The 57,671-nt window shown below is 43.8% G+C and carries 43 protein-coding genes (2 of these 43 only partly in view); 25 read left to right on the top strand and 18 right to left on the bottom strand.

The window, feature by feature from the left end; translation table 11 throughout:
* From ACP26M_RS16865 to ACP26M_RS16910, 10 genes are all read left to right on the top strand, one after another.
* Positions 1-240, top strand: the 3' portion of a protein-coding gene (locus tag ACP26M_RS16865; protein WP_426581647.1) for a RagB/SusD family nutrient uptake outer membrane protein. Its footprint begins 1,701 nt before the window's first position; 240 of the gene's 1,941 nt are visible here — the last part of the coding sequence; its start codon lies beyond the left edge, outside the window; the stop codon is at positions 238-240.
* A gap of 20 nt (positions 241-260) precedes the next feature.
* On the top strand, positions 261-959 hold the full coding sequence (locus ACP26M_RS16870) for a DUF3823 domain-containing protein (protein WP_426581649.1): 699 nt from the start codon (positions 261-263) through the stop codon (positions 957-959).
* Positions 960-1,051: 92 nt separating this feature from the next.
* Positions 1,052-2,893: a glycoside hydrolase family 2 protein gene (locus ACP26M_RS16875; protein ID WP_426581651.1), complete on the top strand. Its 1,842-nt coding sequence runs from the start codon at positions 1,052-1,054 to the stop codon at positions 2,891-2,893.
* Positions 2,894-2,905: 12 nt separating this feature from the next.
* Positions 2,906-4,978 (top strand): beta-L-arabinofuranosidase domain-containing protein, encoded by a 2,073-nt coding sequence (locus ACP26M_RS16880; protein ID WP_426581653.1) that lies wholly within the window; start codon positions 2,906-2,908, stop codon positions 4,976-4,978.
* 14 nt (positions 4,979-4,992) lie between these two features.
* Positions 4,993-6,018 carry a family 43 glycosylhydrolase gene (locus ACP26M_RS16885; RefSeq protein WP_426581655.1) on the top strand — a complete coding sequence of 342 codons (1,026 nt, stop codon included), beginning with the start codon at positions 4,993-4,995 and terminating at the stop codon, positions 6,016-6,018.
* A gap of 34 nt (positions 6,019-6,052) precedes the next feature.
* Positions 6,053-7,192: a sialidase family protein gene (locus ACP26M_RS16890; protein ID WP_426581657.1), complete on the top strand. Its 1,140-nt coding sequence runs from the start codon at positions 6,053-6,055 to the stop codon at positions 7,190-7,192.
* 203 nt (positions 7,193-7,395) lie between these two features.
* Complete coding sequence (locus ACP26M_RS16895) at positions 7,396-8,466, top strand: cellulase family glycosylhydrolase (protein WP_426581659.1); 1,071 nt, start codon at positions 7,396-7,398, stop codon at positions 8,464-8,466.
* Positions 8,467-8,690: 224 nt separating this feature from the next.
* Positions 8,691-9,701 (top strand): glycoside hydrolase family 43 protein, encoded by a 1,011-nt coding sequence (locus ACP26M_RS16900; protein WP_426581661.1) that lies wholly within the window; start codon positions 8,691-8,693, stop codon positions 9,699-9,701.
* Positions 9,702-9,710: 9 nt separating this feature from the next.
* A complete protein-coding gene (locus ACP26M_RS16905) occupies positions 9,711-11,801 on the top strand; it encodes a hypothetical protein (RefSeq protein WP_426581663.1) in 2,091 nt (696 codons plus the stop codon).
* Between the two features lie 372 nt (positions 11,802-12,173).
* The gene (locus ACP26M_RS16910) at positions 12,174-13,478 is read left to right on the top strand and encodes an IS4 family transposase (RefSeq protein WP_426589693.1); all 1,305 of its coding nucleotides are present in this window, start codon (positions 12,174-12,176) and stop codon (positions 13,476-13,478) included.
* 261 nt (positions 13,479-13,739) lie between these two features.
* Here ACP26M_RS16910 and ACP26M_RS16915 read toward each other — a convergent pair whose 3' ends face one another.
* Positions 13,740-14,546 (bottom strand): phytanoyl-CoA dioxygenase family protein, encoded by an 807-nt coding sequence (locus ACP26M_RS16915; protein WP_426581665.1) that lies wholly within the window; start codon positions 14,544-14,546, stop codon positions 13,740-13,742.
* Between the two features lie 263 nt (positions 14,547-14,809).
* Entirely contained in the window at positions 14,810-15,589 is a 780-nt protein-coding gene (locus ACP26M_RS16920) for an SDR family NAD(P)-dependent oxidoreductase (RefSeq protein WP_426581667.1), read from the bottom strand.
* A gap of 226 nt (positions 15,590-15,815) precedes the next feature.
* On the opposite strand from ACP26M_RS16920, the gene ACP26M_RS16925 reads away from it, so the two are divergent.
* Positions 15,816-16,979 (top strand): hypothetical protein, encoded by a 1,164-nt coding sequence (locus ACP26M_RS16925; protein WP_426581669.1) that lies wholly within the window; start codon positions 15,816-15,818, stop codon positions 16,977-16,979.
* Positions 16,980-16,982: 3 nt separating this feature from the next.
* Here the strand turns inward: ACP26M_RS16925 and ACP26M_RS16930 are convergent, their stop codons facing one another.
* On the bottom strand, positions 16,983-18,011 hold the full coding sequence (locus tag ACP26M_RS16930) for a S66 peptidase family protein (protein ID WP_426581671.1): 1,029 nt from the start codon (positions 18,009-18,011) through the stop codon (positions 16,983-16,985).
* Between the two features lie 154 nt (positions 18,012-18,165).
* On the opposite strand from ACP26M_RS16930, the gene ACP26M_RS16935 reads away from it, so the two are divergent.
* On the top strand, positions 18,166-19,434 hold the full coding sequence (locus ACP26M_RS16935) for a formylglycine-generating enzyme family protein (RefSeq protein ID WP_426581673.1): 1,269 nt from the start codon (positions 18,166-18,168) through the stop codon (positions 19,432-19,434).
* A gap of 559 nt (positions 19,435-19,993) precedes the next feature.
* Here the strand turns inward: ACP26M_RS16935 and ACP26M_RS16940 are convergent.
* Positions 19,994-20,725, bottom strand: coding sequence for a GntR family transcriptional regulator (locus tag ACP26M_RS16940; protein ID WP_090534090.1), 732 nt, complete (start codon positions 20,723-20,725; stop codon positions 19,994-19,996).
* Between the two features lie 462 nt (positions 20,726-21,187).
* Positions 21,188-22,507 (bottom strand): vanadium-dependent haloperoxidase, encoded by a 1,320-nt coding sequence (locus ACP26M_RS16945; protein WP_426581675.1) that lies wholly within the window; start codon positions 22,505-22,507, stop codon positions 21,188-21,190.
* Positions 22,508-22,749: 242 nt separating this feature from the next.
* On the opposite strand from ACP26M_RS16945, the gene ACP26M_RS16950 reads away from it, so the two are divergent.
* On the top strand, positions 22,750-26,307 hold the full coding sequence (locus tag ACP26M_RS16950; RefSeq protein ID WP_426581677.1) for a VCBS repeat-containing protein: 3,558 nt from the start codon (positions 22,750-22,752) through the stop codon (positions 26,305-26,307).
* Between the two features lie 107 nt (positions 26,308-26,414).
* On the opposite strand, the gene crtD is transcribed toward ACP26M_RS16950, so the two are convergent.
* From crtD to ACP26M_RS16980, 6 genes are all read right to left on the bottom strand, one after another.
* The gene (gene crtD, locus ACP26M_RS16955) at positions 26,415-27,890 is read right to left on the bottom strand and encodes a 1-hydroxycarotenoid 3,4-desaturase CrtD (RefSeq protein ID WP_426581679.1); all 1,476 of its coding nucleotides are present in this window, start codon (positions 27,888-27,890) and stop codon (positions 26,415-26,417) included.
* Between the two features lie 97 nt (positions 27,891-27,987).
* Positions 27,988-28,539, bottom strand: a complete 552-nt coding sequence (locus tag ACP26M_RS16960; RefSeq protein ID WP_426581681.1) for a type 1 glutamine amidotransferase domain-containing protein — start codon at positions 28,537-28,539, stop codon at positions 27,988-27,990.
* 195 nt (positions 28,540-28,734) lie between these two features.
* Positions 28,735-29,643, bottom strand: a complete 909-nt coding sequence (locus ACP26M_RS16965; protein WP_426581683.1) for a LysR substrate-binding domain-containing protein — start codon at positions 29,641-29,643, stop codon at positions 28,735-28,737.
* Between the two features lie 9 nt (positions 29,644-29,652).
* Entirely contained in the window at positions 29,653-30,435 is a 783-nt protein-coding gene (locus tag ACP26M_RS16970; protein ID WP_426581685.1) for a hypothetical protein, read from the bottom strand.
* Between the two features lie 72 nt (positions 30,436-30,507).
* Positions 30,508-31,290 carry a hypothetical protein gene (locus ACP26M_RS16975; protein WP_426581687.1) on the bottom strand — a complete coding sequence of 261 codons (783 nt, stop codon included), beginning with the start codon at positions 31,288-31,290 and terminating at the stop codon, positions 30,508-30,510.
* Between the two features lie 78 nt (positions 31,291-31,368).
* Entirely contained in the window at positions 31,369-32,376 is a 1,008-nt protein-coding gene (locus tag ACP26M_RS16980) for an aspartate-semialdehyde dehydrogenase (protein ID WP_090534105.1), read from the bottom strand.
* Positions 32,377-33,046: 670 nt separating this feature from the next.
* On the opposite strand from ACP26M_RS16980, the gene ACP26M_RS16985 reads away from it, so the two are divergent.
* From ACP26M_RS16985 to ACP26M_RS17000, 4 genes are all read left to right on the top strand, one after another.
* Positions 33,047-34,000 carry an NAD-dependent epimerase/dehydratase family protein gene (locus ACP26M_RS16985; RefSeq protein WP_426581689.1) on the top strand — a complete coding sequence of 318 codons (954 nt, stop codon included), beginning with the start codon at positions 33,047-33,049 and terminating at the stop codon, positions 33,998-34,000.
* Between the two features lie 144 nt (positions 34,001-34,144).
* Positions 34,145-34,870, top strand: a complete 726-nt coding sequence (locus tag ACP26M_RS16990; RefSeq protein ID WP_090534133.1) for a YebC/PmpR family DNA-binding transcriptional regulator — start codon at positions 34,145-34,147, stop codon at positions 34,868-34,870.
* A gap of 168 nt (positions 34,871-35,038) precedes the next feature.
* Positions 35,039-35,254, top strand: coding sequence for a DUF2442 domain-containing protein (locus tag ACP26M_RS16995; protein ID WP_426581692.1), 216 nt, complete (start codon positions 35,039-35,041; stop codon positions 35,252-35,254).
* A gap of 93 nt (positions 35,255-35,347) precedes the next feature.
* Positions 35,348-36,490, top strand: a complete 1,143-nt coding sequence (locus ACP26M_RS17000; RefSeq protein WP_426581694.1) for a hypothetical protein — start codon at positions 35,348-35,350, stop codon at positions 36,488-36,490.
* 263 nt (positions 36,491-36,753) lie between these two features.
* Here the strand turns inward: ACP26M_RS17000 and ACP26M_RS17005 are convergent, their stop codons facing one another.
* From ACP26M_RS17005 to ACP26M_RS17035, 7 genes are all read right to left on the bottom strand, one after another.
* Complete coding sequence (locus tag ACP26M_RS17005) at positions 36,754-37,551, bottom strand: prolyl oligopeptidase family serine peptidase (protein WP_426581696.1); 798 nt, start codon at positions 37,549-37,551, stop codon at positions 36,754-36,756.
* Positions 37,552-37,651: 100 nt separating this feature from the next.
* Positions 37,652-39,004, bottom strand: coding sequence for a glucoamylase family protein (locus ACP26M_RS17010; protein WP_426581698.1), 1,353 nt, complete (start codon positions 39,002-39,004; stop codon positions 37,652-37,654).
* A gap of 117 nt (positions 39,005-39,121) precedes the next feature.
* Complete coding sequence (locus ACP26M_RS17015; protein WP_426581700.1) at positions 39,122-40,603, bottom strand: RagB/SusD family nutrient uptake outer membrane protein; 1,482 nt, start codon at positions 40,601-40,603, stop codon at positions 39,122-39,124.
* A gap of 11 nt (positions 40,604-40,614) precedes the next feature.
* Positions 40,615-43,638 carry a SusC/RagA family TonB-linked outer membrane protein gene (locus tag ACP26M_RS17020; RefSeq protein WP_426581702.1) on the bottom strand — a complete coding sequence of 1,008 codons (3,024 nt, stop codon included), beginning with the start codon at positions 43,636-43,638 and terminating at the stop codon, positions 40,615-40,617.
* Positions 43,639-43,887: 249 nt separating this feature from the next.
* Positions 43,888-46,782: a triple tyrosine motif-containing protein gene (locus ACP26M_RS17025; protein ID WP_426581704.1), complete on the bottom strand. Its 2,895-nt coding sequence runs from the start codon at positions 46,780-46,782 to the stop codon at positions 43,888-43,890.
* 102 nt (positions 46,783-46,884) lie between these two features.
* Complete coding sequence (locus tag ACP26M_RS17030; RefSeq protein WP_426581706.1) at positions 46,885-47,841, bottom strand: rhodanese-related sulfurtransferase; 957 nt, start codon at positions 47,839-47,841, stop codon at positions 46,885-46,887.
* A gap of 169 nt (positions 47,842-48,010) precedes the next feature.
* The gene (locus ACP26M_RS17035) at positions 48,011-50,491 is read right to left on the bottom strand and encodes a DUF5686 and carboxypeptidase regulatory-like domain-containing protein (protein WP_426581708.1); all 2,481 of its coding nucleotides are present in this window, start codon (positions 50,489-50,491) and stop codon (positions 48,011-48,013) included.
* Positions 50,492-50,621: 130 nt separating this feature from the next.
* Between ACP26M_RS17035 and kbl the strand changes: the two genes are divergently transcribed.
* The 8 genes from kbl to rlmD form a co-directional block, all read left to right on the top strand.
* Positions 50,622-51,812, top strand: coding sequence for a glycine C-acetyltransferase (gene kbl / locus ACP26M_RS17040; RefSeq protein WP_091172173.1), 1,191 nt, complete (start codon positions 50,622-50,624; stop codon positions 51,810-51,812).
* A 40-nt stretch (positions 51,813-51,852) separates the two neighbouring features.
* Positions 51,853-52,125 carry a DUF6364 family protein gene (locus ACP26M_RS17045; RefSeq protein WP_426581711.1) on the top strand — a complete coding sequence of 91 codons (273 nt, stop codon included), beginning with the start codon at positions 51,853-51,855 and terminating at the stop codon, positions 52,123-52,125.
* Positions 52,122-52,532, top strand: coding sequence for a type II toxin-antitoxin system VapC family toxin (locus ACP26M_RS17050; RefSeq protein WP_426581713.1), 411 nt, complete (start codon positions 52,122-52,124; stop codon positions 52,530-52,532). Before ACP26M_RS17045 ends, ACP26M_RS17050 begins: the two co-directional genes overlap by 4 nt.
* On the top strand, positions 52,532-53,566 hold the full coding sequence (gene pheS, locus ACP26M_RS17055) for a phenylalanine--tRNA ligase subunit alpha (protein WP_426581715.1): 1,035 nt from the start codon (positions 52,532-52,534) through the stop codon (positions 53,564-53,566). Before ACP26M_RS17050 ends, pheS begins: the two co-directional genes overlap by 1 nt.
* Complete coding sequence (locus tag ACP26M_RS17060) at positions 53,563-53,976, top strand: Rieske (2Fe-2S) protein (protein ID WP_091172165.1); 414 nt, start codon at positions 53,563-53,565, stop codon at positions 53,974-53,976. Before pheS ends, ACP26M_RS17060 begins: the two co-directional genes overlap by 4 nt.
* The gene (locus ACP26M_RS17065) at positions 53,976-54,557 is read left to right on the top strand and encodes a TetR/AcrR family transcriptional regulator (RefSeq protein WP_090534155.1); all 582 of its coding nucleotides are present in this window, start codon (positions 53,976-53,978) and stop codon (positions 54,555-54,557) included. Before ACP26M_RS17060 ends, ACP26M_RS17065 begins: the two co-directional genes overlap by 1 nt.
* A gap of 351 nt (positions 54,558-54,908) precedes the next feature.
* Positions 54,909-56,243, top strand: a complete 1,335-nt coding sequence (gene creD / locus ACP26M_RS17070; protein WP_426581718.1) for a cell envelope integrity protein CreD — start codon at positions 54,909-54,911, stop codon at positions 56,241-56,243.
* Between the two features lie 332 nt (positions 56,244-56,575).
* On the top strand, positions 56,576-57,671 hold the 5' portion of the coding sequence (rlmD, locus tag ACP26M_RS17075) for a 23S rRNA (uracil(1939)-C(5))-methyltransferase RlmD (RefSeq protein ID WP_426581720.1). Its footprint extends 314 nt past the window's final position; 1,096 of the gene's 1,410 nt are visible here — the first part of the coding sequence; its start codon is at positions 56,576-56,578; its stop codon lies beyond the right edge, outside the window.

Raw genomic sequence — 57,671 nt, forward strand, 5'->3', positions numbered from 1 at the left:
GTTGCCGACCTGGTTAGCAACATCGGCAGCGCTACCAAGCATAATACACAGCCTTTTGGTTTATGGCCATACAAATACTACAATCCGGGTAACGCCAATAATGGTAAGTGGATCTTTAAGGAGGTGAAACCAAGTGCGGTTACGGGCGCCAATAAATTCCAGGCAGGTAACTATTATTCGCAAATTGGTGATGATATTTTATCTGCAAACCCTAAAATTGTAAAGCAACCAAATCAATAGGTATTAATAAATTAACCATCATGAAAATAAAATTTCATCATATCATATTAGGGCTCTTACTTGCTACCATGGGTTGCAAGAAGGACAACTATGAAGCGCCCGCATCAAAGCTCACCGGCCGCCTCACATATAAAGGCCAGGCTATAAATGTTGAATATAACCAGGTGCCTTTTGAGCTTTATCAGCCGGGCTTCGGTAAAAATGCACCTATCAGGGGTACTTTTCAGCAGGATGGCAGCTATTCGTCACTGTTGTTCAATGGTAATTACAAATTCACTATTCCCGCAAACCAGGGGCCTTTTATGTGGAAGGAAGTAAGTGCCGGGAAAAGGGATACAATAGCCGTTACCATTAGCGGCAGCCAAACTATGGATGTTGAGGTAACGCCTTATTATCTTATTAATAATGCCAAAATAACAGCTGCCAATAAAATAGTTAACGCTGTGTTTGATTTGCAGAAAGTTATAACTGATGCCAATGCTAAAGATATAGGCTCGGTGGTGTTATATATTAATAAAACCCAGTTTGTATCGGGCAGTGATAATATTGCTGCTACTGAAGTTGCCGGTTCTGCCATAACAAGCATGAATGGTGTCAGCATCAATGTAAATATCCCTACTATCACGCCTACGCAAAATTATGTGTTTGCCCGTGTAGGGCTTAGGGTTGCCGGTGTGGAAGATATGATCTTCTCGCCTGTGGTAAAAGTTACTTACTAAGTTTTATAATCAGGCCCCGCTGCATAGCGGGGCCTTTTTTTCCTATGCAATAATTTAAATTAATATAATAACTCATCTCTACTTTTTAACTGATGAAGAAACTATCGCTTTGCCTGTCTCTTTTTATTACTACTTATCTATCTGCCAATGCACAGCAAGGCGAATGGCATTTGATAAAAGACAGGATCACTACCCCATGGGCCGAAAAGGTTGACCCTAAGGCACCGCTACCCGAATATCCGCGCCCGCAATTGGTACGCGGCAACTGGCAAAACCTCAATGGTTTATGGAACTATGCCATAGTGCCTAAAGCAACCACAGGGCCTGCCAAATATGAAGGAAAGATATTGGTGCCTTTCGCGGTTGAATCTGCCCTGTCGGGAGTGGGTAAAACGGTTGGTAAGGATAGCATGTTGTGGTATAAAACAACCATCAGCTTAAATAAAACATTAAAAGGTAACGATGTACTGCTGCATTTTGGTGCGGTTGACTGGCGTACCGAAGTTTTTGTAAACGGTAAAAGTGCCGGTATCCATGAAGGCGGCTTTGATCCTTTTACATTTAACATTACCCCTTATTTAAGAGGTGGTTCAAAGCAGGAAATTACCGTAAGCGTGTGGGACCCGACAGATGATGGTCCGCAGCCGCGTGGTAAACAGGTAAAAAAGCCCGAAGGAATCTGGTATACTCCTGTTACCGGCATCTGGCAAACTGTTTGGTTGGAAGGTGTAGCTAAAACACACATTGAAGCCACCAAACAAACCCCTAACATTGACGCTCACACACTATCGGTTTCGGCCGAAGTTACCAATAGTCAACCGGGCGATAAGCTGAAGATCAGCGCCTGGAACGGCAAAACCCTCGTATCCGAAAAAACAATTGACGCCGGCGAAACTGCCGTGCTGGATATCAAAGATCAGCACTTATGGTCAACTACCGATCCGTTTTTGTATGACCTGAAAGTTGCCGTTATCCGCAATAACAAAGCTGTTGATGAGGTAGGCAGCTACTTTGCCATGCGCAAAATTTCGCTTGGAGCTGATGCCAACGGCATTCAGCGCATGTTGCTGAACAACAAATTTGTGTTTCAATACGGTCCTCTTGATCAGGGTTGGTGGCCCGATGGCTTATATACTCCGCCAACTTACGAAGCCATGAGCTTCGATATCGATAAGCTTAAGGAAATGGGCTTTAACATGATCCGTAAGCACATTAAGGTTGAACCTGCCCGTTACTATGCTTATTGCGATAAAACAGGTATGTTGCTATGGCAGGATATGCCGAGCGGCGATTTAGGCAACCATTGGGAAAACCGCCCGGGTGTGCTTGACCGTGCTACCGACCAGCAGCGCACCCCTGAGTCTGAAGGTTACTACCGGAAAGAGTGGAACGCCATTATGAACTCGTTATACAACTACCCATGTATTGTGGTATGGACTCCGTTTAACGAAGCATGGGGCCAGTTTAAAACTGTTGAAATTACCGAGTGGACAATGAAAAAAGATCCGTCACGTTTGGTGAACAGTGCCAGCGGTGGCAACTTCTACGATACCGGTAACATTGTCGATTTGCACAACTACCCGCACCCGGCTATGCCACGCCCGGAGATCTTCGGTAAAACTAAAGCGGTTGTTTTAGGCGAGTTTGGTGGTTTGGGCTGGCCGGTTGACGGACATACCTGGCAGGCTAATAAAAACTGGGGCTACCAAAACTTCAAAAACGGCGACGACCTGTTTAAAAGATATTCAACCTTTACCGATAGGCTGGAAGAATTGATTAAAGTTGGCCTTTCGGCAGCTGTATATACCCAAACAACAGATGTGGAGGGCGAAGTGAACGGCTTCATGACTTATGACCGTAAGGTTATTAAAATGCCTGTTGAATTGTTACAAAAAGCCAATAGCAAATTGTATGATCCTGCCCTGGTGAAATAATATCTTTACGTAATGACTATAAAAAACAGTATAAAATTAATACGCAGGGAAGTTTGTCTTTCCGTGGCGATGATCTGTGCCGGCTTTGCAACTGTGAATGCGCAAGGTGTGAAAGCAACGACGGTTACAACGGTTGATAACAAAGGCGCAAATGCTTTTTATGTAAACAACCGTGCCCCTTTGCAAAGACAATACTTTACCAAATTGCCTACAGGTAGCATTGAAGCCGGCGGCTGGCTCAAAAAAATGATGGAGCTGCAGCGCGACGGCTTAACAGGTAACCTGGGCGAGATCAGCGTATGGCTTTCAAAAACCAACAATGCCTGGCTTAATAAAGAGGGCAAAGGCGAATATGGTTGGGAAGAACTTCCCTACTGGCTAAAAGGTTATGCCGATATAGCCTACACGTTGAAGGATAAAAAGATGATTGCCGAAACTAAATTTTGGATTGATGCCGTGTTGAACAACCAGCGCGATAACGGCGATTTTGGTCCGGCGGTTGAACATAACGGCAACCGTGACCTTTGGACTAACATGCCTATGCTTTGGTGCCTGCAATCCTATTACGAATACACCAAAGATCCCCGTGTTATCCCTTTCATGACCAAATACTTTAAGTATGAATTAGCTACGCCTGATAACAAGTTTTTAGAGGATTACTGGGAAAACAGCCGCGGCGGGGATAATATGCTGAGTGTTTATTGGCTGTATAACCGCACCGGCGATAAATTTTTGCTTGACTTAGCTACCAAACTTGACAAAAACACTGCCGACTGGCGCCAGGCTAATAACCTTCCCAACTGGCACAATGTTAACGTAGCGCAGTGTTTCCGTGAGCCGGCAACTTATTACCTGCAAAGTCATGATAAAAAAGATCTGGATGCTACATACAATGATTTTAAACTGATTCGTGACATCTATGGCCAGGTTCCAGGCGGTATGTTCGGTGCTGATGAAAACGCCCGTAAGGGTTATGATGATCCGCGCCAGGCAGTAGAAACCTGTGGTTTGGTAGAGCAAATGACATCCGACCAGATGTTATTGGGCAATACCGGCGACCGTTTCTGGGCAGAGAATTGCGAGGACGTAGCTTTCAATACTTTCCCGGCTGCCTTTATGCCCGATTATCGTGCTTTGCGCTATTTAACTGCACCTAACATGGTGGTGAGTGATGGTAAAAACCACCATCCGGGTATTGCCAATGAAGGGCCGTTTTTAATGATGAACCCTTTCGGCAGCCGTTGCTGCCAGCATAACCACGCTGCTGGTTGGGTATATTATGCCGAAAACAGCTGGATGGCTACCCCTGATAACGGCATAGCTGCCCTGCTTTACACCGAAGGTAAGGTGAACGCGAAGGTCGGTAACGGAACTACGGTAAGCATCGCAGAAACAAGCCACTATCCTTTCCAGGATCAGATCAACTTTACAGTTACTACCCCAAAAGCAGTTGATTTCCCGCTTTACCTGCGCATCCCGGAATGGTGCAAAGGCGCATCGGTAAAAGTTAATGGCGTAGCTGTAGATGTAAATACCTCAACCGGCGATTATATCCGCTTAGCTAAAAGCTGGAAAAATGGCGATAAGATAACGCTTCAGTTGCCAATGCAGCTCAAGGTGAAGGAATGGGCTAAAAACAAAAACAGTGTAAGTATTAGCTATGGCCCGCTTACCTATTCGTTGAAAATTGAAGAGCAATATACCAAGGGTGATAACTTGAAAGATGCACAGGGCGATTCGCACTGGCAACCCGGTGCCGATCCTCAAAAATGGCCATCTTACAATATCTACGCTGCATCGCCATGGAATTATGGTTTACTGATAGATGAGCAACATCCCGAAAAATCAATAGAGGTTGTTCACCGTTCATGGCCAAAAGATAATAATCCGTTCACCAATACCAACGCGCCGATAGAGCTGAAAGCAAAGGGAAAACAACTCCCCGGTTGGAAGATAGATGAAACAGGTTTATGCGGGGTATTGCCGCAAAGTCCGGTTAAAACAGCGGAACCCGCTAAAGAACTAACATTGGTACCTATGGGCGGAGCAAGATTAAGGATCTCGGCTTTCCCGGTTGCTGAATAATGAAAAATGCATCCATGATAAAAGGAATACTATGCTGTTTAATGATGATGGCTGGTTTTGCCGCCCTGGCACAGGATGCTGCGGTTAAAAATCAGCCGCCATCACCGCTGTACCGCGACCCGATTTACGATGGCGCTGCCGATCCTGTTTTGGTTTATAACAAAGTCGAAAAAGAGTGGACAATGTTATATACCCAGCGCCGGGCCAACGTACAATCGCCGGGAGTGGCATTTTGTTACGGTACTGCCATAGGCGTTGCTACCTCGAAAGATCATGGGCACAGCTGGGTTTACCGGGGAGCGTTAAACCTGGAGCATGAGCGCGGGCAAAACACCTTTTGGGCACCCGATGTAGTTTTTGACAAAGGCGTTTACCACATGTTTGTAGTATACATTCAGGGTGTACACAGCCAGTGGGGAGGCGATTCGCACCTGGTGCATTATACCAGTAAAAACCTATGGGATTGGAAATATGAGGGGCCGCTGAACTTGCCCGATCATAACATCATAGACCCAACACTCATGAAGCTGCCCGATGGCAAATGGCACATGTGGTACAAGGATCAAAAGCTTGGCAGCATCACCATGACTGCCGAAAGTAATGATCTGGTAAACTGGAAAGCTGATGATAAACCTGCTATTGAAGGCCGCGCACACGAAGGCCCAAAGATCTTCCGGTTTAAAGATTATTACTGGATGATCACCGATGAGTGGCAAGGTCAACGTGTCTACAGATCAAAAGATGCCAAAACCTGGGAGCATCAGGGTTTGGTGCTGGATAAGCCCGGTCGTCGGCCGGAAGACACACCGACAGGTGCCCATGCCGATGTGGTAGTAAGTGAAGGCCATGCCTATATCATTTACTTTACCCATCCGGGTCGTAAAAAGCATTTTGAAGATGGCGGACTTGATGCCGATGGGGCTTACAGTTACACAACCAAGCGCACGTCCATCCACGCTGCCGAACTGGAGTTTAACGGTGAAACATTGGTTTGTGACAGGGATAAGCCATTTAGTTTTTGGCTGGCAGACGTCGAATAAAATATCGACAGAAATAAAAAGAATATAATTGGTTATGCGGCAGATATTCATTTGGTTAATGGGTGTGTTTGCCCCGGTGATGGTTCTGGGGCAACACAATGCCGTTAACAACAAAACCATTGCCTGGGATCAAACCACCTTAAAACAGGTGGGGAGCAAAAACGGCAATTACGCCCGCATGATACAGCTGAGTAATGGCAACCTTTTTTGCGTTTATGAAAGCGCCGGGGGCATTGAGTGTATTACAAGCAGCGATCTTGGCAAAAGCTGGTACCAACCTGTAATAATTGCCAAACCGCTACCGGGTGTAAATATGGCGGTGCCTGAAATATTAGAATTAAAAGATCACTCGTTACTGGCATCATACAACCCGCGCCCGCATAAGGTAAACGGCGGTTGGGATACCACCAAACACTTTGCTATCTGCACCAAAAAAAGCTACGATAAAGGCAAAACATGGATGGACGAACGCCTGATTTACGAAGCCCGTTACAATTTTGACGATGGCTGCTGGGAGCCATCGCAGATTCAATTGCCATCGGGCGAGATCCAGTTGTTCTTTTCAAACGAAGGCGTTTACATCAAATCAAATGAGCAGAATATTTCCATATTCCGATCGAAGGATAACGGCTTAAGCTGGACGACACAGCCTCAAATTGTATCTTTCAGGCCCGGCCACCGGGATGGCATGCCGGTACCCATCCTCCTGAAAGGAAAAAAAGAGATCGCGTTTTCGATAGAGGATAACGCCGGCGCAACTTTTAAGCCATCAATTATTCGCAGCGGTATTGGTCAAAACTGGCAAAGAACGGTTGGCCCCGATGATGCCGAACGTACATACGCGCTCACACCCAAATTGCAGGATACGGTTTATGCAGGCGCGCCCTATTTAAGGCAGCTGCACAGTGGCGAAACGGTATTATCCTACCAAAGCACACTTAATCGCAATCACAATTGGGAACAATCCTGTATGCAGGTAGCTTTGGGTAACAGCGATGCTAAGGAGTTTGTGAGCGTACCAACACCGTTCAACATCCCGCTTAATAAACAAGGGCTTTGGAATGCGTTGTGTGTGCTTAATGATGATACCATCATTGCGCTAACATCAACCAATGCGTTTGGGAACGGGACGGAAATTTGGATGATAAAAGGGAGAGTGGTAAAGAAGAAGTAAATAAATAAATCTTCGCCGCCGCTCGGCTCCAGCCGGGTGGCTGTTATTAAGCGGCCTCCGGCCGCCGAAGTTGGAGTAGCAGGCCAGAGGCCTTGGGATAATTGCCACTCGGCTGGAGCCGAGCGGCGGCGTGTGGTTGGCAGGTAAGCGTGGACGCTTGAATTAAAATAGATAAACTGAATTAAACTATTAAATACAGATAAATGCAAACAAAATTAAAAGTATTGGCCTTTGCTTTGGCAATGCCATTGGGGATGAGGGTAATGGCGCAGCAAAAGGCGCCGGCACAAATATGGTCGCAGGCGAAGGCGAAAACATGGTATGCACAGCAGCAATGGCTGGTGGGTGCCGATTTTATTCCAAGTACAGCCATTAACCAGTTAGAAATGTGGCAGGCTGATACCTTCGATCCAAAAACGATAGATAGGGAATTAGGCTATGCACAGGGCATCGGCATGAATGTGATGCGCGTATTCCTGCACCATTTAGCCTGGGAGCAGGATCATGAAGGTTTCAAAAAACGCATGGACGAATACCTTGCCATTTCAAGTAAACACGGCGTAAAAACCATGTTTGTGTTTTTTGATGACTGCTGGAACAAAGTGCCTAAAATAGGTAAACAACCAGAGCCAAAACCAGGTATTCACAATTCAGGCTGGATGCAGGATCCGGGCCAACCGGCATCTGATAACGCGGCAAATTCGCCGGTTCTTGAAAAATACGTGAAGGATGTCTTGAAACGTTTTGCCAATGACAAACGCATTTTGCTTTGGGATTTGTATAATGAGCCGGGCAACTCTGATAAAGGCAACCGTTCATTACCATTGCTTAAAAGTGTATTCAAATGGGCAAGGCAGGTAAGTCCAAGCCAGCCAATTAGTGCAGGCGTATGGCGCTGGGATCTGGAAGATCTGAACAAATTCCAGATAGCTAACTCGGATATTATTACTTATCATGATTACACGCCTGAAGCTGAACACCTGAAAACTGTACAGTTTTTGAAAATGAACGGTCGCCCATTGATTTGTACCGAGTACATGGCCCGTCCACGTAACAGTCTGTTCGGTACGGTATTGCCAATGCTTAAAAAAGAAAACGTAGGCGCTATAAACTGGGGCTTTGTAAGCGGTAAAACCAATACCATTTACGCCTGGGATACCCCAATGCCTGATGGCAAAGAACCTAAGCTGTGGTTCCATGATATTTTCCGTAAGGATGGTACTGCCTACATCCCGGAAGAAACAAACCTGATCAAGAAACTAACCGGACGATAGTTTTAGATGTGTGGATTTCACATGTGCGAATGTGCAGATGATTTCCGAATACTGAAACCACCGTTTTAAATAGAGACGCATCCATTCCTGTTCGTCTCCCGCGTTAACCTATCAAGCAAATCTGCTTGTCATACGTGAGAAGCATTTTATTACAGACTTACGAAGTTTCAAAAACTTCGTAAGTCTTGTTTCTCGCTAATACCTCCTTTAAACCAATTACACCTATGAAGAAGTTTTTTAGTTACCTGATGCTGGGTCTGTTCGGCACTATAACCGCCTGTCGCAGCCATGCACAGCAAGTTGAGCCGACTAAACAGCCAGCGCCTTATAATAGTCTTATTCATGTTGTGCTTGACAGGGATTTCCCCGATCCCACGGTGATCAGTTATAATGGTAAGTATTACGCTTATGCAACCCAATCGCCGGGAGGTGGTGGAAAGATGATCAATATCCAGGTGGCCTGGTCAACTGATCATGAACATTGGACTTACGCTGGTGATGCTTTGCCACAAAAACCTTCATGGGCTTCCAATACGCAAAACTTTTGGGCGCCGGATGTTTTCTTCGATGCCAAACTCAATAAATTTGTGATGTTCTTTTCAGCCGATCCAAACGAGTTGACCGGCAAATGGATGGGCATTGCTTATGCAGATAACCCGCTTGGCCCGTTTACCGACCGGGGCATCCCTTTTATGAAAGGCCCAAGTTTTCACTGTATAGATCCTAAAGCTTTTGTTGACCCTAAAACCGGGAAGCATTTTCTTTACTGGGGATCGGATTTTCAGCCACTGCGGGTACAGGAGCTGAAAGATGACTGGTCGGGCTTTAAAGAGGGTTCACAGCCAACCGTTGTTGTTGAGCCGGGCAAGGATAAAAGCTACAGCAACCTGGTTGAAGGCTCATGGCTTGATTATGATAACGGTACGTATTACCTGTATTACTCGGGTGATAACTGTTGTGGTATCGGGGCCAATTACGCTGTGATGATAGCCAAAGCTGATAACCCACTCGGTCCGTTTGTAAGATTGGGAGAAAGCAATCAAACACTTAATAGCGCCATTTTAATAAAAGACGCGGTTTATACAGCCCCCGGCCACAATTCTATTTTCACCGATGAAAAGGGGAACAAATTCATAGCCTATCATGCCATCGAAGTAGCACATAAGGAAAAAGGCAGGGTAATGTGTATTAGTCCTGTTAAGTATCAAAACGGCTGGCCGGTGGTAACTAAATAACAAAACAACATGGCTCATCAATTAAAACATCTTGTTCTTTGCGGATTGCTGTCGCTCATTTTTTTTAATGCAGGGGCGCAGGTATCAGGTAATAAAAACTTTAAACCGGCAGCCGGCGTAAGTGTAATGGCAAATACCGCAAACGTAACGGTAACCTGGCCGGCAGGGATTAACAGCAAGGCTAAACTTGTTTTAAATTTAAAAAATGGCGAACCGCTATTTACCAGCGTACAGTTAAGTAAAGGAGGTATTTACAAGCCGGTAATTGAAAATATCGATCCGCAGTTTATCCTTACAGAAGGCAAGCGCGACCTTATCTCTCAAAACGGCTGGAATATCTTTTTTGATAAAGTACCGCTGAAACCGCACCATTCCTATAAGGTGGATTTTCATAAAAAGTCAATCGGCGTAAGCAGCAAAGGCACCCGAACAGTAATTACCATACCCGGATTAGAAGCTCCCAATTTTAAGGGCGATCTGGAGATAACCCTCTATAACGGCCAGCCCATGTTTAATGTGGCCGCTGTGGTATCTACACAAATTGACTCGACAGCTATTTTGTATGATGCAGGTTTGGTAGCGAAAACCAACCCGGTTAAAGCTGTCAATTACAATGACGTGTATGAACACCTGCAAACAGAAGATGTCAGCAAGCCTGATACTGCTAAAAATCTTGCTGTAAAATACCGTACTATCATCGGGAGCAACGATAAGGGCAGCCTAGCCGTGTTTCCCGCGCCGCATCAGTATTTTTATCCTTTGGATGAAGCCTTTAATCTCAAATTTGTATGGTATGGCAGTAATTATCGCAACCTGCTTCCGGGTTTTGGCCTTGGTATCCGGCAGGAGTTACAGGGTGATAAACGTTTTGTGCCCTGGTTTAATGCCCCTCCGGGAACCAAACAACGGCTTAACTTTTTTTGTCTGTTAGGAACTGACGGCGCAGACGCATTGCTGGCGAATGTTAAGCAATTTACCCATGATGACAGCTACAAGCCGCTTCCCGGCTATAAAACCATGGCAAGCCATTTTCATAATGAGTTTATCATGAGTGTTGTACTGGCGGGTAAGCCTGTGCCTGATAGCCCATCGTTTGTAAAAGTATTAAAGCGTCAAGGTATCAACATAGTTCATTTGGCTGAGTTTCATTACACAGCGCACCCTAAAGGACCGGACGAGCAGCGCCTTAAAGAATTAAAAGCGCTGTTTGATCAGTGTAACCGCTTGTCTGATTCTAATTTTTTACTGCTGCCCGGCGAAGAGCCTAACGAGTTTTTTGGCGGGCATTGGCTGGCATTTTTCCCTAAGCCGGTTTACTGGATCATGTCGCGCAAGGCGGGTACGCCTTTTGAAAGTACCGATGCCGAACATGGCAAAGTTTACCACATTGGTGACAAAGCCGATATGCTGAACCTGCTTAAAGCGGAAAATGGTTTGGCCTGGACAGCGCATGCCCGTACAAAGGGATCAACCGGTTTCCCGGATGCTTATAAGAAGGAAGATTTTTACCTGTCCGACAGATTTTTAGGAGCTGCCTGGAAAGCTTTACCTGCTGATCTTTCAGAGCCTCGTTTAGGTAAACGGGTATTTGACCTGATGGATGATATGAATAATTGGGGGCTGAAAAAGAAAATACTTTCCGAAGCAGACTTGTTCAGCATCGAACCTGAAAACGAAATGTACGCCCATCTCAATGTAAACTACCTGAAACTTGCCAAACAGCCGCAATATAAAAATGGCTGGCAGCCGGTGCTTGATGTTTTGGAGCAAGGCAAATTTTTCTCTACCACCGGCGAAGTTTTAATCGAAGATTTTACAGTGAATGGCCATTCATCAGGCGAAACCATTACTCTTCCGGCTGATGGCAAATGCACTGTGAGTTTTAAAACCAGCTGGACATTCCCGCTCAACTTTGCTGAAATCATTTCAGGTGATGGTAAAAAGGTTTACCGTGAGCGGATCGATTTAACCTCAACCCAGGCCTTCGGCACAAAAACTTTTAACAAAGTGTTGAACATGAAAGGCCGCAAATGGGCACGGCTTGAAGTTTGGGATGCCGCTGTTGATGGTGCTTATACGCAAACGGTTTGGTTGAAATAAAAACCTACGCCGCCGCTCGGCTCCAGTCGAGTGGCAACTATAAAAACGGCCTCTGGCCGGCCTCCGCCGCCGTTGTTGGTGTTGTCACCATAGCCGTTAACCTAAGGATTTTAAAAAAGTTTTTTTGAGGAGTTATAAATGACGGGGCTTCGCCATTGGGCAAAACCACTTAGATTTTCCCATATTTGTATAGTTTAATATTTATTAAAAAGGCGGTTTGTTTTCGAGGCAATTACCGCCTTTTCTTTTATAAAAATAAGTTTTTTTTCGCGATAATCATTCATTTTAAGGGGAAAAGCGCCTTTTATTTTCGATCAAAGTACATTTGTTACTGATTATGCATCCGAACTACAAACCAGCATCCGCTCAGTTATAGACCCTGATAAACTTTCTGAATTAGCTCGAAAAAGTGGTTTCCTACAAAGGCAGTCCAAGCTAAAACCATCGGAGTTTATCGACACGTTGATGTTTAGTGATTTAGACCATAGCCAGCTTAGTCTGCAGGATTGCTGTAACGATCTGGCCCAGCAACATCAGAAATCTTTAAGTAAAGTTGGACTGCACAAACGCTTCAATACAAGAACGCTTGACTTTCTGAAATCGGTTTTGTCAACCCAAATGGCTTTAAAGCTGGATCATGGCCAGCTAAACAGCTGGCAGCCTTTTTCACGTGTGCTAATCGCTGATTCCTCTAAGTTTACGCTACCCGACCAATTCGCGGAAGATTATCCAGGCTTTGGAAACTTTGGAGTATCTTCTATTATGAACATTCAGTATTCTTTTGATTTGAAGCACGGGAACTGGGAGAACCTTGAATTAACAAAAGCAACTGAAAATGACCAAAGTCATTCGGGAAAGACATTAGACCGGATCTGCAAAGACGAATTGCATATCCGGGACCTGGGGTTTGTAACATTAGAATATCTTGCAAGAGTAATTAAGGAAGAGGCATTTTTCCTGAACAGACCTCACCCACAGGTAAAGTTTGTCCAGTGCAGCAATGGTAAGCAGATAGATTGGGTAAAGCTGTACCAAAAGATGCAGAATAATAATAATCATTTTGATACGGAGGTTATTGTTGGAACAGGTAAAGATGCCATCACTTGTCGCCTGATCGCTTTACCTGTACCGGAGGCGGTATGGTCAGAACGAATAAGAAAAGCTGAACAAAAAGCAAAAAGTCAGAAAAGTAAACTTACTGATAAGTACAAGACCCGTTGTAAATTCAGCGTATTCATTACCAATACAACGAAAGAATCCCTTAACGCGGCAGCTATTATTCAATTGTATCGCTTACGATGGCAGATTGAATTAGTATTCAAAACATGGAAATCGTTGTTCGGTATACATCAGATCAAGGCAGTTAAAAAAGACAGATTGGAATGCCAGTTGATCGCCAAATTCATATGGATATTACTCAACTGGAAGATCTTCCGATGTATCGATGCAGCTATTCAAAAGGGAGTGCCCGGATACGCTTGCTCTATGTGGAAGTTTTTCAAGCAGGCACGCCAGTTTGATTATGCATTAAGAAAAGTGGTAAAAAGCTCCATGAGCTTTGAACAGTGGTGCGAGATATTCATTTTCCCAATTATAAAAAACATGCTCATTGAACCTAAGAAACGGAAAAAAGCAGCCTTTGAGATTGTTTACGACATATTCAATCCCTTAGGTTAACGGATATGGTGACAACACCAACAACGGCATAAGTAAAAACCTAAAACCTACGCCGCCACTCGGCTGGAGCCGAGCGGCGGCGGCGTGACTCGGAGAGAATGATTCAGGTAATATTCAGGCCTGACCCGTTCTTCTTAAATATTTCGGTGCATATTTTACAGGGATTTTAACCAGTGCCTGCTCTGTGAAAAAGCTTTTAAGGGCTGCTATTTTCCTGGTGCGGATAAGATAGCTGATGAATAAGGCAATTAACATAAATTTTTACTTAACAATAGTTGCAAAACGTTGATAAAAAGCGGTAGGGCTGTCGGCATGCTTGGGCTCATATTTACCTGCAATAATGGGGATATAGATTACCCTGCGGCGGCTTGCTTCACCAATTACGGTTGACTGGGCTACGCGGTGCCATAAACGGCCATCATGTATGGTCAGATCGCCGGCAGTGGGGATAATGGCTACCTCATTTTCGTCGGTATCATGATCAAGGAAATACTTTTTACGGAAAAGCATCTGGTAAAGGTTTTGTTTATGTGTACCGGGAAGGATGCGTAAACCGCCGTTCTCGGGTTTCAGCGTGCTGAGATGGATGCCGACATTCAACATCGGGTTTAACTTTTGGCCGTGAAAAATATCGCGCAGGCCATCGGTATGCCAGCCCATTTTGGTAAAACTGCTTTCGGGGCCGTTTACGTAGTGGTTAAAAACCATGCCGTCCTTTTCGTCGGTGCCCAGGCGCGAACCTTCACCTATCAGGTTAAGCAACACCTCGAAACGCGGATCTTTGGTGAATTCATTTAACAGGTTATGGTGCTGATTGATAAAAGCAAAACGCTGCACAATAGGCGAGCCGTCAAGGTCTTTACCGTATTTGATGGGTACGCCATTTACTTTTTCAGTGTTATTATTTATCCAGGTATTTTCAACCTGCTTTGATGCATTGATGATGTCGGTAACTGTTTCGGGCTTAATAAAACGTTTGAAATGGATAAAGCCGTGCTGATTAAAAAAAGCCTGTTGTTCGGACGTAATTGTTGAGCCTAATGTGAATTTTTGATATGACGCTGCCATGTGGAGGAAAAGATATTATTGTACCGGGAAATGAATTTGTAAACGCTGGGTACCGCCTGGGCGGTGGAAGAAAGGAGCGGATCCTTTAAGAGAAAATTAACAACAACAGCTGCACATGACCCTTGTTATCAAGGGCATTCGCATTGAGGATGCAAATAATATGTTGCGCGTATTGTTCAATGTATATTAAATATATCTTTTTAGTAGATTAATACAAATGTAAACAAATTGTTAATCACTCCAAATATTTATGAAAATATTCTTTAATGCTTGTAAAGCCCTGCTGTCACACGTTCAATCAGGCTTTTAGGACTGTATGTTGCCGCTGCGGCCGAGAGCTTATTTAAAAAACCGGGGACTATTTCGGCCTTTTTGTTGAACATTCCTTTTATCCCTATCGCCGCAACCTCATCTGCTGTCATGTTAAATTTGGCTGCCAGTTCGGCCAGGGCATCCATCCCTGCGCTATGGGCAAAGCCCGTATCTGTGGGGCCTGGGCAAAGGCAGCTTACTGATACCGGCGTTTCCTTAAGCTCATATCTTAAAGCCCGGCTAAATGATAAAACAAACGCTTTGGTGGCTGCATATACAGCCAGCGTTGGTACCGCCTGGTAAGCCGCGGTACTGGCTACATTGAGGATAAAAGCCTTTTGCTGCAATTTTAAAAGAGGGATAAAATGATAAGAGATTTCGGCAAGGGCGTTCATATTAACCTGCATCATCCGGGTTTGCGCGGCCAGATCCAATTCATCGAAATTTCCCCATGCACCATGCCCCGCGTTATTTATTAATATCGATACTGGTACATTTAAGTTTTTAGCCCAGTCAAAGACCCGGAGGGCCGCACCTGCGCCCGAAAGATCAATCGCGAGATAATCAGTCTTAACATGCAAGTTGGCTTTTATTTGGGCGGATACGGCAATGAGGTCATTCTCCGACCGGGAAACCAGCAGTAGGTTATATCCTTTTTGAGCCAGCAATATAGCCATTGACCGCCCAATGCCTTTACCTGCTCCCGTAATTAAAGCGTACTGATCCATCATTTTTATAAATATATCTGCACTGCAAGTTTAAATAAAAATAATCTACTAAACTTGTAGACTATTTAAAATGTTATTACGTTTGTATTGATATGAAAACTATACCGCCCCGTTTTCGTTTTTTAAGCTATAGCCAGCAAGGTTATTGTTGTTGCCGGTAAATCGTAACCGCCCCCCTACCCGCTATTATATCTGTAACACAACAATTGTCACAAGCTTAAAATTGATCATGACCGCTTATCGTACAAAATATTTATTCAGCGCCTTTGTAGTCATTGGTTCTATATTATCTGTACTTCCTGCATCGGCCCAGTTCTCGGCTTCGGTAAGATATAAGCTCAACCTGCGGCCCGATACATCTGCCCATAGTATAATAGATGATAGTTATTCATCCAAACTGCTTGCGGGGGTATCAAACAAACCTGTTATTGATAAAGCCGATGCCGCTTTTGAGACAGACCTGGAAAGTGAGCTGGATACCCATGCCGGCCGTAAAAAGGTTTTGAGCTATTTAAAAGAGCTATCGGCCAATAATACCGGCGAAAGTAATTATAACCAGGCGAAAGTTAAATCATATTATAAGCTTGCCAATGTATTTGCCAGGCTGCATTTGTACCCTTTGGCCATGAAGTGCTTTTTTAAAGCGATGGTATCTAAAAAAGCGGGAGGTGATCTTGCACCTGCTGCTCCGGATTCTCTTATTTCTGATACAACCGGCCGGCAGTTACATTTAAACAGCGGCCTGTTGGCCATTAATGCGAATGACGATTCGGTATTTGTAAACACCCCGGTTCAATTAAAAGATAAAAAAGAAAAGAAGAGCAAATCGATCACTTATAACCGCATCCTGAACACATTTGACGATGGCAAAAAAGCGGCTGCTTACGCGCTGTTATTTCATGTAAAACAACCAAAACCGGGTAAACCGACTGTATTTGTACGAGCTAACACCGGTCATACTTTTATCACCCTCATCAAGTACAACACCGATTCAAGCTCGGTTTCTGTTTCTTTCGGATTTTATCCTAAAAAGGACAATATATTTTCAGCCACTCCATGGGAGCCGGAAACCTCGGGCACTTTCAAAAATGATGAGGCGCACAAGTGGGATGAAGTAATGGGCAAGTTTATAACCGAACGCCGGTTTAAAAGGATCCTGAAGCTCACCCGATTATACGATGGGTTGGAGTATCACCTGTCAAAAAATAACTGTACCGATTTTGCTTTACAGGCAGCTTCCTATGCCGGATTTGGGGTTACCAACTCAAAAGGCTCATGGCCGCTGGGCCAGGGGAACAATCCCGGAACAACCGGGCAAAGCATAATAGCAGGCGGTATTTATGATAATGATAAAGCCGATCTGTTTATTGATTTTGATGAAAATCTGAAATAAAGGTTAAACAGATTTAAGCACACTTCCTTCCGTCCCAACCTCAAGTGTATGCCTTACACCGCATTTAAGGGCGAAATTATTTTTCTGATGGCCCACCGGGAAATCAAAGCAAACAGGATAAATATAATCCTTTACTTTTTCGATAACGATATCATAAATGGTATGGCCAAATTCTTCGCCTTCAATATCGGGCGTTAGTTGAAAGCCTCCTATAATTAGCCCGGCCAGATGCGAAAGTTTACCGCATTGCTTTAGGTTCCAGAACATGCGGTCGATATTGTAAAGGCGTTCATGGGTATCTTCAACAAATAAGATTTTTCCATTCGTATCAAGGTCAGACGGCGTACCCGAAAGCGTCGCGATCAGGCTCAGGTTACCGCCAACCAACGTGGCTTCGGCTTTGCCGAGGCGGTTTTGGGAGCAGGCAGGTGACGAATAATTAAGACTTTCGCCGGTAAGCGCCTGCCTTATGGATTGAATAGTGGCTATCTGCATAGCATCGGCCTTTGCCCAGTCATCAGGAAAACTATTGCACATTTTTGAATGCAGGGTTGCGATACCAAAATTCCGGTTGATATGGCAGTGCAGGGCAGTAATGTCGCTGAAGCCGATAATCCATTTAGGATTTTTCTTAAACTGTTTGAAATTGAGTCGGTCAATGATCCTCACCAATCCGTAACCCCCTCTTGCACACATAATGGCTTTAATCTCGGGGTTATCCAGCATCTGCTGCAGGTCTGCCACGCGTTCTTCATCTGTTCCTCCGTATATAAAATCCTTTTTGCCGGTGTTATTGCCAAGCTCTACCTTAAAGCCCCAGGTTTGCATAAGTTGTACAGCCGGCATAAGGTCGGCCAGGCTCATATATCCCGATGGACTAATAATGCCTATGGTATCTCCAGGTTGCAAATAAGGGGGGATTTTGTGACGGGCTTTAGTATAGGGATTGGGTGGCGTAACCGACCACGCCCCTGAGGTTGATAATGCGGCGCCGGCAGTGACTAAGGATGAGATGAAGCGTTTTCGGTTCATTTTATACCTGCTGCATTTTGATACAACAGGATTTATAAAAGTATAAAAAACGGGGTAATAAGTGATGAATACCCGGCAGGTAAAATTCATTATCCTATAATCTTTACATAACCTATCGCCTGCTTTTACCTAAAGATCAGTAAGTTTGAATTTGATGAAGATAAAGCATATCCCATTTACCGGACTTAAATTATTTACAGGGTTAACCCTGATGCTATTGTCTCTCGTTTTCCAGGCTTGCCACGCCTCCGGCCATAAAAATGAAACTGATACCACAAACTCAAGGCTTGTTAATGCATCATCTGCCGGATTTAAAGTTAAAGCAGCCATTTCCTGTACCAAAAACGGGATGATCAGGGAAGACAGCATTTTATACATGCAGCAAGGCGGGGAGGCATTTAAACCCACAATAGTTAACTTGAACCGTACATCTGCCAATAAAGCTGATCGGGATATGGCATGGATTCCTGGTGGTATCTTTAGCATGGGTGGGGTTAATCCAAGGGGTATGACCGATGGCGGTATGGAAGCCATGGACGATGCCAGGCCTGTTCACCGGGTTTTTGTTGATGGTTTTTACATGGATAAAACCGAGGTAACCAATAACCAATTTGCCAAATTTGTAAAAGCTACCGGCTATATAACCGTGGCTGAACAAAAACCTACCGAGGCTGAATTTCCGGGTGTACCGGCCGAAAAACTGGTTGCCGGATCGGTGGTTTTTACGCCGCCGCATCAAAAAGTGCGATTAGATGATATTTCGCAATGGTGGTCGTACCAAAACGGGGCCGACTGGAAACACCCGCTTGGGCCGGGCTCCGACTTGATAGGGAAGGAAAATTATCCGGTAGTACAGGTAGCCTGGGAAGATGCTGCTGCCTATGCCAAATGGGCCGGAAAACGCCTGCCCACAGAGGCCGAATGGGAGTTTGCTGCAAGAGGAGGTAAAGCCGGTGAGCTATACCCCTGGGGCAACCAGTTAAAACAGGACGGGCGCTGGATGGCCAACACATTCCAGGGATCTTTTCCTAATCATGATAATGCCGAAGATGGTGAAACCGGCCTGGGACCAATAAAAAAATACCCTGCGAATGCTTACGGTTTGTATGATATGGCCGGCAACGCATGGGAATGGTGTGCTGACTGGTACCGAAATGATTATTATAATAGTTTTAATCCTAATATGGTTGCGCGCAATCCTAAAGGGCCTTCTGATTCTTCAGATCCGCAGGAGCCGGGGCAAAAAAAGAAGGTTCAAAGAGGCGGCTCATTTTTATGTACTGACCAGTACTGCACCCGCTATATGGTAGGCTCGAGAGGTAAAGGCGAATATCGCTCGGCAACAAACCACGTTGGCTTTAGGTGTGTAAAGGATGTTAAGCATGGTAATAATACGACACAGGATACCCAAAAAGCACTTTAATATATTTCGTGATATTATATATAAGAGTTTATCGGGAACAATGGGTAACAAGTTCAAAAGCTTTCTGCTTTAAGCATTCCGCCTTCCGCTTCAAAAAGGGCATAAAAAAAAGAAGCACTCCTGATGGGCAGGAATGCGTTCTAACCAATTATAAACCTAAATTATGAGAAGAGATGTAAACCCGGAGTCGAACCGGCGGCGCTGCCTGTCAGCCATTCACATGATGTTACAAATATACGTGTAATCTTTACATTTATTGTCATCTTAGTATGAAAATTTTATTTTTATTGGTATTTTTTTATAGATAGCGATTGGTTTATGGATAATTGGCAATGAACTAATGAACATAGTCGTTAACTTAAAAAGTGGGGGATTGCGAGATTCCCTCTTAAGTTTAACTTAACCCATAAAATACTGGGACCATTTGAGTGGCAAAGCGCGTGGTTTTGTCCCTCTGGGGCAATGGAAAGCTGGAGGCGCTAATATGCTACAAACCTTTGCACCTCTGGTGCAGCTTGTCAATTCTTAACTTAACGGTATCGGGTATAGCGCTTTATAATCAGGTCCTGCGGCTTTCCACAGTGTATACGAAGCTTTCGGCTTTGTAATAGCCGAGGTTATACTCCATGGGGCGCTCGCCCTGATCGTAAACAAATCTTTTTCTGAACAATACGGGGCTACCGGTTTCAATTTCAAGCTTGGCGGCAATAAACTTATTAGCTTCCAGTGCACTGATCTCTTCTTTTGACAGGTTTGCTATCGTAGAATATTCGTCCTCCAGCATTTCATAGAGCGGGCGTTTAAAATCCTCCTCGCCGGTAAGGCCTATCCGCGGGTGAAAATAAGAGATGAAATAAACAAAAGGATTGTCGCTGCTGCCCCGTAACCGCTCCATTTTCACAATTTTTTTCTCTGTACTGATATCGAAAAAGCTGGCGGTGCTTTCATCAGGAAATACCCAGCTTACATGCAGCTCATAATTTTTTACGGTAATACCTCTCGCTTTCATTTCCTGCGAAAAACTGAGCCAGTTCATCGATTTTGAACTGATCCTCGAGTTAGCAACTTTGGTACCAAAACCCTTTTTGCGGATCAACAGTTCTTCGTAAACCAGTTTGTTAATAGCCTGGCGCAGTGTTGTGCGGGATATAGCCAACTTTTTTGCCAGTTCTACCTCGTTAGGCAATAATTTACCCGCCTGGTAAACCGGATCTTTGATCAGTTCGCGAAGCAATTGCTCGGCCTGTATATGGAGTGGAATAGGGCTTTTATGGTCGATGGCTAATTTCATAGTGGCTTTTACTAACCTTAATGAGGATATAAGTACAGGTAAAGATAGTAAAAGGTTAATTATGTATTTACATGGTTTAAGCGAGTGTTTTTAATTTGCCAAACAGGATATTTATAGATTGTATGGAACGTTAATGATTCAATGACTTATTCTATTTCTACCAACCTAACTATACAGCAGTTATTGGTATCGATTATTTACTTTCAGATCTTCATAGCTTAAATGTTCATACAAATGAGTTTTTCATTGTTTTAATATTATAAATTGTTCCATAATTACCCCTCGACTAAAGGTACAACTGATGGAAATAACCCTTATAAATTCACCTGATTATGCCGTTATGAATCTGGCGAAAGCGTTACTACTTTCATACTATTTGCTGTTCCTGGTATCAGTATTTATATTCTGAACTGGCGCCGGGTTGGGCCATTCATAAAAACACGGTCGAAACCAGTCATCCGGCTACTTCTTAGTATGCAACTTAGTTAACGCAAATTGCCCTATCCTATCGCCCTCATCTACACCGTTAGTTATTGATGGCATATAATGGATACCTCCGTAAAACCTGCTGATAGCGGCCTCTTCGGCCGCGGCTTTAAAGGATTTAAAATTGCGCGCGGGGATGGCAAACTCCATTTCTGTCGAGTCGACGAACGAAAATTCATCGCCAAATAATTTGCCTAACACGGCTGCTGATGCGGTAGATACAACACTATGCCCGCTGGTATACTCGGGGAAAGGCGGCGTTTGCAGCAATGGCATCCAGCTTTGATCAATATACTGGTTAATGTAAGTTTCGGGCCTGATCACCTTGCTCCGGTATTTTTCGTCCCAGCAGTTTATAAAACTATCTGCAATAACTACAGCTATACAAGCATAAGCTTCAGCGCTTTTCACGTAACCGGCCTTCGCCTTGCGACATGCCAGCGCCGTGATATTGATCCAATGCCCTCCCGGCGAGATTTTTTTTGTGGCAAACATAGTGTGCCCGTTGATATTCACCTTAAAGGGGTTATCATCCCAAAAAGTGGCGATAGTCGCCTCATCATCGGTGAGGTGCTTGCCGGTATCATATACTTCCATAGCCAGTTTATAGAAATTACTGCCGGGAATGTTGCTAAAGGTAAAGGGATGGGCCGGTTTAAATTGCTGTGCCGAATCAAGCAAAAATGGTCGGATCTCGTTCCAGTGCGGTTCAATACCTTTCATGTAGGCCGGTGGGGTGGGCTTCCAGCTGGCATCATCGGTTTGCACATCATATTTTGATAATGAGCGGGTATGTTTATAGTTATCCTTGCCTGCCCATTTAATGATCCTGTCGGCAATAAGTTTACCGTACGCTATCGAATTATCATAAACACTATCGGGCATGCCGGTATTTTTAAACTCCTGCATCAGTTTGTCATGAAAACCCTCTATCCTGCCCTCACTCATCACCAGGATTTTGCCAACGGTTAAAATAGCATGCGATGCCGATAACGTGAAGCAATATTTTTTACCGGCTATAGGCTTAGGCACTGAGTCGAGCCCCTTCAGTTGCCCTTCAAGCGATTGGTAATGATTATCGCCATTTCGCGCAGCCTCATATGCAGCCACACTGATATAGGCATAAATACGACTGGCAACCGGCGGCGAATAAATATCATGCCTTACCACATCAGTAACATCTTTAATAGACCGGTGGATAAAATCCGGATTTTCGGCCGGTTTTTCCCAGCTCTTTTTACCGCATGATGAGCAGGTTATAATAACGATAAGTGCAAAATATAGTCTCTTCATCATGATGAAACAGCAACGGCTTGATCAGTTTAATTGGTCGGCCCCTCAAATCAGGGGTTCAGATCAAAGCTAACAGATAATCAATATTTAAGTATGTGCCGATAGTAATTAACTAACTTTTGATACAATTTGCAGAAACCGGAATTGTAAAATCCGTTTTCTTTACAGTGGCTTATTGCATTATAACCAATAAGTTAAAGCTTAACCAAAGCATAAACCATCAATCAATTATTAACCATATCTGCATGATAAAAAGTTTACCCAAAGCGTTTAAACTATCTACCTTATTGTTACTTTTTTTTGGTGCCGGATGTTCAAAAAAGTCATCGGGCCCAACGCTCTTTAAGCTGCTCGATGCTTCACAAACAGGTATCGATTTTAAAAATACCGTTACCGAAAGTGACAGCATCAACATACTTAATCACCCCTACCTGTATAATGGCGCCGGTGTTGGTATTGGCGATTTTAACCATGATGGCCTGCCCGATGTTTACTTTGCCGGCAACATGGTCGCCAATAAATTATACATTAACAAAGGCTCACTTACTTTTAAAGATGTTACCGATGTAGCGGGTGTAGCCGGTAATGGCGACTGGTACGCAGGTGTATCAGTAGTTGATATCAATAACGATGGCTGGCCGGACATATACGTCTGCTCATCATTTAAAAGCGATCCCAGCCACCGCAAAAACCTGCTTTTCATCAACCAGGCAACCAATAAAGATGGCGTGCCAACCTTCAAAGAATCGGCAGCAGCATATGGCTTGCAGGATACCGGCTACAGCACACAGGCTGTATTTTTTGATTACGACCATGACGGAGACCTTGACATGTACCTGCTCACCAATTTTTTAGGCAAAGAAACACCAGTGGCCTATCGCCCCAAATTAACTGATGGCAGCGCACAGAATAACGACCGCCTTTACCGCAACAACGGAAATGGCACCTTCACCAATGTAACCAAAGAAGCAGGGATATTGATAGAGGGCTTTGGCAACTCGGTTTCCATATGCGATGTGAATAACGATGGCTGGCCGGATGTTTATGTAGGTAACGACTTTATATCGAACGATGTACTGTGGGTGAACAATAAAAACGGCACGTTCAGCAACCGCGCGGGCGAGTATTTTAAACACACGGGCTGGTCGGTAATGGGATCGGATATGGTTGATATCAACAATGATGGCAAGGCCGACCTGGTATCGTTAGAGATGCTGCCCGAAGAAAACGTACGTAAAAAAACGATGCTTGTAGGCGATAATTACATTACCTATATCAACAATAACAAGTTTAAATACGAGCACCAGTACATCCGCAATGTGCTGCAGCTTAATCAGGGACAAACTCCTGCCGGCCATCCGCAATACAGCGAAATAGCTTACCAGGCCGGTGTTTATCAAACCGACTGGAGCTGGACACCCCTTGTGGCCGATTTTGATAACGACGGTTATCGTGACATGATGATCACCAACGGTTATCCCCGCGATGTTACGGACCTTGATCACGCCCTGTACAGTAACGATCAGGGCCGTACCGTTAAAGAGAATACTACTTTAGCTGCTGCCGATTCATTTCCGGTTGTAAAAACGCCGAGCTATGCTTTCAGGAATGCGGGCGGGTATTTGTTTAAAGATCAATCGAAAGATTGGGGAATTGTGAAACCTACCTTTTCAACCGGCGGCGTTTATGCCGATCTGGATAATGACGGCGATCTTGACCTCGTGATCAATAATATCGACGACGATGCTTTTATTTATGAAAACACGGCTAACAGCAAAACGCAGGTAGCCAAAGATCACCACTACCTAACTGTTGCACTACAGGGCGACAGCAAAAATATTGACGGTATTGGTGCTACCATCCGTATCTATTACAAAGGCAAGCAGCAGTTTTATGACCAGCAACCCTGTCGCGGCTATATGAGTACGGATGATGCCCGCGGGCATTTTGGCATAGGGGCCACTACATTTGTCGATTCATTGCGAGTACGCTGGCCCGATGGTAAAACCCAGTTGCTTACCAATGTTAAGGGAAACCAAACACTTACATTACAATATAAAAACGCGTCGGGCTATTTCCCGCCAGAGGCATCCGGCAAAATCATCCCGGTGTTTCAGGAGGCTAACAACCAAACAGGCATAAAATACGTGCACCAGGAAAAAGACGCTATCGATTATAATATCCAGCCTACCCTGCCGCACAAGCTAAGCCAGTATGGCCCGGCTATTGCCGTTGGCGATGTGGATGGCAATGGTTACGATGACCTTTTTATAGGAGGTTCAGCAGGTAACAAAGGGGTATTTTTTATGCAGGATGCAACCGGTCATTTCGCTAGGGATAACAACCGTTTTATGCACGAAGATTTTAAAGAAGAGGAAGACATGGGTGCATTATTGTTTGATGCCAATGGCGATGGCTTCCCTGATCTGTATATCGCAAGTGGTAGTTACGAATTCCAGAAAGGGCATACCACGGCTCAGGACAGGCTTTACATCAACGATAAAAAAGGCCATTTCACCCGCGACCTTGCCGCGGTGCCAGTGGAATACGATAACGGTTCATGCGTTCGCGCCGCCGATTTTGACGGCGATGGAGACCTTGACCTTTTTGTAGGTTCAAGATCGGTTTCAGGCGCTTACCCTTCATCACCCGTTAGCCATTTGCTCAGGAACGATGATGGTAAATTTACCGATGTTACCAGCCAGTTTTGCCCCGAACTGATACATGGCGGCATGATCACCGACGCGCTTTGGTCGGATTTTGACAAGGATGGCAAGGCGGACCTGGTGGTGGTTGGCGAATGGATGCCGGTTACCTTTTACAAAAACACCGGCCATGGCCTTAGCAAAATCAAATCGGGCATTGATGATCATGTGGGCTGGTGGAACAGCATTGTTGCCGGGGATTTTAACAACGATGGCAACATTGATTACGTAGCCGGTAACCTGGGCCAAAACTCAAACTACAAAGCATCATTTGAGCAACCCATGACCATTATGGGTAAAGATCTGGATGGTAACGGCTCCTTCGATGCCATGATATTTTGCTTTATGAAGGATGAGGACGGCTCACAGAAACCCTTCCCCATGCATACCCGCGATGACCTCATCAGCCAGGTGATCTCCATCCGCAAAAAATATCCAAGCTACCGCGGCTTTGGTCATGCGACGATGAATGATCTTTGGAGCGAAAAAGACAAAGCAGGTGCTGTGGTACTTAAAGCTACAGATATGAACACCAGCCTTATCACCGGCAAAGGCACTGGTACTTTTAGTATCAGTGCATTACCGCAAGATGCACAAATGGCCCCGGTGTACGGCATGATAGCTGAAGATGTTGACCACGATGGCAATCTCGACCTGATAATGACTGGTAACGACTTTGGCATGGAACCTTTTACCGGCAGGCATGATGCCTTTATGGGTTTATATATGAAAGGCAATGGAAAAGGCAGCTTTGCTCCGCTATCAGTAGCTAATAGCGGCATTTATATTGCGGGCGACGGTAAAGGGCTGGCAAGTGTGCAATCGGCAAAAGGAAGCGGGGTTTTAGTAGCTACCCAAAATCAGGATAGCATTAAAGTATTCCGCAAAACGGGCGTTAATTCTGCCAGGCGATATATTAAATTAAAGGCCGATGATTTTTATGCTGATATTACGCTCAAGAACGGAGGCAAAAAGCATATTGAATTTTATTATGGATCAACCTACCTATCGCAATCGTCAAGGATCTTGGAACTGGATGCCAATATAGCAGAGGTAACCATAACAAGCTATAACGGGAGAAAAAGGAAAGGGAGTTGATGGTTGTAAATTCATGCATGTTCGTCATGCCATACTAAACCGGCGGCCGATAGCCAAAAGGGGGGGGATATTGGTAAGTTAAACTCCAATCTTCCTCCTTTAATCAACTAATCAACCAACTCACTCACAATTTTTGCCGACAGCAAACACAGCGGGATCCCTCCTCCCGGGTGTACGCTTCCCCCGCAAAAATATAAACCTTTTATTTTTGAGGATTTATTGGCATGCCGTAAAAATGCTGCAAACCGGCTGTTGGAGCTGGTACCATAAAGCGAGCCCTGGTACGAGGACGTGCGGCTTTCGATGCTCCGCGGATCAAGGATGCTTTCATTAGCAATAAGTTTACGGATGTCTTTACTTAGCAAACGGCTTAACTTATTTAATACATTTTCCCTCGCCCCGGCTATCAGTGCATCCCAATCCTGCCCGGTATTAGCAGGTACGTTGATCATTACAAACCAGTTTTCGCAACTCTCGGGAGCATCGTCTGGTTTATATTTAGAGCTGATGTTGAGGTAGATGGTTGGATCGTGATAAATCTCTTTTTCCTTCCAAATGTGATTAAACTCGGCCTCGTAATCAGCACTGAAAAAAATGTTATGAAGGTCAAGCTCGCTGAACTGATCCCGGATCCCCCAATAAAATATCAGGGCCGAACTGCTTCGCTCCTGGTTTAATATTTTTTGAGGGTGAAGTTTGGGACGACTGCTTAGCAACTTGTGATAGGTGAACCAGATATCCATATTGGATACCACAAGATCCCCTTCAATTACTTCATCATTCGTCTTGATCCCTCTTACTTTATGTCCTTGCAATGCAATTTCTGCTACCGGGTTATTGTAGTGAAATTTTATACCTAATGATTCGGCCAGCTCCACTAAGCAAGAAGTGATATTATACATCCCTTTCTCCGGAAAATAAGCGCCAAAATGCTGCTCCAGGTGCGGGATTACGTTCAGCGTGGCCGGCGCATTATAAGGGTTTGAACCGTTGTAGGTTGCATACCTGTCGAAAAATTGCACTATCCTTTTATCCTTGAAAAAGACCTCATTGGCCTTGTGCATAGTGCGAAAGGCATCTATCTTACCAAACCGTAATATTGATTTAACCGTATCCCAGCACAGGTATGTCTTGAGCCGGTGCAATGAGCGCTCTAAAAAAACATGATTGGTAATATTATAGACCGTACTGCTGTTATCAAGGTAATGCTTTACAGCTGCGGCAGGTTCTCCTGTCTTTTCCTGTATCTCATCACTAAACTTGCTTGCATTGGCGTAGGCGGTTAAACGCGTACCATCTTCATAAAAATACCTGCAAACAACATCCAGCTTTTGATACCTGAAATAATCAGACGGGGTTTTTCCGGCCAGCTTAAAAAGCTCCTCGACATATTGCGGCATGGTAAACAGGCTCGGCCCGGCATCAAAGCGGTAACCATCCTGCTCAAACTGGCTCAACTTACCGCCGGGGTAACTATTAGCCTCATAAACCTCAACCTGATATCCTTTTACCGCCAGGCGGATAGCTGTCGCAATACCCGCTATACCGGCGCCAATAATCAAAGCTTTTTTGGGGAGAGGCATGGGGTAAAGATAAGCAAGCCCCCTCTAATCTCCCCCGGATGGGGAGACTTTTTAATACATAATAAAGCCCTCCCCATCCGGGGAGGGTTGGGTGGGGCTACACATGATGAACGCCTTCGCCTATCTCTTCAATAGCTTTACGGTTAAATGCTTCCAGGTCGTCAGGGCGGCGACTTGTTACCAGGCCATTATCAACTACCACTTCTTCGTCAACCCAATCGGCCCCGGCGTTTTTAAGATCGGTTTGTAACGATGGGTATGAAGTTAACCGTCTCCCGTTGATCATACCTGTTTCTATCAGCAATTGCGGGCCGTGGCAAATGGCTGCCAGCGGCTTGCCCTCATCCAAAAATGCAGATGCAAAGGCAACGGCGTCTTTATTTTGCCTCAATTTATCGGGGTTAAGCACGCCGCCTGGTAAAACCAGCGCGTCGTAATCATCAGGGCTTACTTCATGAAGCTGTTTATCAACATTGATCTCAATACCCCAATTGGTTTTATCCCAGGCTTTGATCTTTCCGCCTTTGGGCGATATCACATGTACTGTTGCACCTGCCTGCTCAAGGGCTTGTTTTGGGCTTGTTAATTCAACCTGCTCAAATCCTTCTTCGGTAAGGATTGCCACCTTACGACCATTTAAACTTGCCATAATTTATAATTTATTAATTAATGATTATAAAAATTAAATACAATATAAATACAGGCAAAAATAAGGATGGTTTTAGGAATTTTAAAAGAGACTATAATAACTTGATTAGTACCAATCTTGAATTAGGCTTCTTAAATAGTTTTCTCGCAGAGAGGCGAAAACACAAAGTTTTTTTCTGCCGATTTTGTGTACTTATTATTCAGATGAGTGTCCAATATGCTGCAACGCGTAGTTTATAAAGTTACTTGTCAGCCCATAATCCTCTGTCCCCTTACGACGGATAAAAAAGAAATCACGCTTAATTTTCAAACCTTCAATAGGCACTTCAACCAAATCACCTTCGGCCAATTGCCTGATGATTGACGGGCGCGGCATAAAGCCAAGACATTGATCGGCCAGCAGGAAGTTTTTCAAAGCTTCGGTACCACCAAGGCGGATCTTTACGGACAGGTCGGCCGGTTTAATATGCAAAGCAGACAAGGCTTTTAATACGGCATTCAACGTGCCCGAACCACGCTCTCTCACGGCGAGGGGCGTTTTTACAAACTGCTTTAATGTTAATGACTTGCCTGCCAGCGGACTTTTAGCCGAGCAAACCGGGATCACCTCATCACTCATAAATGGTTTGTATGATACGGTAGTGAGTTTGTTATCAACTTCGATAATGCCGATATCCACCTCATGGTTTAGCAAAGCGTTCAGGATGTACTCGCTGTTACGGTTTACAAGCTGTACATCCACATTGGCGTATTCGCGCTGAAAGCCAGAAAGTATCGAAGGTAAAATATACAGGGCAATAGTTGTACTTGCGCCCAAACGCAAATGCCCGGCAGCCTGCGAAAGATTGCTTAACACCGAAAGATCATACTCTATCTTCCGCTCTATCTCTGTTGCCTGTTGTAAATACTCATTTAGCTTATTTCCGGCTTCGGTTAATAAAATACTGTTGCCCTTACGCTCAAACAGGGGCACTTTATATTGATCTTCAAGCGCTTTAACATGTTTACTGATGGCCGGCTGCGTAATAAACAGCACCTGGGCAGCCTTACTGAAACTCAGGTTGGCGGCAACTTCCATAAAAACACGATGGGCGAAAGAGATCATGGGGCAAAGTTAATTTTTTACCCGTTCAAAGTACTTACCTGTAAATTTATATACGATATAGTCGCGGGTAACCTCTCGTTTTGCATTAACTAACGGACTATGGATGCTTTGTGTTTTAGCATCATAATAAATAGTCGGGATCACTTTCATATTAACTACCGAAAGGAAGTTATAATCAAAATAAAGCTTGCTATGCATCCCGGTTGGGGTTTTAACCAATAATACCACTCCGTTCAATTTACCATTCTCGACAGTAAAAAACTGGATGCCCTGGGTAGCATCAACACTGGAACGTACCGAATTATACGCCGCCAGGTAGTAAACCTTGTTGTTTGCCTTGAGGGTATAGATTTTGGAGTACCAGTAAACCGGGTTATGCTTTTTGCCAACGGAATCCATTTTAAGCGATGACGATACTTTGCCGCTAACCTTATACTGCAAAACATTGTCAAAATCATAGCCGGTGCTGCCCAGCCTGGTATCCCACGAATAAGTACGGAACAAGCCATCGGCAGATGTGGCGATCACTACCCGTTCTTTAACCAGTTCGGTAAATGGATAATTAATAGTTCCGGGATATTTGGAGGTATAATACTTCAGCTTAAAACCGAAGATCTTGTTCATTTTTTCTAATGAATCAATTGCTTTCCACTCTTTTTTGTGAGTACCGTAATAGTTTACCCTTTTAAAAATCCGTAACAGGTCGGTTTCAATGGCCTGCGGACTCTGGGCAAACAAATTTGCTGAGTAAAAACAGCAGCAGAAAACAATTATTAACTTAAAGGTTTTCATCGGTAAACAAGATACACAAAAAAAGCAAATCCGGCAGACATTCTGTTACGATGATTGCCAGTTAGCTGTTTTTTAGCTTTTTATTTTTTCAAAATACCGTCCGTTGAATTTGTAGGTGATAAATTTTGAGGTAACCTCTGCTTTGGCATTTACCAGGGGTACATATATAGTTTGCGTTGTTTGATCAAAAGTGATAGTAGGACGTTTTTCAAACGGGATATCAACCACCGAAAAGAAGTCATAATCATAATAGATCTTACTTTTCAACCCGGAACCTGTTTTGATGACCTTCACATCGTCATTAAGTTTTCCGTTTTCTATATCAAAAACCTTGATACCGGTACCTGCATCTTTACTTGAATATATAGTGCCGTAAATGCCCAGATAGTAAGTTTTATCGCCCGTTTTAAAAGTGTACAGGTTGCTGTAAAAAGGTATATAAATTTCCTGGCTCCCGGTAAGCAGCACTGATTTTGTTTTAGCGTCAACTTTATACTGCAGCACATTAGCAAAATCGCGCATGGTACCTCCCTGCCAGGTCTCCCACGAGTAGATCCTGAACAAACCATCTGCCGAAGTGAAAATATCAAGTTGCGCTTTCTTTAGCGAGTTAAAAGGCATACCGATGGAGGCGGGATAAGTTTCTGCATACTTTTTTAACTTGTTGCCAAATTCGTCATTAGCATCTCCCAAAGCATCGCTCGCGCCGTCGTCGCCTGTATCTTGTTTCTGATGCCAGTATTCAATCTTTTTAAATGATTTAAGCAGATCGGACTCAACAGCCTGCGGTGTTTGTGCAACGAGTTTATTAACTGTAATAAAACAGAATAGAGCAATCAGGTTCAAGGCTTTCATAACAAAATATTACTGCATAAACATAGGGATAATCAAACGACTATCCCTATCCTATTCTTCTGAAAAGAAATATTCTGCTTACGCTTCAACCGGCTGACCGATCAAGTGCTGAGCAGCAAGGTACTCGGCAATCTGCACGGCATTGGTAGCTGCACCTTTACGCAGGTTGTCAGATACAATCCAGCAGTTCAGCGTATTGTCCTGAGTTTCGTCACGACGGATGCGGCCTACAAATACCTCATCTTTATCATGCGCGTCGAGCGGCATAGGGTATTTCAGGTTAGCAGTATCGTCAACCACCACAATGCCGGGCGCGTTAGCCAACAGTTCACGAACTTCGGCCAGGTCAAAATCATTTGCAAACTCAATGTTAACCGACTCAGAGTGGCCACCCATAACCGGGATCCGCACAGTAGTAGCAGTTACTTTAATGCTGTCATCGCCCATGATCTTTTTAGTTTCGAGGATCATTTTCATTTCCTCTTTAGTATAACCGTTTTCGGTAAATACATCAATCTGCGGGATCACGTTCAAATCGATAGTGTAAGGGTAAACTTTCGGTCCGTCGATACCTTTACGCTCGTTAAACAACTGATCAACAGCTTTAACACCAGTACCGGTAACCGACTGGTAGGTTGAAACTACCACCCTTTTAATTTTATATTTATCGTGCAGTGGTTTTAAAGCCACTACCATTTGTATAGTTGAGCAATTTGGATTGGCGATGATCTTATCTTCGGCAGTAAGTACATCAGCGTTTACTTCAGGCACAACCAGTTTTTTGGTTGGGTCCATGCGCCATGCCGATGAATTATCAATAACAGTTGTACCAGCAGCCGCAAATAAAGGAGCCTGCTGTAATGAAGTGCTTCCGCCGGCCGAGAAAATTGCTACGTCCGGCTTCATCTTAATCGCATCCTCAACAGAAACCACCTTAAATTGCTTACCCTTAAAAGTAATTTCTTTACCAATACTTTTTTCTGAAGCTACGGGAATTAATTCTGTAACGGGGAAGTTGCGTTCTGCAAGAACCTGCAACATTTTGGTGCCTACTAATCCTGTAGCACCTACTACTGCGACTTTCATTTTTTAAATTGTTTTTGAATGTATCAGGCTGCTTCACAGCGCCTGTTTTTAATTAATTATGTGTTTTAAAAGTTAAACCCTCAAATATGCACATTTTTTTGGTATCGGAGAAATATTAAGTCTATGGTTATTGTGGGGATTAGGGAGTGGTTGATTAAGTGAATGGTTGGTTGTCTGAATCAGAATTTTCAGGATTTGAGAATTAACAGCATGAAATCCCGATACTGGCGCAAGTCTTGAGCGAAGGCCAGCGGGTGGCAGACTTGTGACTTCTGCAAGCGATTAGTTTGTCTGAACCGGAATTTTTAGAATTAAGTGAATTAATAGAATGCCAGGCAAAATTCCAGAAATTCCAATAATTCGTTTAATTCGAGTTCAGACAGAAACTAACTGCAAACTGCCTAATCAAAACTGCTAACTGAATCAGGACGTTACCTGCGGCCCGCGCTATCCGCTCATACTACACAAGGCATTAGCCACAGGCCGGTATCCGCTACTATCGCTAACGCGGAAAAAGTCTGAAGTCTGATGTCCGTAAGTCCGAAAAATTAAAATGGCTTGGACTTTCGGACATCAGACTTCAGACTCACTCCCACTCACCTAATCAACCCAATCAACCACTCACTTAATAAACCAATTTCCTACCTTTGCGCGGTAAACTCAAAATTGCATGAGCGAAAAGATCTTAGTGATAGGCGCCAATGGCCAGATCGGTACCGAACTGGTAATGGCTTTGAGAAATATACACGGGGCCGAAGCGGTTATAGCTTCGGATATTAACAGCCCAACCTATGCTATGCGCGGCAGCAGCGGACCGTTTGAATTGATCAATGTACTTGATAAAGACAACCTGCACCATATATTTGATAAGCACCGCCCAACACAAGTTTATCTGTTAGCTGCCATTCTTTCGGCGGTAGGAGAGCAAAAACCCAAGATGGCCTGGGACCTGAATATGACCGGTTTGCTGCATGTGCTTGATTTTGCGGTTGAGTTTAAAGTAAGTAAAGTTTTTTGGCCAAGTTCTATAGCGGTTTTCGGGCCGCATTCGCCGCAGCATAATACGCCGCAGTATTGCGTGATGGACCCTAATACAGTTTATGGGTTTAGCAAACTTGCAGGTGAGCGCTGGTGCGAATACTATTTTAATAAATACGGCCTTGATGTGCGCAGTATCCGTTATCCCGGTTTAATAGGTTGGAAAGCTAATCCCGGCGGTGGCACTACTGATTATGCCGTACATATATTTCACCAGGCATTAAAAGCAGGCAGCTATGAAAGCTTTCTGGCCGAAGGTACCGCCCTGCCCATGATGTATATGGATGATGCCATCAGGGCTACCATCAGTTTGATGGATGCACCTGCCGAACAGATCAGCATCCGCTCATCATATAACCTGGCTGGCATTAGCTTTACACCTGAACAACTGGCAGCGGAAATCAAAAAACTGATTCCTAAATTTGAGATCAGTTACAGTAATAACGACCCGCGACAAGCCATCGCCGATAGCTGGCCAAAGTCAATAGATGACAGTTACGCGCAAAACGACTGGGGCTGGAAACTGGAATATGACCTACCAAAAATGGTGGCCGACATGTTGACCAATTTGAAAACAATAATTTAAGGTTAAAGGCGAAAGGATAAAGGTTTTTATCTGTCATTATATAAACAAATATTATATTTACCGCCTTGTCTTTATAAGGCAAAGCTTTGTAATACAACAAGGTTGATCTATCACTATCAACCATGAACAATGAACTAAAAAAACATGGGAAGAGCATTTGAATTCCGCAAAGAAAGAAAGTTTAAGCGCTGGGCCAAAATGGCAGTGCAGTTTACCCGTTTAGGTAAGGAAATTGTAATGGCTGTAAAAGCCGGCGGCGGCGATGTTAACACCAACTCACGCTTACGTACCGCGGTACAAAACGCCAAGGCTGTAAACATGCCTAAAGACCGTGTTGAAGCCGCCATTAAACGCGCGAGCAGCCGCGACGAAAAAGATTACGAAGAGCTTGTTTACGAAGGTTACGCGCCTTATGGGGTTGCCGTGTTGGTTGAAACCGCTACCGATAATACTAACCGTACTGTTGCCAACGTACGCAGCTACTTTACCAAATACGGTGGCTCATTAGGCAAAACCGGCTCGCTTGATTTTATCTTTACCCGTAAATCAGTTTTCACTTTTGAGCCGGGCGACCGCGACCTGGAAGAGCTTGAATTTGAATTGATAGACGCAGGTTTGGAAGAAATATTTGTTGAAGCCGATGAAAATGGCAACGATATTGCGGTAATCCATACAGCTTTTGAAGATTTTGGTAAAATGCAAAAAGCGTTAGAAGAGATGGGTATCGAAGTAAAATCGGCCAAGCTGGAGCGTATCCCGCAATCATTCCACGCTGTTAGCGAAGATCAGGTGCCTGAAATTATGAAACTGATTGACCGTTTGGAAGAAGACGACGACGTGCAGGCTGTTTACCATAATATGGCGGAGTAATCCTGGTATCGGATTCCGGAATTTCGATTTCGGATTTAGTTCCACTCAAACAATAAACACCATGTCATTGCGAGCGATAGCGTAGCAATCGCACAGAAGCATCATCGCTCTGTACAGCATGCGATTGCTTCGTCGTTCCTCCTCGCAATGACATAAAGAAGAAACATCATGCCACTATTCAACACACGTAAAGGAGAAAAAAAAGTAAAGGTTACCTTTGCTAACGGCCTTCTTTTTGTGGAAACTGATGGTGGCAAGCCGCAGGCTTTCCCGCTGGAATGGTTTCCACAGTTATTAAACGCTACCGATGAGGAACGTGAAGACTGGAGCCAGACCGAAAAAGGCGTCCACTTTAACAAGCTGGGTGTGGATGTAACGCTATGATCGATTTGAAGATTTTGAAAATGTGCCAATTTGAAAATGAGAATCGAACTGGCATTTTCAAATTTTCAAATTGTCTAATTTTCAAATTGACTAATGGTTTTTGAAGAATTTTTAAAGAAGAAAAGAATTGACCTTGCCGCCCTGCAACAGGGCGAACCTGCTTTGTTTTCTGAATTTAAAGATCACTTTGAACAGATGGGCGAAAAAAGCTTCGACCATACCAAAAAATACTGGTTTAATAAACTAAGGCGGCGGTTCCCGGTTCCGCTTGAAGTTAAAACCGAAAAAGCACATATCCAAAACCCGCTTGCCGAGCAAACCATTACCGAAAGTTTGACAGAACCCGGTACGCCGTCCAAAGTTGGCTTTACGCCGAAGTTCCGTCCAGTCGCACCAAAACCTGCAGCTCCTGCTGAAGAATCTAAACAACAGGCAGCTGAACCCACAACATCGGCAACGTCATCCCCTGAAACTGCCCCCAAACCAGCGTTCAAGCCACGCTTTAACCCGGCTATGGCAAAGGCTAAACCGGCAGCAAGCGAGGCATCTTCAGAAACCGATAAAGAACAACAAGCTGAAGCTCCTGCCCCGACTGCAGAAATTCCTGTAACACCAGGCAAACCGGGTTTTAAACCTCGCTTTAACGCGGCAATGGTAAAACCAAAGGCAGCTGAAACAGAAACACAGGCAGAAGACAAAAAGGAAGAAACTCCGACAACCCCGCCTGCGGATGCACCGGCACCTAAAATGGGCTTTAAGCCGCGCTTTAATGCCGGTATGGTAAAACCCAAACCGGTAGAAAATGAAGCGCCTTTTGAAGAGAAAAAAGAGGATGGTCCGCCTGAAGAGCCTCAAACGCCGGTAACCGAAGCACCTACCCCTAAAATGGGGTTCAAACCTCGTTTTAACGCGGCCATGATGAAACCTAAACCGGCTGAATCGGAACAACCAGTTGAAGAGGTAAAACCATCAGCCGAGATTCCGCAACCAACGATTGAAGAAATAAAACCGGGTTCTGAACCTCCCGCACCAAAACCTGGTTTTAAACCACGCTTTAATGCAGCGGCAATGAAGCCGAAAGCTACTGAAACTGAAGCTCAGGCAGAAGATGAGAAAGAGGATAAGCCGACCGAAGAGCCACAGACACCAGCTACAGAAGCTCCTGCACCTAAATTAGGTTTCAAGCCACGCTTCAACGCCAAAAATCTTCCCAAGAAATCAGAAGGGGAAGAATAGGTCGATAACTTTCAACAAATTTATTGTCATTCGAGCGGGGAACGAATGAGAAATCTCCTCCCTGCAGAGCCGACATGCTTATGGTACTTGCGTGGTGTATAAGGAGATTTCTCTTTCGCCCCAGCGCTATTGCCCACCTCTGCTCAATCGAAAAGACATTTTTATTTAAAGCAATTTTCATTTTGTTTAGCGTGACCGCCCTGTATAGTATGCGATTGCTTCGTCTTCCCTTCTCAATGATATGATTTTTATGTTACCCGCCTCTACTTACTATGCGAAAACAACCAATGCAACAGATCAGGCTCGTTGAACGCATTATCCCAGCTGTTGTGTCCTACACCTGGATATAGCGTAAACCGCGGCTTGCCTCCCGCCTCTTTAATAGCATCAACCATTACCTGCGAGTGATCGGCAGGTACTACCGGGTCATTATTACCGTGAAAGATCCAGAGCGGAACTTTTTTAGCGTATTTCTTCGCGTTCAGCGTATTATCGCCGCCGCAAATGGCAAAGGCTGCTGCAAATACATTAGGTTCGCGGCCAATGATTTCAAATGTCCCCATACCACCCATGCTAAGGCCTCCCACATAAACTTTGTGCTTATCAACAAATGGCTTATCTAAAAACTGGTCAACCAGTTCCATCAGCATGATCATCGCCATTGTTGGCGGCGCATTTTCCTGGAAAATAAATTTGCGCTTATTGGTTGCCGAATCCGTAACCTGCTTTACATTGCTCCAATAACTTTTTGCCGGGCATTGCGGAAAAACAACGATGGATTCATACAATTCCCTGCAGCTATCCTGCAAAAGCCTTTGAGGGCCATATGCTAACTGCGCTTCATTATTATTACCCCGCTCGCCTGAACCATGCAGTACAAACAGTAAGGGATATTTTTGACCGGGATTAAAATGTTTGGGAAAAAGGATCCGATATGGCAGTGTATCTCCCCTGGATATGAAACTACCTCTATCAAATGAAGTCAAGTTTTGGGCACCGGCTAAAAAAGAGAATGCTAAGAACAAGCTTAGCATTCCTGTAAATCGTATTGTTTTGATCATGGTGTAAAGTGCTTCTTTATTTGCAACCAATATAATCGGCAGCTATTTCAAAACAAATTTAACCCCATTAACGGCCTTTTGTTTATTTTTTTATGCCGAATTAATTTTTCGCGATAGCGGGGCTTTCAAAACCAAGCTTTTTCAAGCCTCCCTGTACTTCAGGGCAACTCATGAAAAGTTTCCAGAGCAAGCCGGTCCGGTAGTTTTCAATCATCACAATGATCGGGCCCTGATCGATGGCTAAATAGGAGTTGGCGTACCAGTTATGCGACTCGCTGAAGGCATCGGTAAAGCCATACTCGCCCCAGATCTTATCGCCCAGGTCATAATAAAAATGACGCAACGCTTTCATCGAATATTCCGGGGTATATGGGAATGCGGATAACGCGGCCGTAGGCGTAATTACGCCGAGGTCGTTAGTTGGCGAATGTGCATTGTACCCCTCAAAGTTATCACTGGCAGTTAAGCCCCAGCAATTTTCACCATAGCCTTTAAATTTTTTAGGATTATCAACGCAGTAAGCATGATTGATCAAAGTATGATTTTTATTTTGTTCCCAGTAGTCGGCATATTCATCCTTTAATCCCTTAGGATTAAGGCCGAGGAAAGAATATTGCGAGAAGAATAGCGGACCTCCATAATCAAAGCCAAGCGGCAATTTAAAGCCATAAAAAGTTCTTCCGTTTTTAAAGAAATCGCTTTGCGCCCAACCATTATGGTAAACATTGGCACTAACGGGGTAACGTTCGGCAGATGCAGCCAGCACATAAGTTATTAAACATTCGTTAAAGCCGTGGATCGGAAAATTCATGGCCCAGCCATTGTTGGGGCTCCAGTGCCAATAAAGGTAGTCGCGGCCATCGCGGGTAAACCAATTCCATTCCATTTCGCCCCACATCCAGTTAATTACGTCGCGGATGCGGCGTTCTTTAGGAGCATCAGCATTAAAATACTGTCTTGCGCACAATAAACCCTGGAATAAATAGGCAGATTCAACAATATCAGCCCCATCATCTTTACGGCCAAAGCGGATCACTTTACCGGTTTCGCCGTTTAACCAGTGCGGGAAAGCGCCGTGAAAAGCATCGGCCTTGTATAAAAAGTTAACGATCTTAACCATACGGTCAACCGCCTGCTCATGGGTGATCCATTTGCGGCTATCAGCCACAATGAGCGACATGATGCCAAATCCCGAACCACCAGTAGTTACCACCTCGTTACCGTAATCGAAAGAAGTGTTACTGCGCTCACGGGCCAGACCGCTCACCGGGTGACCAAAGTCCCAGAAATAACGAAACGTTTGGCGCTGCACTACATCCAGCAAAGCGCTATCGGTAAGGTTTTTTATAATACCAACGGGCTTAATGCCGTCTTCTGATTTTTTTGTTTGCTTTTGGGCAAAGGCGCAAATGGCAGCCAATATAAATACCGGAGTAATAAATAGTTTTTTCATAAAGCTATTTGCATTTGGATATGAAAAACAGGGTTTTCATTAAAAAAAGAGAGGTTGCCCGTTAAACCCAACAAGGCAACCTCATCATCAATCAACTGTGTGTATTTTATTGGCTAATTAATAACCAGGGTTTTGTGTTAATGCGCCACCGCTCAGGTCAATTTCATTTTGTGGCACCGGCCAAACTTCGTTTTTGCCGGCTTTCCAACCGCGTGAGCCAAAAACTTCGGTACCCCTACCCTGACGGATCACGTCGAAATAACGTTCAAATTCCATAGCCAGTTCAACCCTTCTTTCCTGGTATATCGCTTTACGAAGGGTTGCCTGATCGGTTGTAATTACTTTTGGCAAAATAGCATTGTTTCCTGCACGGGCACGGGCGCGGACCTGCTCTAACGGAATTAAAGCAGCTGCTGAATTACCAAGCTCATTGTTAGCTTCAGCGTTCATCAGCAATACATCAGCATAGCGTAAAACGATCTTGTTTTGCTGGCAGCCTTCATTAAAGCCAGATACATACAGGCTAAAAGGAACGTATGATTTTTGGTTATACATCGGGTTATCTCCGCTGGCCGGGATCTTATCACCCTCTGGCGTAGTTTCGCCCCTGAAAATGATGGTAGCGTCACGTCGCGGATCGCCGGTTTCATAAGTTGCTGCCAGCTCCGGACTTGGCACATTAAAGCCCCAGCCACCACCGGTAACGCCACGTACACCCTGTACCTGCGAGTATTGTGAGTTTGACGCATCCGGGTTATTAGGGATCAATGCGCACTGGATTTCAAATATCGATTCCTGATTATTTTTATGATTGGTGCGGAACATTTGTTCATAATCAGGAAACAACGAATAGCCCATGCCCATTACCTGGTTGGTGTAATTCAATACATCGCTCCACTTTTTCAGGTACATGGCAACTTTTGCATGCAACGCAATAGCGGCACCTTTTGTAGCATGACCGATATCGGCAGAGCTGTAAGTTTGTGGCAATACATTAGCGGCATCAGTTAAATCTGTTTCAATAGCAGCCCAAACCTGTGCTTTTGCTGTACGCGGCAAATTATATTCAGATGCATCTTTAGGTAAGGTTAAACGCAGCGGCACATCGCCAAAAGCCCTAACCAACCTAAAATATGAATAAGCCCTGATAAACTTAGCTTCGGCCAGATACCTTGCCTTTAAAGTTTCATCCATGGTGATACCAGGCACGTTGGTCAAGATCTGGTTAGCAAAGTTGATGTTCTGGTACTGACCTTTCCAGAAACCACCCAGTTGGGCATCCCCCGCAGTAATGGTAAATTTGTGATAGTCATTAAAGAAGGTAGCATCACTGGCGGTACTGCCTTTTTCTACATCGTCAGAGCCCATGCTCTCTACAGCAATAGGTGCAAAGGCTATGTTGTTCCACTCGCGCAGGTTAGCATACATGGCGCTAACCGCTTTTGTGGCATCATCCTGGGTTTTGAAAAACTGGGTGGCCGCGGTATTTTGAGCCGGATCAACATTTAAGAAGCTTTTTTTACAGCTTTGAAACGATATAATTGAAGCGATAAGACCTAAAGCAACGACCTTATGCGAATATTTTGTACTATTTTTCATCTTTATATTGATTAAAAAGTAACGTTAACACCAAAATTATAGGTAGCAAACAACGGATACACACTTGCATCAATACCACGGCTGCCTACATCACCACCAATCTCCGGCGAGAAGCCTTTGTAACCAAACAGGTTGATGGCGTTCTGCGCGTTTGCATAGATCCTGACTTTTGAAATATTCAGTTTTTTCAGGAAGTTCCCAGGGATGGTATAGCCCAGCTGTGCATTTCTCATCCTGAAGTATGCACCGCTTTCAACATAGAAAGAGTTAGGAGCGGCATTGCTGTTCTTACCAACATTTACTGAAGGGTAGGTATTTGAAGTATTAGCTCCATGCCAGCGGTGTTCATAAAAGTCCTGAGTAAAGTTTTCATTACCGAAACGGTAGGCGATATTGGCATTATAAACACTTACACCGGCTACGCCCTGAAAATCTAATGCAAGATCGAAGTTTTTATAGGTGAAAGAGGTGTTTATACCATAGTTGTATTTCGGCAGCGGGCTACCCAGGGCAACACGGTCGCGGCTATCCAATATGCCGTCGTTATTGGTATCCTGATAAATGAAGTCCCCGGGCGCCGCACCTGGTTGTTTTGAAGTCACAACCTGCGCCGCTGTTTGGAAAATACCTGTTACTTTATATCCATAAAACTGACCAATTGGCTGGCCAACAACGGTACGGGTAGCCAATGCGCCGTTGGCAATACCTTCGCCACCGTCATAAATTGGGTTTTGGCCGGTTACAACATTAAGTACTTTATTGTTGTTGATGCCGAGATTAGCGCTAACGCTGTAATTGAAATCTTTTGATGGATTATCTCTCCAGCCTAATGAAAACTCCCATCCCCTGTTTTGGATACTTGCCTGGTTACCTATCAGTGAGCTGTTATTTGTACCCAATGAGCCAGCCACCGGGATTGCGAAAATAGCATCCTGGGTTTCCCTGTTATAATAATCTGCTTCAAAAGTTAACTTGTTATCAAGCAAGCCACCTTCGATACCAAAATCAGATGATACTGTTTTTTCCCAAACAATAGACGGCGGCACAATAGAGTTAATACTTGCACCCGGGTAAACAGTAAGCGGATTGCCGAATAAACCTGTGAGGTAAGGATCAGTTGCGATAACTTGTACGGTTGGGTTAATAGGTACGCCTGAGTTACCTACTTTACCCCAGCTTCCGCGTAATTTCAGATTGCTGAATACCTTCTGGTCTTTCATGAACTCCTCGTTGGTAATTACCCAACCGGCACCAACCGAAGGGAAATATCCGTAGGTGTGGTCTCCATAAAATTGAGAAGCACCATCACGACGAATAGAAGCGTTCAATAAGTATTTATCTCTGAACGAATAGTTAACACGTGCAAATTGTGATAATGCACGGGTATGGATCTGGCTGCCCGGAGTTGCAAAGTAGTTTACATTGGTGGTATCAGGGAACGAGCTTCTGATGCTGCCGTTTTTCACATACGGAACATAATCGGCCTTACCGTCTATTTGTTTAGTACGGTTATTTTGGGCACTGTAACCCACCAGGGCTGTAATTTTATGATCTTTTATTTTAACATCATAAGTAAGGGTGTTTTCCCAAATCCAGTTACGCACATCGGTATGGTTGATGTCCAAATTGGTTTTATTACTCTGTTGTTTTAAGGTAGCGAAGTATTGAGGAGAATATCCCCTTATTTCTTTCTGGCTGATATCGCCGCCAAAGCTCGACTTAAATTTGAAGTTTTTAAGGAAGGTAAGCTCACCGTAAGCGTTATAAGTAAAACGCTTGTTTTTTGTACGCTGATTAAAGAAATCAATAGTGGCTTGCGGGTTATAGTTATTACCGTCGCCGGTACCATAGTCGTTAGGGTCGCCATAACTGCCATCAGCTTTGCGTACAGGTAGTGTAGGAGCCGCGCCAAATAACTGGTGGAAGATATCGCCATTTACATCGCGCGATACATCAGACAGGCCACTTGCTGTATAACCTAATTTTAAGTTTTTAGTTGGCTTAAAATCATTTGACAAGTGAACTGTGTAACGCTGATAATTATTGGTTTTAGCCAAACCATCCTGGTTAAGGTAACCAAACGAATAGTTGTAAGTATACTTATCGGTACCACCACTTATTGAAGCCTCATGGTTTGTAGTAAATGCCTTGCGCAATATTTGTTTATACCAGTCGGTTCCTTTACCGTATGACGAAGGATTGCTGAATATGGGATCACCGCTGTTTAATGCCGAAAGCTCATTTACCGCGGTAGCATATTCGCTGGCATCTGCCATTTTTACCTGGTTAGTAACAGCCTGCAAACCTACGTAGCCATTATAATTAATAACCGGTTTGCCTTTTGTACCACGTTTGGTGCCTATCAAAACTACACCGTTAGCTGCACGGATACCATAGATAGCTGTACTTGATGCGTCTTTCAAAATGCTGAAGCTTTCGATATCCTGCGGATTAAGGAAGCTGATATCATCATACCAAACACCGTCAACAACAAACAGCGGTTTGGTATTACCATAAATAGTACCTAAACCACGAATAGTAATGTCTGGTGATTTACCCGGTGTACCGCTGTTGGTGATTTGTACACCTGATACTTTACCCTGTAAACCGCTCAATGCGTTAGGTGAAGCTTGTTTGGCAACATCGGCGCCTTTAACAGTAGCTATCGAACCGGTTACGTCAAGCTTTCGTTGCGTACCATAACCAATAACAACTACCTGCTGCAATTCGTTTGTCTTTGGCTGCAGGGCTACGTTTATGGTTGTTTGCCCGTTAACTGCTACCTCTTGTGTAGCATAACCTATATAAGCAATTGATAAAGTTGCATTACCCGGTGCCTGGAGGGTAAAGGCTCCGTTTACGTCTGTTTGGGTACCTATAGTTGTTCCTTTAACTGAAACAGACACGCCTATTAAAGCTTCACCTGTTTTTCCGTCGGTTATTTTACCTTTTAGTGTAACGTTTTGTGCAAACGCCGCGTCATGGCAAAACAACAGTAACAACATCAACCCTGAAATAGTAAATATTCTTTTCATAGTGGTTAATAAATAATACGGATTGAAAAAATAATTGGTTTATTGATTTGCAAAGCTGTACAGATAATCAGCCTTTAGCAAATAATGTAACTCAACATTAATACATCAGCATAAGAATACTTTCACACGAAATGTTTTTATAAAACATAAACACCTATTTAACAGACAGTTAAAATAAAACCAACTACTACACAGCCCGCTTAGTACCCAATGCCACTAAATAGCACAATGAGAGGTAATGATGTAGTGTTAAAGCTCGATGAGAAACTCGGTGAGGTTTTTATCATGCTCCAAATTGAGCTTTTTGCGCAGCCTGTAACGACGAATTTCGACACCCCGCAATGAAATATTAAGCAGCGATGCCATCTCCTTACTGCTCATATTCATGCGCAGGTAAGCGCATAGTTTAAGGTCATTGGGTACAAGGTCCGGATGACCGGCTTTTAATTTTTTAAAGAAATTTTCGTGCGCTTCGTTAAAACTGGTTTCAAATATGTTCCAGTCACGCTCATCGCTCATGCCTTCATCAATCACTTTTTGGATACGGCGCAATTGCTCGTCGGCAAGCTTCTTACCGTCGCCCCCCTTGAGGTGGGTTAACTCGTCGCTTATTTTTTGCAGCAATTCATTTTTATAAACTATGTTCATGGCCGAATTTGCGAGTTCACGGCTTTTACTGGCCAGGTCGGCTTGCAGCTGCTCGTTCTTTATATTGATGATGTGCTGCTCATTTGCAATAGCTTCCTGCTTCAAAAATTCTTCCTTCTCTTTCTGCAGCTTTTGTTGAATCTGCTGCTGATGTTTTTTCAATTTAAGCCCGTAGTAATACCTGATCACATAAAATAGCAATACAGCCAGCAATACATAAAACACCAGCGCTATTTTGCCGGCATACCATGGCGGCAATACCGTAAAAGTTATTGTTGAAACGGCGGATTGGTACTGATCATTGATCTTAGCCCTCACCTTAAAATTATAAGTACCCTGGTTAAGATTCGTAAACTCCTTTTGGCTTTGCGGCATCCACTCGCTCCATTGATGCGAATAGCCTTCCAGATAATACTGAAACCTGATTTTAGCCTGGGTATAATAAGGCAGAGAATAACTTATACGGATGTTATTTTCGGCGTAAGGTATTTCAATGTTATTGCTCTGTTCTGCTGCTTCAGTTATCAACGATACCTTATCGGTAACATTCTCTATCCTCCTGATCAAAACATCAGGTATTTTGATCCTATTGGGCAGTTGAGCATCTGCATCGTTTAATATCACAAACCCGTCATCAACACTTATCAAATAGGTTGAGTTGTTGATACGGTTAATGGTTTCATAATGCTGTACCATCTGTCCGTTCAGGATAGAAAACCTGTTGGTATCGATGGTTAGCTTCCCGGTAACAGACATATCGGCCAAACCAACCCTGCCCTGGTTAATGAACCAGTATTTTTTACCTATAGCCTTAATGATCTTACTTGAGGTGGCAAATGTGCCCAGTTTGCTGTTAAGCTGCTGATATTTATAAAACCTGTCGGTAATATCGTCATACACATAAAAACCCAAATCTGACGAGAAAACCGTGCGGTTATCGAGATCAAATACATTAATGTTGTAACTACCCGGCAAACCATGTTTTTGGTCGTAATAAACGTGCGATACCACAGTGCGCTGATCGGCGCTTAAAGTGAGCTTATAAATACCCTTATAAGCATGGCTTACCCAAATTTGACCTTTGGCATCACGTTCAACATAGCGTGAAGGCTCACTGAAACCGGCTAATTTATGGCTGAATTGCCAATTGCCCGCGGCATCTTTCCGGTAGATCACCAAGCCGGTATAAGTGCCCTGCATGAGCATATCGGGGGCCATTTTCTTAATAGTCCATCCGCCCGTCACATCCGAGATCTTTTTTATGGAAGCTCCGTTTACCTGGTAAGTTCCGTCGTTATGGCCGCAAAGCAACCTGTTATCCTGTAACGACAAATCCCACACCTGCCCCTGCGAGCCGGGGATCAGCTTAAAATCAAAGGTTTGAAATGGGCTGTTATGGCTATCAGGCAGCCAATCGCTGTAAAACAAGCCCTGGTTAGTGCCGAGATAGATCTTTTTATCAAAAATGATGCTGGAATAGACCGTACCGAATTTGCCCGTTTTGTCGAAATAAAAATACAAAGGCGAGTTAACCTCAATTCTATCGATACCATTATCAAGTCCTGCCCAAAGGTTTTGGCTGGCATCGGTATAAAGGCTTAACACCGTATTGTTTTGCATACCGCTGGCTTTATTGATATGCTGCACTACACGCCCGGCAGTATCAACTATCACAATACCATTAAGAATGGTACCATAGGCAAAATACTTATCGGCGATGGCCGCGCCGTTATTCAGCTGGTAGGTTTTTAAAAAATCATTTGCCTGGCTCACCCATGGCTTAACTGTTTTACCATCGTAGATAAATAAACCATTTTTTGCCGTACCGATGAGATATTTACCCTGTTGAAATGGCAAAATAGATAACACACCACTTGCACCTAAAATATTGCTGCCTTCAATATATTCAGTCTTTGAACCTTTAAGCTCAAAAAGCCCTTTTGTTAATTGCTCTACAAAAAAGCGGCTACCACATTTAAAAAGGAACAAATACGGCTCATGTGTTTTTACCACTTCAATTTTACCAGCCGAATAAATATAGATAGCCCCGAATGATTGGAAAAGCACCCTGTTGTTATCGCAATATATTTTCCAGATCTCTTCGGTTACCGGTAAAAAGTTTTTCGGTACCAGGTTAACGAGTGAGGTGTATTTTAAAATGCCCTTACCATCGTTATGCCAGTAGCCAAACTCACCGTATCCGCCGGCATACACCCTGCCCTTGCCATCAGCACTAACTGAGCGTACAATTAAACCATTAGGCATGTGGTACTGCTGCCAGTATTTACCATCAAAGGTGAGCAGGCCTTCGGCATTACCAAAGTACATAATATCGTGCTCATCGCGCGTTACCGACCAGTTTTGGTTACCAAACTGGTAAAGGGCCTTTGTATAATTTTGCACATACGGAACGCCTACGCTCTTAATATCTACCGACCAGGCCGGCCAAACCGATATAAAAGCAAGAACGATAATAATACACAGGGTTTTACGCATAGGATGTAGCGGCTCAGTTTGCTAAAGTAGTGTTTGTACCCGACAAAATAAAAAAGCCTACCCTTGAGGGTAAGCCTTATATAATTAATTGTGCCACAGCTGTTATGCTATTGGCTGCAGTTTGTTTTTACTCACATTTACCGGTTGAGGTACTTTTACATAATACCCGGTACCATCATAAACCCGTTTACGCGGATGCTCTTTACAAGCATCGCTGCAGCAGCCGTCCATAGCGGTTCCGCATTCATCGCACTGGGTAAAATGCTCGTTGCACTCGGGATTGGCGCAATTGATCATTTTTGGCGTGGTTTTGCCGCAATTTAAACAGGTTGAAATAACAACCGGGTTCACGGTGTTTACATCAACCGAAAGGCGGTTATCAAATACATAGCATTTGCCCTCAAAATCCTCGCCGCCGGCTTCTTTACCATATTTAATGATGCCGCCATGCAACTGGTACACTTCGGGGAAACCTTCGTGCAACAACAAGGCCGATGCTTTTTCGCATTTAATGCCTCCGGTGCAATAAGTCAGGATCTTTTTATCCTTGTACTTGGCCAGCTCATTAATCATGGCCGGAAAATCACGGAAGTTTTCAATATCAAGGGTTACCGCATTTTTGAATTTGCCTAACGAGTGTTCATAGTTTGAACGTACGTCAAGCACAACTACATCGTCCCTGTCTTTCATCGCCAAAAACTCTTTCGGCTCCAGGTGTTTGCCGGTTTTTTGTTTAGGGTCGATGACATTAGGGTCGCGGAGACCTGAGTGTACAATTTCTGACTTATAACGCACATGCATTTTTACAAAGGAAGGCGTATCTACTTCATCAATTTTAAAGTCGATACCGGCAAAACGCTCGTCGGCGTGTACAGTATCTATATAGGCTTTACATGCCTCAACAGTACCCGAAACAGTACCGTTAAGCCCTTCATCGGCCACAATAATGCGCCCGGTTAAACCTAAGCTTTGACAAAATTTTAAATGATCGGCAGCAAATTGCTCCGCATTAGCTATTGTCGAATAACAATAGTAAAGTAAGGTATTATACATTTCCATAAAATCATTGATACTGCTGCAAACAGTGTTAAATGAGCGGCGCAAAGATAGGAAATTGAGCTGAAAGCTCAAAATTAGGCGAAAGGTAAAAGGTTAAAGGCGAAAGGTAGCTGCACCTTAATCTGGTTTAGGCAAAAAACCTTTTACCTTTCGCCTTTAACCTTTCACCTTATCTGATTCCATAAAAGATCCTGAACCCCTGGATGTATTTTTTATCGCCGGCGTATGAGATACCGTAGTCAACCCGGAAAATGAGGCGCTGTACGCCTACATAAAACTCACGGTAATTGCGGTTATTTTTCGTGGTGAGGTAGTTGGCACCGATAATTTCTTCCAACTTCCACTTTCTTAACAACGGGATATGATTAAATAGTGAACCTGCAAAATTATGTTGGTAATGCGCCTCTAAAAACGCACCGTTGGTACTATAGGTATAAAAAGGCAGGAAGTGGAAACTACCTACATAGGTAGGATCAAAAGTGGTACCCTGGTTACCTAAAAAGTGGTTATAATCCATGTAGTACAGGTTGTTGTTATTGAAAAAGCCTCCGCCCGATACTTTAAATGATGAATAGCCCGAAAGACCGACACGGATATGGTCCTGCGAAAGGTCGACTGAGGCAAAATCATAATCTACATCCGAGCCAATGATATTTTTAAACCCTTTACGGTAGTTTACCGTTAAGGTTGGATATTTTGAGGGCAGGTTAAACTTGCCGGTGGGCCGTGTCTCGTACCGCTGATCGAATGTAAAAGTAGCCGAGGCGTTAAATACCAGTGCCTGGTTATCCGGAAACAAAAACGAATGGTCATCTGCCGGAGTGCCCGGAGGGGCTAATGGATTATTTGATGTAAATTGACGATCCTTAATATCCTTTATCTTACTAAAAGAAGTATTGTAAAGCTGCGAACGACTTGAATACGACAAACCTCCTTTTAAAAACACGCCGTTTATCACTTCGCGCTGGTAACCAAAATCGCCATAATGGCTTCGGTAATATTTAACATAGTTATTTTCGCTTAGGAGTGTACTCAATGTGTTAAAATATAACGAACGCGTGCCAACATTATTCAGATCAAGCACATCGCTTCCAAAATCAGCATAAAATTTTGCATTGTGAAAAGGGTCGTTTTTATAATCAATACCCATATTGGCGCTGAAGATCTTGTTAGAGAAGCCATAGCGCACAGCCGGCGTAACTGTAAGCGAATGAAAATCATCAATGGTACGGATATAACTTACTTTGGCGTTAATACCGAAACCCTCGACCGTATTGTAATAAAAGGTTTGTATAAACGGGAAGATGTATAATGAGTCCCTGTTGCTTTTATTGCTGGCCGCGTAACCAAAAATCAGGTAGCCCGGATAATTGATATGATTTTTATGATGCTGAAGCGAATCGAGGTAAGTATCTGTCTTTTTATATTCTTCAAAGGCGTCCTTTTTTTTGTAATCACGATCCTCCGAAGCAGTTAAGGGTATTGGTCGTGCATCGGCCCAATAGCCCGGTTTTTTACTATTGGCTGCCGTATCAATTTTAAGGATCTCACCGGTAAAAAAGTTATCGGGGAAGGTTGGGTTGATTTTATAATTATTGTAAACAGCCGCATAGTATCCGCCAAATTTAAATCCAAAAACAGCTCCTTTAAAGTTGTACTGGGTTGATGCCGGCATCCATACGCTATCGGTAATAGCTACGTATTGCTGCCTGATCTTTAAAGTATCAACCAGGTTAAGGTTGCTTGTTTTATTTTCAATAAACAGGTCAACGCTATAAATGCGCCAGTCGCCGTCGACAATATAAATATCACCCTGAAAATACTGACCGTGCCCGCGTTTCGGAATCACCTGGATTTTATGAATAGTATGTCCATTTTCAACAGAAGTTCCCAACAATTTGTAATTATAAAACCTGGGACCATATGAAGCAACCGGAGAAACAAAGCCTCGGGTAGCCAATCCGTTGATGATAAATACGTTCTGATAAAAATTAGCCTGCAGGTCGGACGCTTTTTTGTAGCCAAATGCTGTATTCTGCCCTGCCATCCGGTTGGCAATGGTAATCTCGCGTACCTTGTTGGGCTTTTGAAAATTATATTCAGACAGCGATTCGGATTGATAGAGTATCCCCCTACCGTTTGTATCCAGATCGAGGGTTTTTCTTACCTCCTGCCCCAACAATGATTTAGGTACGCTCAGTAATTTTTGTACACCTTTGATATAAACAGCACAGGAGTATGAAGTGGCCTCCTCAATATAGTATTTGCGTTTTTTCAGCACTTGCTTCATAATAGTATCGGCAGCATCCCGGTTTTTACGATAGGTTTCGGCTACCCTGTTGGTGGCAAATACTTCATCGGCCATTTGTACATTATGTTCCTGATCCTGATCTGTTATGGTGACCTGCTCTATCTTTTCAGTATATCCAACATAGCGGTATATGACGTTATAGGTACCGGGGGCAAGTTTAAACTGGTAAATTCCGTTTTCGTTGGCCGTTGTACCATAGGTGGAATTACGGATATAAATAGAAACAAAAGGAATGGCCTGTCCATTTTTATCGGTTATCTTCCCTGTTAAAAGTGATTGCTGTGCGGAGGCCCTTATTACGCAAAAAGCAGTGATTAATAGTAGTATATATTTTCTCATATGTTACTTATGGGTAATGTGTTATGGCCTAAAAATGTTTTATTATTCAGTTAATAATTATTTAAGGTTTAATAAACCCTATCAAATGCCCGCGAATGCTTAATTTTGCCCTCTTTAAAACACGCATGCTATGTACAACACACTAAAGCCGGTTTTACAACAGGAGTTAACCGAAATTGAAAACGCCGGGTTATACAAAAAGGAACGGATCATTACTTCGCCCCAGGGCGCCGATATTACTGTTCAGGGCGGTGCCGAAGTAATTAACTTTTGCGCCAATAACTACCTCGGCCTATCGGGTAATGCCAAAGTAGTACAGGCCGCCAAAGATGCCATGGATACGCATGGTTACGGTTTATCGTCTGTACGGTTTATATGTGGTACACAGGACATACACAAAGAGCTTGAAAAAAAGATAGCTGAATTTTTGGGCACTGAAGATACCATTCTGTATGCGGCAGCGTTTGATGCCAACGGCGGCGTGTTTGAACCTTTATTTAATGATCAGGATGCCATAATTTCTGACGAGTTGAACCATGCTTCGATCATTGACGGTGTGCGCCTTTGCAAGGCCCAGCGCTACCGTTACAAGCACGATGATATGGCCGACCTGGAAGAAAAATTAAAAGCTACGCAGGAACTGCGTCACCGAATCATCGTTACCGATGGCGCTTTCAGCATGGACGGCACCATTGCCCAGTTAGATAAAATCTGCGACCTGGCCGATAAGTACAACGCGCTGGTCATGATCGATGAGAGCCATTGCTCGGGCTTTATGGGCAAAAACGGTCGTGGTACGCATGAGCACCATAATGTGATGGGCAGGATTGATATCATCACCGGGACATTAGGTAAAGCTTTGGGCGGTGCATCTGGTGGTTTTACATCTGGCCGTAAAGAAATTATTGATATGCTGCGCCAGCGCTCCCGTCCTTACCTGTTCTCAAATACTTTGGCACCTGCCATTACCGGAGCCTCAATAGCGGTATTGGATATGCTAAGCGAAACCACCGAGCTTCGCGATAAACTGGAAAGCAATACGCAATATTTCCGTCAAAAAATGACGGAAGCAGGTTTTGATATTAAACCCGGCGTACATCCTATAGTCCCGGTTATGTTATATGATGCCAAGCTGGCCCAGGAGTTTGCCGCAAAAATGCTTGACGAAGGTATTTATGTAATAGGCTTTTACTACCCGGTAGTACCGCAAGGTAAAGCAAGGATCAGGGTACAGATCTCGGCAGCGCATGATATGCACCACCTTGATAAAGCCATTGCAGCGTTTACTAAGGTTGGAAAGGAACTGGGAGTATTGAAATAAGGTAAATTGTCGTATTTTTGCGTATTGACGATTGAAAGTTATGGCAAAGTTAATTTTAGATATTGAGCCGGAGGTTTTAAAACAGGCAGAACTTTATGCCGATGAAACGCATACCAATCTGTCCAGGTTAATTGAACGTTATTTAAAAAGGGTTACATCCAGCGCTACTGCTATTGAAGAGCCTAAGACAAACGTAAAAACTGTAGAAATAGCGGATTGGGTTAAAAAACTAACATTTTCAAAAACGCCGATTCCTGATTTTGACGCCAAAGCAGAGTACCATAAACATCTTGATGAAAAATACGGCTTATGAAATTGGCCTTTATTGATTCAGATGTATTGCTTGACGTTATTTTAAATAGGCCGACCTTTTATAGCGCATCTGCACAAATTCTATCGTTACCCATAGATAGCGGATATAATTTTTGCACAGCGGTACATACGCTCATTAATGTTCACTACTTTACAAAGAAACACTTAGGAGCGGAAACCGCAATCGAAGCTATAAAATTACTATCGAAACAGTTACGGGTGTTAGGCGAAGACGCCTCAACTATAAATGATGCGATAGCTTCAGACTTTAAAGATTTTGAAGATGCCGTTCAATATTTTGCCGCCAAAAATGCGGGTGTAGATCTAATCATCACCCGAAATATAAAAGACTATAAAAACTCAACAATACCGGTTTTAACAGCCGAACAATTTTTAAATACATTATAATGCAAGCTCAGATAGACCAATATACCGCCGAGATCAATGCTTTTTCGCCGGCCAATGCCGACGAACTGGAAGCGTTCCGGATTAAATTTTTAGGCACCAAGGGTATTATTAAAGACCTTTTTGAGCAGTTTAAAAGCGTTAGTCCGGAAGAGAAACGCACCTTTGGCAAGGTACTTAACGAGTTTAAACAACTGGCCGAGGCTAAGTATAACGATCTGAAGGAAAACATTGGCTCAAGCGTTCAGAGCAAGGGCAACGATCTTGACCTTACCTTACCCGGCGATGGTTTCGCTGTTGGCTCACGCCATCCGCTGTCGTTGGTGCGTAACGAGATCATCGACATTTTTAAGCGCTTAGGTTTCGTTGTTGCCGAAGGTCCGGAAATTGAAGACGACTGGCATAACTTCTCGGCCCTGAACTTCCCTGATGAACACCCGGCACGTGACATGCAGGATACCTTCTTTATTAAAAAGAATAATGGTAAAGATGATATTGCGCTGCGTACCCACACCTCATCGGTACAGGTACGGATGATGGAAGCCGGCAAACCACCGTTCCGTGCAATTATGCCGGGCAGGGTTTACCGTAACGAGGCTATTTCGGCCCGGGCACATTGCTTTTTCCACCAGGTTGAAGGTTTATATGTTGATGAGAATGTATCTTTCTCTGATCTGAAACAAACCCTTTACCACTTTGTACAGGAGCTTTATGGCGAAGGTACAAGGGTACGTTTCCGTCCGTCATACTTCCCGTTCACCGAGCCATCGGCCGAAATGGATATTTCATGTACCATTTGCGGCGGCGCAGGCTGTAACATGTGTAAGCACAGTGGCTGGGTAGAAATTTTAGGCTGCGGCATGGTTGACCCTAACGTTTTGGAAAACTGCGGTATCGACAGTAAAAAATATACAGGCTTTGCCTTTGGTATGGGTATGGAGCGTATTGCCAATCTAAAATATGTAATCCGCGACCTGCGCCTGTTCTCAGAGAATGACGTACGCTTTCTGAAACAGTTCCAAACTGAAATTTTATGAGGAAACTCACTATAATACTATTGGTAGTTATCGGTTGCTTTTCGTGCGGAAAAGCAACCGATAATGTACCGAGCGTACCTGTTAATTTCCAGGCCGCGTTGGGCACACCGGCATTGAGCCCCCTTAACGTTGCGGGCGGCGCGGTGGCCATTAACGGTTATGGTGTGTCCGGATTGATCATTTACCGTAAAGTGAATGGCACTTATGCGGCCTACGACCGGTGTAGCAGCTATCAGCCTGAAAAAAAGTGCGCAGTAACTATAGACAATACAGGCTTTACAGTGACCGATCCCTGCAGCGGTTCAAAGTTTAGCCTGGAAGACGGCACACCGGTAAAAGCTCCGGCCACAAAGGCATTAAGAACCTATAGGGTAGCGGTTACCCAGTTTGAAATTCAAGTAACTAATTAATGGAAGCCGATAAAATAAAAGACAGCATTAAGCGGGCAGCACAGGAACTTTTCCGCAAATTCGGGTACCATAAAACCAGTGTTAATGAGATTGCCAAAAAGGCAAAAATTGCCAAGGCAACTATCTATAAATACTTCGATAGCAAAGAGGCCGTATTACACGTGCTGCTGATGGACTACATCAAAGCCAGTGTTGACGACCTCGTACAAAGCAATTGGAATGATATTGATGAAGAGGTTTATCTCAATAACCTCATCATGAAAACCTGCCGCCTCTCCTACACCGTTTGTAATGAGTTTATCGGCTGGGATTTTATCCGTGAGTCAACCAACTCCCAGGATTTTTTAAAGAACCTCTCTAACGAACTTGAGGAACTGCTCATGGCATCGTTTATCCAGCTGCCAGGTATCCGCAAGCACGAAACCTACCAGCAACGCTTACGCTTCCTGATCAAGTGCAGCAAAAGCATCGTGTTCAGTTTCGCCTTTACCTCGGTAAGTGATTCGGATGTACGGAAAAATTTTGTTTCTTTCCAGAAAGAGATTTTGCCTTATCTGGTTAAGGCTGCGGTTTCGGTGTAAGAATACCTTTCAATTAAAAACTACCTAAAGAAAGACTACTTATTGCCGTTGACTTTAGTCAACGGATTAAAGAAGTAAAATAGCCGGGCTTCAGCCCAAATCCAAGCTGTATTTCGGCTAAAGCCTTCTGTCTTTCGGCAATAATTCCGTCGACTAAAGTCAACGGCAATGAATTTATTTGATAGCTATCTGACCGCCCTTTAAACAGTTTTTAACTATTTGAGTAAAAATTTCTATTATTTACTTTGAAATACAAAGTACTTTATATTATATTTGTCTTGGGCTTAACAAAGAGCCCTTTCTTTTTAATCATAAACTTTGAAATACAAAGTACTTTATATCTAAATAATCATGATAGAGGAACAATCACCCAAACAAACAACATTAGGCTGGCTCAAAGAGTCGGCAACATTTAAATTGATCTTTATCGGCCTGTTGGCGCTTTTACTCTTAATTCCATCAGCCTTCGTCCAAAACCTGGTAACCGAACGTGCAGTCAGACAGGGTGAAACGGCCAAAGAGGTATCAGATAGCTGGTCGGCCAGCCAGATCATCAAAGGCCCGATATTGGTTATCCCTTATAAAAAAGGAATAAATATGACCGATACCGTTAAGCAGATGCCTATAGAAAACCTGTACATTTTGCCCGACAACCTTCACATTAAGGCAGGCCTTACAACACAGCTTAGGCACCGGGGCATATTTGACGTGGCGGTGTACAATACGCAGGTAAAAGTAAGTGGTAATTTTGCCAGGCTTGATCTCTCCTCACTCGGTATAAATATAAACCAGCTCCTTTTAAACAAAGCCAGGTTTGAATTTAGTGTGAGCGACCTAAAAGGTTTGAAAAGCAACCCGGTTATAAAAACAACTCAACCCATACTTGGCGCCGAACCTTCATTTGAATCCGTATTTGGCAATGGTTTGCAAGCCGGTGTTGACCTTTCAGCAATAAACAATAACGAAATTCCATTTGATTACACGCTTGATCTGAAAGGCAGTGAAGGATTAAGCTTTTTACAACTTGGTAAAACTACCGATGTGCGGGTAAATGGCAACTGGAGCAGCCCGAGCTTTGATGGCAATTTCCTCCCCGATGATTCTAAAGTTGATACCGGCGGCTTTAGCGCCGGCTGGCGTATGATGTATTACAACCGGCCATTCCCGCAACAGTGGACCGGTCAGCAAAAAACCTTAGATAACGACAAAAAACTGGAAGAGGCCACTTTTGGTGTAAAGCTTCGCCTCCCGGTTGATCAGTACCAGAAAACCATGCGTACCAGCAAGTATGCGATATTCATTATCCTGCTCACCTTTATATCCCTCTTTTTAACCGAGGTTATCCGCAAACAACCGATACATCTGTTCAACTACATATTGATTGGCGCGGCGATGGTTATTTACTATACGTTGCTGCTGTCGTTTTCTGAGCAGGTTGGCTACAACATGGCTTATATTATTGCATCTGTATCAACAATAGCACTGATATCCGTATTTATATCATCCCTGCTAAAAAACGGGAAGGCGGCGTTACTGTTCGCTTTTATTTTAGCGGTGTTTTATGCGTTTATTTTTGTCATCATTCAACTGGAAGATCTTGCTTTAATGGTTGGCAGTATCGCGCTGTTTATCATTATAGCCGTGTTGATGTACTTTTCGCGCAAGATAAATTGGGATAAAAATTAAGCATTGCATATACCAATCAGCAAAGTTTTCAAAAATCTTTACTGATTGGTAATTAAACCTTATACCGATTTGGTTTTTAGTTTAAAAATTACTATGTTAGCATAGTAATTTTTTGTTTTATGAGCCGCGAACTAACAGAACTTTCCGACCTGATTGATGAGCAATTTGAGATAGAAGATATCGATACCACTGATATGGTTAAATATTTGCTAAGCTTATTTGTTTAAAAAGCTTGTTTTAGTATCGTAACGTCTTTTAAAGGCGACAGGCTCTCTTTTGCCGCTCCTCTCCCATTTTCAGGATTAAATAAATAGGGTTAACTTTGCAGCCTGATGAGTAAAGCTAACAAACCAAAGTTTTTTGAGAACGTACATATCATTGATATTGCCGAAGAAGGCAAAGGTGTAGGCAAGGCAGATGATTTTGTTCTTTTCGTAGATAAAGCCGTACCCGGCGACATTGCCGATGTACAAGTGTACCGGAGTAAGAAAAACTTCGGCGAAGGTAAGATCACCGAATTAAAACAAGCTTCTGAATACCGCACCACTCCTTTCTGTGAGCACTTTGGCACCTGTGGTGGCTGCAAATGGCAGCACATGACCTATGAGGCTCAGCTTAAATTCAAACAAAAATCGATAGTAGATGCTTTAAGCCGCTTAGCTAAGATCAACGTTGACGGCATTATGCCTATTGTGCCTTCACCTGCCGACAGGTATTACCGCAACAAGCTTGAATTTACCTTCTCAAACAAACGCTGGCTTTACGACGGCGAAAACAAAGAAGATGGCACCCTGAATATGAATGCACTGGGTTTTCATATCCCCGGCAGGTTTGATAAAATATTGGATGTAAACCATTGTTACCTGCAAGCCGAACCATCAAATAACCTGCGCAACGAGATCCGTGATTTTACCATTCAACAGGGTTATACCTATTACGACCTGCGGAATCACAGCGGTATGCTCCGCAATTTGGTTGTACGCACCTCATCAACCGGCGAGATCATGGTGATTGTAGTTTTTGCTTACGCAGAACAAAGCGAAATTAATGGCCTGATGAGCCATATTGATACCCGTTTCCCGGAGATCACTTCCTTACTCTACATCGTAAACCAGAAAAAAAATGATACCATATTTGACCAGGATGTTATAGCCTTTAAAGGCCCGGAATACATTCACGAGGAAATGAATGGCATCAAGTTCCGCATCGGGCCAAAATCTTTTTACCAAACCAACTCCATCCAGGCACTTCGCCTGTATGAAATAACCCGGGATTTTGCCGGTTTTAAAGGCGATGAGCTGGTATATGATCTTTATACCGGTGCCGGCACTATTGCTAACTTTGTTGCCGGGCATGTGCGTGAAGTTGTTGGCGTTGAGTATGTACCAACTGCTATTGAAGATGCTAAGGTAAATTCGGCCATTAACA

Source organism: Mucilaginibacter sp. R-33 (assembly GCF_049949235.1).
In the GTDB taxonomy this organism is placed as follows: Bacteria; Bacteroidota; Bacteroidia; order Sphingobacteriales; family Sphingobacteriaceae; genus Mucilaginibacter.

Coding starts and splice junctions, on each gene's coding strand:
- ACP26M_RS16870 (WP_426581649.1), top strand. CDS start 261: ATGAAAATAAAATTTCATCATATCATATTAGGGCTCTTACTTGCTACC.
- ACP26M_RS16875 (WP_426581651.1), top strand. CDS start 1,052: ATGAAGAAACTATCGCTTTGCCTGTCTCTTTTTATTACTACTTATCTA.
- ACP26M_RS16880 (WP_426581653.1), top strand. CDS start 2,906: ATGACTATAAAAAACAGTATAAAATTAATACGCAGGGAAGTTTGTCTT.
- ACP26M_RS16885 (WP_426581655.1), top strand. CDS start 4,993: ATGATAAAAGGAATACTATGCTGTTTAATGATGATGGCTGGTTTTGCC.
- ACP26M_RS16890 (WP_426581657.1), top strand. CDS start 6,053: ATGCGGCAGATATTCATTTGGTTAATGGGTGTGTTTGCCCCGGTGATG.
- ACP26M_RS16895 (WP_426581659.1), top strand. CDS start 7,396: ATGCAAACAAAATTAAAAGTATTGGCCTTTGCTTTGGCAATGCCATTG.
- ACP26M_RS16900 (WP_426581661.1), top strand. CDS start 8,691: ATGAAGAAGTTTTTTAGTTACCTGATGCTGGGTCTGTTCGGCACTATA.
- ACP26M_RS16905 (WP_426581663.1), top strand. CDS start 9,711: ATGGCTCATCAATTAAAACATCTTGTTCTTTGCGGATTGCTGTCGCTC.
- ACP26M_RS16915 (WP_426581665.1), bottom strand. CDS start 14,546: ATGGCAGCGTCATATCAAAAATTCACATTAGGCTCAACAATTACGTCC.
- ACP26M_RS16920 (WP_426581667.1), bottom strand. CDS start 15,589: ATGATGGATCAGTACGCTTTAATTACGGGAGCAGGTAAAGGCATTGGG.
- ACP26M_RS16925 (WP_426581669.1), top strand. CDS start 15,816: ATGACCGCTTATCGTACAAAATATTTATTCAGCGCCTTTGTAGTCATT.
- ACP26M_RS16930 (WP_426581671.1), bottom strand. CDS start 18,011: ATGAACCGAAAACGCTTCATCTCATCCTTAGTCACTGCCGGCGCCGCA.
- ACP26M_RS16935 (WP_426581673.1), top strand. CDS start 18,166: ATGAAGATAAAGCATATCCCATTTACCGGACTTAAATTATTTACAGGG.
- ACP26M_RS16940 (WP_090534090.1), bottom strand. CDS start 20,725: ATGAAATTAGCCATCGACCATAAAAGCCCTATTCCACTCCATATACAG.
- ACP26M_RS16945 (WP_426581675.1), bottom strand. CDS start 22,507: ATGATGAAGAGACTATATTTTGCACTTATCGTTATTATAACCTGCTCA.
- ACP26M_RS16950 (WP_426581677.1), top strand. CDS start 22,750: ATGATAAAAAGTTTACCCAAAGCGTTTAAACTATCTACCTTATTGTTA.
- crtD (WP_426581679.1), bottom strand. CDS start 27,890: ATGCCTCTCCCCAAAAAAGCTTTGATTATTGGCGCCGGTATAGCGGGT.
- ACP26M_RS16960 (WP_426581681.1), bottom strand. CDS start 28,539: ATGGCAAGTTTAAATGGTCGTAAGGTGGCAATCCTTACCGAAGAAGGA.
- ACP26M_RS16965 (WP_426581683.1), bottom strand. CDS start 29,643: ATGATCTCTTTCGCCCATCGTGTTTTTATGGAAGTTGCCGCCAACCTG.
- ACP26M_RS16970 (WP_426581685.1), bottom strand. CDS start 30,435: ATGAAAACCTTTAAGTTAATAATTGTTTTCTGCTGCTGTTTTTACTCA.
- ACP26M_RS16975 (WP_426581687.1), bottom strand. CDS start 31,290: ATGAAAGCCTTGAACCTGATTGCTCTATTCTGTTTTATTACAGTTAAT.
- ACP26M_RS16980 (WP_090534105.1), bottom strand. CDS start 32,376: ATGAAAGTCGCAGTAGTAGGTGCTACAGGATTAGTAGGCACCAAAATG.
- ACP26M_RS16985 (WP_426581689.1), top strand. CDS start 33,047: ATGAGCGAAAAGATCTTAGTGATAGGCGCCAATGGCCAGATCGGTACC.
- ACP26M_RS16990 (WP_090534133.1), top strand. CDS start 34,145: ATGGGAAGAGCATTTGAATTCCGCAAAGAAAGAAAGTTTAAGCGCTGG.
- ACP26M_RS16995 (WP_426581692.1), top strand. CDS start 35,039: ATGCCACTATTCAACACACGTAAAGGAGAAAAAAAAGTAAAGGTTACC.
- ACP26M_RS17000 (WP_426581694.1), top strand. CDS start 35,348: ATGGTTTTTGAAGAATTTTTAAAGAAGAAAAGAATTGACCTTGCCGCC.
- ACP26M_RS17005 (WP_426581696.1), bottom strand. CDS start 37,551: ATGATCAAAACAATACGATTTACAGGAATGCTAAGCTTGTTCTTAGCA.
- ACP26M_RS17010 (WP_426581698.1), bottom strand. CDS start 39,004: ATGAAAAAACTATTTATTACTCCGGTATTTATATTGGCTGCCATTTGC.
- ACP26M_RS17015 (WP_426581700.1), bottom strand. CDS start 40,603: ATGAAAAATAGTACAAAATATTCGCATAAGGTCGTTGCTTTAGGTCTT.
- ACP26M_RS17020 (WP_426581702.1), bottom strand. CDS start 43,638: ATGAAAAGAATATTTACTATTTCAGGGTTGATGTTGTTACTGTTGTTT.
- ACP26M_RS17025 (WP_426581704.1), bottom strand. CDS start 46,782: ATGCGTAAAACCCTGTGTATTATTATCGTTCTTGCTTTTATATCGGTT.
- ACP26M_RS17030 (WP_426581706.1), bottom strand. CDS start 47,841: ATGGAAATGTATAATACCTTACTTTACTATTGTTATTCGACAATAGCT.
- ACP26M_RS17035 (WP_426581708.1), bottom strand. CDS start 50,491: ATGAGAAAATATATACTACTATTAATCACTGCTTTTTGCGTAATAAGG.
- kbl (WP_091172173.1), top strand. CDS start 50,622: ATGTACAACACACTAAAGCCGGTTTTACAACAGGAGTTAACCGAAATT.
- ACP26M_RS17045 (WP_426581711.1), top strand. CDS start 51,853: ATGGCAAAGTTAATTTTAGATATTGAGCCGGAGGTTTTAAAACAGGCA.
- ACP26M_RS17050 (WP_426581713.1), top strand. CDS start 52,122: ATGAAATTGGCCTTTATTGATTCAGATGTATTGCTTGACGTTATTTTA.
- pheS (WP_426581715.1), top strand. CDS start 52,532: ATGCAAGCTCAGATAGACCAATATACCGCCGAGATCAATGCTTTTTCG.
- ACP26M_RS17060 (WP_091172165.1), top strand. CDS start 53,563: ATGAGGAAACTCACTATAATACTATTGGTAGTTATCGGTTGCTTTTCG.
- ACP26M_RS17065 (WP_090534155.1), top strand. CDS start 53,976: ATGGAAGCCGATAAAATAAAAGACAGCATTAAGCGGGCAGCACAGGAA.
- creD (WP_426581718.1), top strand. CDS start 54,909: ATGATAGAGGAACAATCACCCAAACAAACAACATTAGGCTGGCTCAAA.